This is a genomic window from Planococcus sp. VCh962 (assembly GCF_057748275.1).
In genome coordinates this window covers 1-54,580 of the sequence record NZ_JBYLHS010000008.1, presented here as the reverse complement: position 1 = coordinate 54,580, position 54,580 = coordinate 1, and the positions used below count along the sequence as shown (strand labels likewise).

The following is a 54,580-nucleotide window of genomic DNA, read 5'->3' as shown; positions in this document are numbered from 1 at the left end:
GTATGCGACGACCATAGGAGCAGAAGCGATAATGACGCCTGTGAAGAGCATTGGATAGTTGGTGGAATATTGTCCTTGGAACTCAAGCAAAGCGAGTGGCAAGGTCTTATATGCATTATCTGTGATGAACAGCAACGGATAGAGCAAATCGTTCCAATGCATGACGAACAGGAAAATAGCGGTTGCTGAGAGGGAAGGCAACGATAAAGGAATGGCTACTCTCGTGAACATCTGCCAGTTTCCGGCGCCATCAATGGTTGAAGCTTCAAACAATTCTTTCGGCAATGTTTTCATAAAGCCGGTCAAAATGAATACGGCAATTGGCAATGTAGTGGATACATTGACGAGAATCAGCCCGACCAAGCTATTCGTAAGCCCCAAATCCAGCATCAATGAATAAAGCGGCACCATGATCACTTGTGCCGGCACCATCATGCCAAGCGTGAACAATGTGAACAGGATGTTTCCAAGCCAGCTGCTGAGGCGCGTGATGCCAAAAGCTATCATGGAAGCGAACAGCAAAGTGAACGTTACGGAAAACAAGGTAACGATTACACTGTTCATGAAATAACCGGCCATCGTCTGCTCCTGGAAAATAGCTACGTAATTATTGATGTTCAGGCCATCTGCAGGAAGTCCAAGCGGATTAGCAAAAGTTTCCTGCAAGGTCTTCATCGATGTCAGTACGACGACCAGCAAAGGAATCAAGATAAGCAAAGCATAAACGATTAGAGAAAACCTTCGGAAAAGCACACTGTTTTCCTCCTTTCATTAATAGGAAACTCGATCCGATCGCAATGCTTTGAATTGCAGGAACGTGATAAATGCGATAATAACCATAAAAATTACGGAAATAGCACTTGCATAACCAAATTGATAACTTCTAAAAGCGATGTCATAAATATAAGTGGCGATGATTTCTGTCGAGTTATTCGGTCCGCCACCTGTCATAGCAAACACCAAATCGAACGCTTTAAAGGATTGAATGGTTGTATAAGCGACAACAATTGTTGCGGAAGGAGCCAGCAATGGCCACGTTACAGAGCGGAACGTCTGCCACTTCGAAGCTCCTTCGATCTTAGCCACCTCATACATTTCCTGCGGGATGGCCTGGAGGCCAGCAACAAATACGATAAGCATTTGGCCCGCGTGGAACCAGACTTGTGTAATAGCTAAAGAGTAAATGGCGATATTGGCATTCCCCAGCCAGTTTTGCGCGATAAATCCAAGGCCGACCGCTTCCAGGAGTTGATTCAGGATTCCTAAAGACGGGTCGTAAACGAACGCCCAGATAAATGCCACAGAGACAGATGATAGGATGGTAGGGAAAAAATACAAAGCCCGCAGAAAAATTGTGGTCTTTGTATTCTTTAACAAAATCATCGCAAAAGCAAGCGCTACCAAGGTTTGAAAAATAACTACCACCAGCATGAACTTTAAGTTGTTGCCGATTGTTTTCCTGAAAATCGAATCGGCGGTAAAAGCCCGCTCAAAATTGTCGAAACCGATGAATGCAAAAGCATCACTAAATCCATCCCAATCAGTAAATGAATAAAACAACGCGCTGATTGTTGGATAGAGAAAGAAAATGCTGTACAGGAGAAACCCCGGTACAAAAAATAGAAAAATAGTTTTTGAGTTTTTCATAACATCATTCCCTGTTTTCGTCTACGATTTTCTGAGCAGCTTCCGCAGCTACCATCGGATCTTCCCCGCCTAGAACATTTTCAATCGAGCTGAGTACAGCATCTTCAACTTGTGCATTGGTAATCAAATAGCGCGGCTGGAATCGGGTTTTTCTTTCATCAATCCAGTAAGCAGTATTTTTCAAAGCTTCGGATTCGTAGTTAACATCTGAAACAGTCAAATGCTGGCCAGTTTCATTTGCATATTTAGAAGCAACTTCCGGCTGACTCAAGTATTCAATGAATTTTTTTGCCTGATCTTTTTTCTCGGAATTGCTGTTCACGGCAAGCATGAATGTAGCCGTGTTGATGCCTTCATATACAGCTTCGCTTTCTTCGACTGTAATCGGTGCAAGCAAGTCCAATTGAAGATCCGGGTTCAAGCCCAATAAGGAAGCCATGTGGTATGAACCGGTCGCAAGCATCGCCGCTTCACCATTCGCTACCATAGCCATTGCAGCATCCTGGTTAGTGCCAAGTGCGTTTTCCTGGATATAACCTTTTTGCTCAAGCAATTGGAAATCCTCCAGTGTTTTTACCCACCATTCGTTCGTCAGCTTTTCTTCACCGCTTAATAGTTTGGCGAAAATTTCTTCATCAGGTGCATTGTTCATCACCATGCTGTTCATGAATTGGTTAGGCCCGATATCTGCACCTGGAAAAGCGATAGGCGTGATGCCGTTTTCCAGTAGCGTGTCACACATTTCCTGGAATTCAGTCCAGCTCTTCGGCACTTCAAGCCCAAGTTCTTCAAACATGCCTTTGTTGTAAATTGGCATATTGAAAACAAGCTGATAAGGAAGGGCGTATTGTTTGCCATCTACTTGTCCGACACTGATTAAGTTCTCGTCAAAATTAGAAACGAATTTTTCACCGCTTAAATCTTCAAAAATTCCAGCTTCCTGAAGTGACTGGAATTGTGCACCGGGGAATGAAGCAAAAACATCGCCCGTTGAACCTTCCTGCAACATGCGTTGAGCAGTGCCCAGGTATTGATCGGAAGGATAGATATTCATTTCTACAGAAATATCAGGGTTCTCTTTTTCAAATTCTGTAATGATTTCATCAAAGACGGCTTTATCTTCACCGCGCCAATGCATAAAACTGATTTGTGTCTGCTCGCCGCTTTCTCCGCCGCTTTCGTTGCTGCTGTTGCTTTCTCCTGCACAACCTGCAAGAATTAATAACAATGCTAAAATTCCTGTTATCATCAAAATATACTTTTTTGCCATCTCTGTATCCTCCCTTTTTATAATGATAAAAACTGCTTATTATTAGTTATACCGTAAAAGTACTAATAAACACAAATAATACTGAATTGTCGAATTTCGACCATTTTTTTTATTGACAAAAGAAGAAAAGTCCAATAAGATAGGTTCAACCTTTTTGTACGGAAAATGGCAGAAGGTGCCGGGAGCGGCATCGCCGGAGTACAGTAGAGCTGAGCATAGCAGAGCAAATCGACGAATAAGAAGAGTAGTGCATGGAGTTCCTCTCAAAGAGAGCCAGTGGCAGGTGGAAACTGGCGGGGACTGTGCATGAATGGGCTTATGAGAGATTCCTTGAACTTGGAGTAGAGGAGTCCGTTTCCCTCGCGTTACTGGGGGCTAAGGGAAAGCTGTTTCAGCTTTAACAAGAGGTGGTACCGCGGTTATTCCGTCCTCTGTAAGGAATGTTTCTGTTCCTTGCAGAGGACTTTTTTGTTGTCTGGAGTTACTGGAGGCTACACAGCCGCTTCCGCTTTTCTAAATCAGAGGAGATGAGCAGAGATGAAAATGAGAAAGATGGATGGAGATTCTTTGACGCCGATTATGGTATTCAACCGGTTGCAAGGCGAACGGAAATGTTTATTGGAAAGTTCCTTGAAGACGAGTGTTACCGGCCGCTATTCTTTTATTGCGGCAGATCCAACGAAGACGTTTATTGGAGATGGAGACATATTAAGAGAAGTGGATTTCCGGACCGGACAGGAAACGGAGCATACAGGCAAACCGCTCGAGCTGTTAAAATCGCTTTTGCCTGTTCATGATGCAAAAGTGGAAGAATTGCCGTTTACTGGAGGAGCGCTCGGATACATAGGATACGATGCCATCCAGGCTTATGAACCGGTTAAAGCAGCTGTAGAGAATAGTCTTCAGATGCCCGATATCCATCTTCACCTGTATGAGACAATTGTGGTTTTTGACCATGTCAAGAATGATATTACGATCATTTCATTTGAAGATAAACTGGCGGAAGTGGAAGAGCAGCTGAGCTTGCCAGAGATTGCGGCTGAACAGGGAAAACAGCAGCCGCTCCTGTTTTCTTCCAAAACTGATGCCGCGAAGTTCCGGGCTCAAGTAGAGCAGGCCAAGGAACATATCCGAAACGGCGATGTTTTCCAATTGGTGTTGTCGCAGCGTTTGTCCGCTTGCTATCAAGGAGATGCGTTCCAATTGTACCGGAAACTGCGTAAACAGAATCCATCACCTTATCAGTTCTTCATCGATTTCGGTGACTACGCTGTAGTTGGCGCGTCACCGGAGAGTTTATTGACGATTCGGGATGGCCATATGGTGACAAATCCGATAGCGGGTACTCGAAAAAGAGGGCGTACAGAAGAAGAAGATGCGTTTCTTGCGGATGAATTGGCAAACGATGAAAAAGAGCGTGCAGAACATCAGATGCTGGTCGATCTCAGCCGCAACGACGTGGGCCGCGTAGCAGCAATCGGTTCTGTAAAAATTCCGAAGTACATGGCTATCGAGAAATACCAGCACGTCATGCACCTCGTATCGGAAGTGACGGGAGAGTTGAATAGCGCCATGCACCCGCTTGATGCACTGGTGTCATGTCTGCCGGCTGGAACTGTATCAGGCGCACCTAAAGTGCGGGCGATGCAGCTGATCCAGCAATTTGAAGAAGAGCGGCGTGGAGTCTACGGAGGGGCAATCGGCTATTTCGGCTTTAACGGAAATTTGGATGTGGCTCTCGCCATCCGGACGTTTGTGGTCAAGGACCAGCATGTCCATGTGCAAGCGGGCGCAGGAATTGTCTATGATTCAGATCCCCAGGCAGAATTCGAAGAAACATTGCATAAAGCACGTTCACTTACGGAGGTGTTCGGATGATTCTTTTGATCGATCATTATGATTCTTTTACTTATAATATTTATCAGGCCGCAGCAGAAATGGGCAAAGACGTGGAAGTTGTCCGTTATGGTGTATTGACACTTGAAGAAATTATCGCGAAAAAGCCGGAGGCCATTATTTTGTCTCCGGGACCTGGCCATCCGGAAGCTTTGCCGGATTCAATCCGGTTGATTCAACAAGTTTACCAAACCATTCCGATTCTTGGAATTTGCTTAGGCCATCAATTGATTGGCGCAGCTTTTGGAGGAAATATCATCCAAGCGCCAGCAATCCGGCACGGCAAAGTTTCCGCCATAATGCATAACCAGCAAGGAATCTTTGCTGGAATGCCAAAGCCATTGCCGGTTATGCGCTATCATTCGCTTGTAATTGATGCGGAGGCTGTTCCCGAATGCCTGAATGTAGATGCAGTCGCTTTGGATGATAATGCCATTATGGCTGTCCGGCACCAAAGTTTTCCGGTATATGGCATGCAATTCCATCCCGAATCAATTGGTACGCCTGAAGGTTCGCAGTTATTGGAACGTTTCTTTATAGAGATTGAGCAAAAAACTGCTGTTAAATAAGTGGGGAAAAAAAGAAGACGGTCTGGATTATCCAGACCGTCTTCTTTTCTATTTTCTCACGAGAGGCATCGTGCAGCAGCGGAAAGCTCCACCGGATTTGATAATCTCAGAAAAATCCACTTCAATTACATGGAATCCCCGTTTTTTGAGCATGTGGTTGACTTTTTTGTTCTGTGGCTGGCTGAAGACCCGCCGGTTTCCAATCGATAGCACATTGGTGCCAAGTGCAAATTGTTCCTCAGCACTCACTTTCATCAGCGTATAGCGTTTAGCTAACATTTTTATGGTTTCTGCATCTAATGCTTCCGGGAAAATCAATGCTTCCGTCGGGGAAAGAATATTGAATACACAATCAAGATGCAAATACTTTTCGTTAAATGTAATGGGCACCACATTAAAGCGCGGCAATTTTTCCTGCAGTTCTTGAATAGCGGTTTTAGACGTGCGGCTGCTGATGCCGACATAAAGAGTGTCCTGGTCGATGATGACGTCTCCGCCTTCTACCCGGTTAGAGCCGAGGGGTTCGAAGCGAATATGCTGGCTTTCCAGCCATTTTTCCAACTCAGCTTCTTCACCTTGGCGGATAGATGAAGCCATTCCGCCGATAAAGACCGTATCACCTACTGTAAAACCGATGTCACGCGTGAAAACCTGTTCCGGAAAATGTTCAGCCGGTTCAAGCATTTCTACAGAAACGCCGTTTTCTTGTAAAGCTCCTATAAATTGTGCATGTTGGTGCATAGCTTTTTCAGTATCGATATTTTCTTTTTGATAACGTTTTTGTACATCGTTGATCACTTCTTTGATTTCCATGTAATGCGGTGGGCATAACAAAACCGATTGAAGTGTATCGTACTCGCTTCTGCACCAGGCAAACGGTGCTTCTTTTGCATAAGATGTCATATTTTCTCCTCCAAAAAACCTCGTAGTTATATACCTATTCCCTTTCGGCAAGCAGAATAAAACATGGGAATAAAGTGCAATCAGAAGAGAAACAACTGAAAACCAAAGAAAGATGCAGTCCATTAAAGGTGTTAGGGGGATTTTATGAAAATTGCCAAACAAGAAATTCAAGAAGGCCGCGATTTTATCCGGAACAAGGTAGTGGGGCATAATGAAGCAAGTTTACCTGAGGAAAAGAAATCACTGGAAGAGCAAATCAGCTTTATTGCCCACGATAATGAAGAGGGATAATTGGAGGTATTGCCGGCACCGCCTACTGGGGGCATGTGCATATCGATTTTCTCTGGGTGGATCCTGAAGCCCTAGGGAAGCGGATTGCTGAACAGCTGATGCAGCAATTGGAGCAGTATTCACGAAGCCAGGCATATCGCCTTTTGGTAGTTGAGACATTCAGCTTCCAGGCACCCGGGTTTTACAAGAAGCAAGGATTTCAGGGATTCGGCGTTTTGGAAGATCATCCAAAAGGGCATTGCAAATATTATTTCAAGAAACACTTGATGGATTAAAGAAACAAAAAAAGGGCGCCTAAAGGCGTCCTTTTAAGTTAGTCCTGATCTTTATAAAATACTTTGTCGACATTGTATTTTGCTTTTTGGGTGTTAATCAAATACGTTTCATAAATATCGCGTTCCATCGGATCTTCTACAATCGAAACCGCAATTCGATAAACTTCCTCACGGTGGTTTTTCAATGGTGACACATTATCTTCAAAATGCTTTTTCACACGCTGGCGAAGTTTGCGGGCTTTACCGACAAACAGCAATTCGCCGCTATGGTTAAAGAATTGAATGATTCCGCCTTTATCGCGCGGAATTTCATGCAAGTCGATAAATCCGTATAATGGCTTAATGATCGCCTCGTCGCCTGTAATTTCCTGTTTGCGCTGAGTAATGGTGATATCAGCTTTAGGTGGTTGAATATTAATCATACTTATCACGTCCTCTATTATCGTATTGCTTATCTTACCATAAAAAAGAGCGAAAATCTATTCGCTCTTTTTGCGGGCAATCTGAGCAGGTTTTATAGAGAAGCCAATCCATCGTCAAAGGTCGCTTGTCCTTGCAGAACTTCAAAAGTTTTCTGATAGGTATTTGGCTGATCTAATACTTTTACTAAAAGCGCCGCTACGTCGGCTCTGGGAATCGACCGGTCTTTCATTGAAGTAAAGCCTTCGGCAGAAATTTCGATTTTGCCGGATTTGCCTTCATTCGATAAAGCGCCGGGCCGCACTATTGTATAATCCAGGTTCGTCGTTTTCAAAAGGTCATCTGCTACTCTTTTCGCAACCAGGTAAGGCTTCATTTTATTGCCTCCTTGATCGGGGTCTGCAGTACCCATGGAACTCAGCTGAACAAAGCGTTTTACCCCTTTTTCTTCGGCGTATCTCATGGCTTTTACAGAACCCCATAAATCGATGGTCAAGGTCTTATCAGCTCCTGTAGATCCTCCAGATCCGGCCGCAAAAATAACCGCATCTATGCCTTCAAAAGCTCCACTGAAATCTTGTTCCAAATCACCTAATACCACGTTTGTGGCACCGAGCTCTTTTAAATGATTCACTTGTTCTTCTTTTCGCACCATGGCGACTGGCTCATGCTGAGACTTTGCTAATTCCTGGACGACCCGCCGTCCAACTTGCCCGTTTGCACCGATAACTAATACGTTCATGTCATGTCCACTCCTTTAAAGATTTCCATTTACTTAATATTCCCTTTAGTTTCCAGACTAAACGCCACAGCAATTCCAAGCAGATGCTATCAAAAATCTCTGGGAAAGGCTAAAATGGAGAAACGGAGGTGTAACGATGGAAATTACAAGTTTTAGCTTTCACCAAATAAAAGATCCGACGGGCATTATGGTCGGGGACCGCTATGAATTTTTGCTGGATGTGGAAGTGGATGAAGAGGACGAACTATTCACAGAAGGCGGGTTGGAGTTGCGTGTTATTTTGGCAGTAGATGACAATGGGGCGAGAATCGCTCATTACAATTTTGCTGACAAATCAACTCGGCAAGTTCTGGAATTCGGTCTTGAAGACGATGAAGAAGCGGAAGTATCAGCTTTTTGCCACGACAAACTATAAGAAAATAAAAAATCCCAGCCAAGCGGCTGGGGTTTTTTGCTAGATTTTCACATCAATTTTAGCTGTTTCTTTTAGTTCTTCGATACGGTCATAAACTGCTTGCTGGGTATTTTGCTGTTCCAAAGACTGGCGGATCGTCGGCTCCATTTCTTCGAAAGCCGGAGCTTCTTCTCCTGCTGTTTCAGCAAAGCCGTCATACGCTTCCTGAACTTCTTCATCAGTCACTTCAGCCGGTTTCACTTCTTTCGCCACATAGTTTTCGTAAGTGACTTGTTCGCGAAGCTGGCTTTCCATATCTTCCATCGTATATCCGTTTTGTTTAAGGGCCTCGTTCATTGCTTCTTCACTTTCAAACTGGCCTTTTAATTCCTCAAGGCGTTCTTTGACTGCTGCATCCTCTGCTTCATAACCTTTTTTCGCAGCGTCCTGCAAAATCAACTTATTGCCGACGATAACAGTGATTGCCTGTTCTTTTACCAAGTCGGCATTTTCAGGTTCTGAAGTGTCTTTTCCTTGTGTAGCAAGAGAAGATTCAAGCTGACGGGCTACACTATTGTAAACATTGCCTAGAATGTCTTCATCGTTTACGACTACGACCACATCTTCTTCGGCCGGCAGTTTAAGTTTTGTCTGTTGTTCTGCAGTTGCTTGTTCAGTCGCTTCTGGTGTTTCTTCTTTTTTTGCCGCTTCTTCATTGTCTGAACATGCTCCGAGCACCAACGCGAATAGAAGGGGTACTGCTGCGTATTTCATTTTTTTAATCATGTATAAACTCCTCTTTGGTTAGTCTCGTTACAGTAAAACATATTTGCTGATGGGATACAAATAGTTATGTTTTCTCGTTCAAATAATAGCATAATTCTGTATAATGGAACGATATCTATAAAAGAAGCTACTGGGGGAGACAAAGAATGAGCAAATATTTCACCCGAGCGATGGGGTTATTGGCCCTTCTGGTCCTCATATGGGGAGCCAGCTGGTCCATTTATAAAGTGGCACTCGAGTTTACACCGCCAATCTTATTTGCAGGTGTCCGTTCCTTCTTTGGTGGGCTATTGCTTGCACTGGTGCTGCTTCCAACATGGCGGCGCATCCGTTGGCGAGAAAACTGGAAGGCTTACGCGATTTCCGCCTTGTTCAATGCCGTACTTTTCTACGGGCTTCAAACAGCGGGACTTGAATACTTGCCGGGTGGTTTGTTTTCAGTGCTGATCTATTTTCAACCGGTATTGATCGGCATATTTGCATGGATGTGGCTAGGTGAAAAAATGACCGCATTTAAAATTTCGGGGCTGCTCACGGGATTTCTTGGAATCCTAGTCATCAGTGCCGACAGCCTGACTGGAAGTATTTCAGTAACGGGTATCGTCATGGCGTTATCAGCCGCACTTAGCTGGGCCGTCGGCGTCATTTACGTGAAGAAAATAGGCAAACAAGTCGACTCCATGTGGATGGTGGCATTGCAATTCATCATCGGTGGGGCGGTGCTGATAGCAGGCGGAAGTGCGGTCGAAAATTGGTCAGATATTACCTGGAACGTTCCTTATTGGATCGGTTTGGGCTTTGGTGCCACTTTCGGAGTTCCAATCGCGTTCGTTATTTACTTTCATCTAATGAATAATGGGGAAGCCAGCAAAGTAGCGGCTTTTACCTTTCTCGTGCCACTGGTCGCGGTGTTGACGGGAACCATATTTTTGGATGAGCCTGTAACCATTACGCTGGTCATCGGGTTGGCCTTGATCATCCTCAGTATTTATCTGGTTAATCGACGTCCGCGTCTTGCCACAAATTTGATTCCTGAGGAAAAAAATACTTAATTCAGCGAAAGAAAAAAGCTGCAACAATTTAGGGTGCCGATTTTATGAGATGACTGGTATAGTTATATATGTATTTAAATAAAAATTCATGCAATTGAAACGAACCTGTTGGAGGGACTATTATGGGAAACAATAAAAATATTCAACCACGCAAGACTTTAGATACGATCCAACCTTATTCTCCAGGCAAGCCGATTTGGGAAGTGCAAAAGGAATTAGGATTGGACCGCGTCATTAAATTAGCGTCCAATGAGAATCCGCTTGGGCCTTCTCCAAAAGCAGTAGCGGCCATTCAAGCCAGCTTAGCTGAATTGAACCGCTATCCCGATGCGGACACAACTAATTTAAAAGAAGCGATTTCTTCTGTATATAATGTAACCCCACAGCAAGTGATTGCGACAAACGGCGCTGACGAATTGATTACGCTGGTTTCTGAAGCATTCTTGGAACAGGGGGATGAAATCATCGTCCCATCTCCGTCTTTCAGCGAATATGATTTCGGAGCCCATATCATGGGGGCGACGGTTGTCCCAGTGCCATTTGCAGAAAACTTTCAATTTGATGTAGATGCCATCATTGCGGCAGTCACTGAAAAAACGAAAATCCTTTATATTTGTACGCCAAACAATCCGACCGGGACAATCATCTCGCAAGCAGACATCGAAAAATTGCTGAAATCTGTTTCGGACGTATTAATCGTTGTCGACGGTGCATACAGCCATTTTGCTGATGCGCCTGAATACACCAATGGCATTGAATTTGTGAAAGCAGGCTATCCGGTTGTAGTGCTGCAGACTTTTTCAAAAATCTATGGAATTGCAGGAATCCGGGTAGGCTTTGGCATAGCGCCGGAATCGATCATTCAGTCCATCTTGAAAGTGAAAGAACCATTTAACGTCAATGCATTGGCGCAAGCAGCTGCAACTGCTGCGATTACAGACGTGGAACACGTCCGCGCATCCCAAGAAGCCAATAAAGCTGGTCGGGAGCAATTATATAAAGCCTTTAAAGAACTTGGCTTAAACTATACGGAGAGCATGGCGAATTTTGTGCTTGTTCATATAGGGCCAGAAGGCGAAAAAATCTACAAGGCCTTAATGGCGAAAGGTGTCATTGTCCGCTACGGAAAAACTTGGGGGCTGCCGGAATATATCCGGGTGACTGTCGGAACGCCGGAAGAAAACGAATTCTTTATCGAAGTTCTGACAGGGCTATTAGCTAAACAAGTATAAAAAAGAGCTGCTTCCAGAAATGGAAGCAGCTCTTTTGTTTTAAAAGCCAGTGTGTCTTTATTGACCGAATTCCCGCCTATTAAAAGCGTTTACTATATTGATGAATCGGGAAGATTTAGGGAAAAACCTACTAAATGAAGGATGGATTTATTATGCGATATGACTGCGCTATTATCGGAGGCGGACCAGCTGGGTTGAATGCGGCATTGGTGCTTGGAAGGTCAAGAAGAAATGTGATTCTGTTTGATGACGACAGTGGCCGGAATTTAGTGACCAGGGAATCCCATGGGTTTATTACACGGGATGGAATTAAGCCAGCTGAATTCAAACGCTTGGCGCACGAAGACATTGCAAAATACGATTCCGTTGAGATAAAGGAAGATCGGGTAATGACCATTAATCGCGTCACGGAAACCCATTATGAATTAACCACTTCGGGCGGAAAGACATATCACAGCATCAAAATCATTTTGGCGACCGGCTTAAAAGAGCAGCAGCCGAATATTCCGGATATTGAAAAGTTTTACGGCACTTCTTTGTTCAGCTGCCCGTATTGTGATGGATGGGAGTTGCGTGATCAGCCACTGGCGGTCATCGCAGATAAAAGCGTCTTCGAGCTGGCGAAGAAAGTCTATACATGGAGCCGGGATTTAGTTGTTTTCACAAACGGGGAAGGGCGGCTCGAGCTCGAAGATCGAGATAAGCTGATTGCCAAAGGAATCAAAGTCCGTGAAGATATTATAGATGGGCTGGAAGGTGAAAATGGGCAGTTACGCAGCGTTAGGCTTGAGGATGGTACATTAATTGACCGGGTAGGCGGATTTGTCACACCTCTCTGGAACCATGCTGCCAACTTTGGCAAAGAGTTAGGCTGTGAAGAAAACCAGTATGGCGGCATTAAAACCGATGAATATGGCCGCACCAATGTATGGAATGTGTATGCCGCAGGAGATGCTGCACTTATTGTCCCGGCACAAGTAGTCATTGCAGCGGGTGAAGGAAGTGCAGCGGCAATCGGCGTCAATGGTGACTTAACGAACGAATACTTTGATGCCGAAGAATAAAGTGAAGCTGCATTTCGTGATGGATTCTTTTGGCTATAATAGCGTGAGAGTAAAAGGCTGCCTATACGGCAGTCTCAGACTGTAGACAAAGTGTGCTTGAAATGAATAAGACGGTATCATCCCCAACCGGTCCGGCCACTTCGCTTTCCGTGGGCACGGCTTCAGCCGCTTCACTTGCTCCTGCGATTACTCGTCGCAAATTGAAAAAACATTCACTGCGTTCGCTCCAGGGTCTTCAGCTCGTGTCGCTTCGCTGCTCCCACAGGAGTCTCGTGGCCGGACCAGTTGGGGGTGTCGCGTTGCTTCCAAGAATCCCTTCCAGCCAGGATGCCGCTATTCCGGTAAGTGAGGAAAAGCGGCATCCGGTGTTCACTTCACGCCAGTTTCCGCAGCGGAAACCGGCGAAAGGCAAAGATGTGCTCCTGCATCGCTGCGCTAGCTTCGTCGCAAACGAATGGTGCAAAATTACTTTTGCACCATTCGCTTCCTGCGGGATAGTGAAGTGCCGAAATCCACTCGGGCGCCAGCCCGCGGAAAGCGTCCGGTTGAAGCGCAGGAACCGAGGGGAGGAGCTTGTTTTTGATCGTTATTCACTTGATTGAACGTATATTCTTTTGTCTACAAGCTCAGGCTGCCTATATGGCAGCCTTTTTAGATTGCTGGATTAAAAATTTTCTCCAAAGAAAATACTGTCCTAAAAACAGCAGAAGCGCAGTAAATCCTAGGTTTAGATAATACCAGATTCCACTGCCGAAGAAATTTAGCGGTGTTGTAGCTTTAGGCAATTGGGAAAGATATAAATAATTGGAGCCGGTAAGTGGATTGATGACAAAGCCGATTACCATTGCATAAAGGACAAGCAAGGAATACACCATAAAAACGGAACGAAGTGTGATGGAGGATGGCTTCCGTAGCGCTAAAAACAAGCAAGCCCAAGGGATGGTCATATGATGTATAAAAAATTTCCAGAATCGGTAATGTTGAAAGTCATAAGGGAGATCGGGAGTAATGAGTGTTAGAAAAGCTGGGAAAATGCCAATGAAAAAGGAAATTTGAATCCATGTACGGTGCAGCGTCAAAAGCCCGATCATTGCGGTAATGGATGCCATGCCGCATAAATGGAGAGGGATGTGTTTGCTGAAAGTCCAAATGCCATTTGAAATTGCCCAAGTTTGATAAGAGATTTCGGAAACAAGCAGCAGCACAAACAAGGTCCAGCGCAGCTGTGAAAAGAACGAAGCGGATTCACGGAGCTGTTTTTTCCTGACGATTAGGAAAATAAGTCCGGAAAGGGCTATCGCAAGCATGATCAAATGGCTTATAGAAAAAGGATGAAAGATTGAAGTAGACGTGGCTCCGAACCAGTTGTCCATATAGATCCCCCTTATATAAGTGGCTGTTATATGGAAATTGTAGCACTTGATCAGTTTTATCGTCTAACTTTTTGTGAGTATTAAACCTTTGCTTGTTGAATTGGAAATAAGTTAAACTTTATGCAACCGTAAGACAGGAGGCGGATAGCTATGGAACGCGATAATTTATTGTCCTCTATCACTTATATCAACACAGAACGTTCAATCGAAGCGGGTGAGATGAAGATCATCCATACAGAGTACAGTCTCCAGTTATATGAAGACACCCTGGTCGCTTCCACTACCAATTACCATTTGGAGAATGTTTGGGATATTTCATATAAAACGTTCTCCGAGGATGCTAATTTACTATATCTGCATACGCACCATGGCGTAGTGACATATAAAGTTTACGAAGATCCCGGCCGCTTCGTAACAAGCTTTAAAAAATTAAAAAATACCAATTACTGAAGAAGACAGACCTATAATCTGTCTTTTTTTGTGGTAAAATCTAGGGGAAAGGGGGCTGGATGAATGGATAATGATTACGCAATTGGTTGGGGGACGCTGGCATTGATTAATGCAGGCATTGCACAAGGGAAAAATTGGAGCGGGCTCAACTGGTTTTTGTTGTCTCTATTGATGGGCCCGTTTGCTACCCTGGTGCTGGTTGTTTTTGAAAAATTATCGTTTGAAGGGAGCCGATCAACATGGCAGAAACCATCGAGACAGCAGATGCCTGGGTAGATAAAGTAAATGCTAAAGATGTTGAAGGCGTGCTTGAAGTCTCGGACCATAATATTGAATTAATGGGTCCGATGGGCTCGGCAAGCGGCCATGAAACGTTGAGACAGTGGGCTGAAGAGTCTGGAATCCATTTGACCACGGTGACGCGGTACGTTAAAGATAAAAAAGTGGTGTACGAACAAGAAGGCACTTGGGATGATCAAAACGGCAAAATTACCGTCTATACTTTTATGGAAGTCAGGAACGGTAAAGTAGCAAGGATTTCGCGCTACGATTCTTTGGATGATGCATTTGCCGACAGTGGATTGAATGAGGAAGACAAAATTGAATAATTATTATCAAATGGTTCTTTCCTTTATAAGGTGAGAACTTTTTTTTATTTTAAATTTTTAGAATTTAGTATTGATTTAGAAAAGATCTTCAATTATACTTTCACTAAACCGGTATACTAAACCGATTTAGCCAAGAGGTGCTGGAATGAAAAAGACAACAATGAAAGATGTAGCGGAACGAGCCCAAGTATCAAAGAGCACGGTTTCCCAATATATCAATAGCCGTTTTGAGTATATGGCATTGCCGACAAAATTGAGAATTGAACAAGCAATTAAAGAGCTTGGATATATTCCAAACTATGCAGCGAAAGGTTTGAAGCAAAAAAAATCAGCCACTATAGGAGTAATAGTGGCTAATATCCTCCATACATTTTCAACTGAAATTATAAGAGCAATAGAAGATGTATGTGAAAAAAATGGTTTTCATTTATTTGTTTGCAATGCGGATGATCAACCTGAAAAGGAACGGGCATATATTGACATGCTGCGTGCCAAGCAAGTGGATGGATTAATCATTTTTCCGATAAATGGTAATGATGATTTGTATGAGCAGTTAAAAGCCGAGGGATTTCCAATTGTTTTTGTCGACAGAAAGATAAATCAATCGATTTTCCCGACACTTTTGCTCAATAATGAAAGCGCTTCAGAAATGGCGGTTACGTTATTGGCTAAGAAAGGGCATGAAAAAATAGGACTTGTCTCTACTTCTATTGCCAAAAAAGTAACTCCGCGGATTGAACGCATCAACGGCTTTAAAAAAACAATGGAGCAGAATGGCCTTACGGTCAAAGACGAATGGATAGTTGCAGAAGCAAGAGAACAAATTGGAGAAATGTTGGAAAACATTTGGGAAAGCAGCGACAGGCCAAGTGCTTTTTTTGCTACAAATGATTTGGCTTTGATTGAATTATTAAGATTTATTAAAAGCAATCATTTATCAGTTCCAAAAGACGTGGGAGTTATTTCTATCGATGATTCACCTTTCCTGGAAATTGCCACTACACCTATTACAGTAATTAAACAACCGACGTTCCAGATTGGAAAGGATGCTGCAACTATCCTGTTGGAGCTAATTAAAAACAAATTATTTGAAGAAAGTTACCAAGAACAAAGATATCCACCTGTTTTAGTTCAACGGGAATCCATTTAAAGCAAAAGAGGAGTTGTAGTGAATTGTCTACAGGTTTTGGTGTTTTGACCATAGGGGATGCGATGATCACAATGAATCCAAGCACGACTGGACCTTTGAGATACGTAACTCAATTCGAGAGGAAAGTTGGAGGCGCAGAAATGAATTTTGCCATAGGCTGCGCAAGGCTTGGATTAAATAGTAAGTGGATCAGCCGTTTGGGAGAAGATGAATTTGGCCGGGTCATATACAACTTTGCACGCGGCGAGGGAATAGATGTTTCCGCAGTCGAATTTGTTAGAAGTGTACCGACTTCAATAAACTTTAAGGAAATACACGAAGGTGGAGCTGGCAAAACATATTATTACAGAAACCCTTCACCAGTCACCACGCTGAAGGTCGAAGATATCCGCGAAGAACTATTTGAAGACATTCAAGTGGTGCATCTTACGGGTGTTTATCTGGCTATTAGTAAGCAGCACCTTTTGATAGCAAAGAAAATAATCAGAATTGCCAAGAAAAAAGGCATTCTTGTTTCATTCGATCCGAATATACGGCTAAAGCTATGGACAATTGAAGAAGCCAGAGCAGCATACGATTCCATCTTTCCGGAAGTCGATATTTTATTGACAGGGTTAGAGGAAATTCAAATGATTTCCGGTAAAGAATCGATGGAAGATTTAATTTCCTATATTGAAGGATTCGGTATAAGGGATTTTGTCATTAAAGATGGCCCGAATGGTTCAAGATTATTCCGTGATAAGAAGTGGACAATTGCTGAAGGTTTTTCTGTAAAGCCTGTCGATACAGTAGGTGCTGGAGATGGATTTGATGCCGGGTATATATATGGCATTTTAAATAACTTTGAATCCGAAGAGTTGCTGCGTTTCGCAAATGGCGTTGGAGCCTTGGTGACAACGGTTTCTGGAGACAACGAAGGGCTTCCTTACCTGGAAGAAGTACATGGTTTTATAGGAAACACAAAAGTTGTGGAAAGATAAGGGGAATTTGCAGATGGAAACTCCTTTCCTTGTTTTGAAAGAGATGGAACAAGTAATAACTGGAATTAACGAAGAGCAATACAAACATTTTGTAGATATACTTCAAAAAGATTCCCGCTACTTTGTTTTTGGTGAAGGACGTTCCGGTTTAATCGGAAAGGCAATTGCCATGCGTTTGATGCACTGTGGAAAAGTTGTTCATGTAGTAGGTGAAACGACCACACCATCAATTCAAAATGGCGACATTCTTTTAATCATTTCAGGTTCAGGGAGTTCTTTGCAGTTAACAGGACTTTGCCAAAATGCCTCAAAACAAGGTGCCCGCATCGTTTTAGTGACAACGAACAAAGCAAAACTTAAAGAAGAATGGTGCACTAGCGGGCTGGTAATTCCAGCGGCCACTAAGAACCGTGGTGAAGGAGAGCCCTCTACCATCCAGCCTCTTGGAAATCAGTTTGATCAGGCGGTCCATCTTGTGCTGGATGCTGCAATAATAGATGGTCCTTATATAGAACAAACTCATGACACCTTGAGAAAAAATCATACAAATTTAGAATAGGAGGGATTAGGTGCCCGCTGTAACGGTTTCCCATCAAGAAGTGAAAGAGTTGATCAAGAATAAGCTGGCTGGTGCCGGGATAAGCAAAGAACATGCCGGAAAAGTGGCAGATATCCTTATACATGCAGATTTACGGGGAGTCAATTCGCATGGTGCCCTCCGTACAGAACATTATATAAACCGGTTAAAGGCGGGAGGAATTAATCCCAATCCTAACATTTTATTTAAAGCTACCGGCCCTGTTACAGGGATTGTCGATGGCGATGACGGGTTCGGCCATTTAGTTGGAGATACTGCCATGGACCAGGCTATAGAAATGGCTAAAGAAAACGGCGTTGGCATGGTTACAGCGATGAACAGCAGCCATTGCGGAGCCCTTAGTTATTTTGTCCAAAAAGCTGCTAAACAAAATTTAATAGGAATCGCCATGACTCATACCGATAAGATAATGGTTCCGTTTGGCGGAAAAGAACCATTTCTCGGAACGAATCCCATTGCCTACGGAATTCCAGCAAAAGACGAGAAACCTTTTATCTTAGATATGGCCACCTCAAACGTAGCTTTAGGAAAGATTTTGCAGCATAAAGAAGAAGGCAGGAGCATCCCGGAAGGATGGGGAGTGGACGAGACAGGGAGTTATGTAACCGACCCATCAAAAGTGGTTTCACTGACTCCATTTGGTGGCCCCAAGGGATATGGACTGGCTATGATTGTAGACATTTTCTCTGGATTGCTCGCTGGGATGTCCTTCGGCCCCCACATCAATCAAATGTATGGAGATCTGGATAAGAAAAGAAAATTAGGCCATTATTTCTGTGTCATCAACCCATCTTTTTTTACAGAGCTGGATACATTTTTAGAACAAATGGACCAAATGATGAAAGAAGTGCGGGAAATTCCGCCGGCAGCAGGTTTTTCCAGAGTGTTTGTCCCGGGGGAAATCGAGCAGAAGAATGAAGAACATAATTTAATTGAAGGCATTAAGATTGCTTCAACAACGTATGATTACTTGAAAACGTAAGCTTTCAAGAAATGATAAAGCAAAAAACTAAAAACAAAGGGGAGAATAATCATGAAGAAGAAGTGGTTAACAGGAATTTTTGCGTCAGTTTTGGTTTTAGGGGCATGCGGTTCAGATAATGCAAGCGAAGGCGGAGGCGGTTCAGAGTCAGGCGAAACGATTGAATGGCGTTTTGGCCATTTGGCCGATGAAAATCATATTTGGCATCAAACAGCGCTGAAATTTGAAGAGTTGGTAGAAGCAAATTCAGATGGACAAATGGAAATCACGATTTATCCAAACAACTCGCTTGGCGGGGAGACTGATACGATCAACTCTATCCAGGCAGGAACAGCAGACATGGTTATTTCAGGTGAAACTTTGCAAAACTGGGCACCCAACGCAGCTTTAATGGCAGTTCCTTATGCTTTCCGTGATTTGGAACATGTAAAATCTGTAGTTGAAGGCGAAATTGGCGAACAAATTAAACAGGAAATCAGCGACGAAGCAGGATTAACTGCCCTTTACTACCATACGCGTGCGCCACGGAACTTGACGTCAAACGAGCCGATCAAATCTCCAGCAGATCTTAAAGGATTCAGCATGCGGGTACCGAACGTTCCATTGTTTTTGGATGTTTGGCAAGCTGCAGGAGCATCTCCACAAGTAATGGATTTCAACGAAGTGTTCACGGGCTTGCAGCAAGGGGTTATTGATGGCCAGGAAAATCCAGTAGACTTGATCCAAAGCGGAGGCTTGGCAGAAGTTCAGGATTACGTGAACCGTACAGAACATGTTTATTCTTGGATTTATATTCTTGTAGGAAACGAGCAATACAATGCACTTTCTGATGAATTGAAGCAAGTCGTTCAAGATGCTGCTGCAGAAGCACAGACCTTGGGTGATGAATTGTATGAATCTGAGATTTCTAAAATTGAACAGGAATTGGTTGATGCAGGAATGGAATTCGTCGATGTTGACCAGGATGCTTTCCGTGAATCAATGACTCCTGCGGTTGAAGCTTCTTTATCTCCGGAACAATTGGAATTGTATGAACAGATTCTAGCTGTTGAATAATATGTGTGCTAGGCACTTTTGGCTTCACGGCCAAATGTGCCTTTCCATTAGGGAAGGAATGAACTCAGATGTCGATGTTTCGGAAATTGATTGACCGTACACTCGCGTTTTTAACAATTACCAGCTTTGCCGGCGTTATTATCATTGTCACAATCCAAATTATTTCACGTTTTGCTCCCTTTTCGTTCATTTGGACGGAAGAATTGACACGTTATCTTTTCCTGTATGGCATCAGCTTTGGAGCTCCCTTAGCTTTGATGCGAAATGAGTTCATTAACGTCGACATGATTCTTAATAAAATGCCGGATAATTTCCGAAGATACTATGAAGTGGTCATATACTTGACAATTATTTTAATAAGTCTGGTTATGGTGAGAGAAGGTTATAATTTCACTATGCTCGGTGAAAACCAGAGATCGGCAACCATGCCATTCCAAATGTCGGTAGTGCATGCGTCGTTGCTGATCATGGCTGTTTTTTTAGTATTCTATGCCGTCTTGAAAATTATCGATCTATTGAAAAATAAGCAGGATTATAGCCAGAATTACGGAGGCGATGACTACTGATGGCTACTCTATTATTTGTATCTTTTATTGTACTTATCTTTTTGGGAGTCCCGGTGGCTTTCAGCTTAGGGCTCGCATCTTTGCTTTACCTTTTCCTGGCCGAAATCCCTCTCAATATTATTCCGCAGCGGATGTTCGGCGGATTGAATTCATTTGTTCTTCTTTGTATTCCTGGATTCATCCTTGCAGGTAACTTGATGAACGCAGGTGGAATCACAGAACGAATCATTAAATTTGCCAACGATTTATTCGGCCATATCCGTGGGGGTCTTGGTCTTGCGAATGTCGGGGCTTCTATGGGATTCGCAGGAATTTCGGGAACGGCGCTTGCGGATACAGCGAGTATTGGTTCTATCCTGATTCCTGCTATGAAAAAAGAAGGCTATGGTGCAGGGTTCTCGGCAGCTGTTACAGCTTCTTCTTCAACGGTAGGGCCAATCATCCCTCCTTCTCTGCCGATGATCATTGTAGGTACACTAGCCTCCTTATCCATCGGAGATTTGTTTTTAGCCGGTGCGGTTCCAGGGATTTTACTGGGTCTTGGCTTGATGATTCCAACTTATTTTATCTCAGTTAAGCGGAATTATCCGAAAGGCGAGCGCCAATCGGTAAAAACAATCTGGAATAGTTTCACGGGCGCCTTCTGGGCAATCTTAATGACTTTCATCATTCTTTATGGAATTTTAGGCGGCTTTTTCACACCGACTGAAGCTTCTATTATTGCTGTATTATATGCATTTGTTATCGGTATTTTTGTTTATAAAGAGCTGCCGATTAAAAAAATTCCAGAAATCATGCTGTCTTCCATGACTGCGACGGCTTCCATTATGCTGCTTGTCGGATTTGCGAATTTGTTTGGTTGGATTATGGTGCGTGAGCAGATTCCACAGCTAGTGGCAGAATCCATTTTGGGTATTTCGACGAATGCTATCATTGTTATCATATTAATCAATATACTCCTGTTGTTTGTCGGGACGTTCATGGAAACAATTGCCGCTCTGGTCATTTTGTTCCCGGTACTGCTTCCGGTCGCCATAACAGTCGGCATGGATCCAATCCAGTTTGGTGTCATGATGGTCTTGAACCTGGTTATTGGTCTGGTGACCCCTCCGGTCGGTGTCTGTCTTTTTGTCGCTTCCCAAATTGGAAAAGTGTCCATTGGAAAAACTGCGAGAGAACTTCTTCCATTTTTAGGAGTAAGCTTAGTAGTGTTGATGATGGTTGCCTTTATCCCGCAAATTACATTATTCTTGCCAAGTCTATTTGAATAGGTGGTTATAAAATGAAATCAGTCCAAATTCCTAACGCACATGAATTGCGGATAATTGAACAAGAACGTCCATCAATACGGAAAGCTGATGAAGTTTTAGTGAAGATTAAACGTGTGGGAATCTGTGGTTCGGATATGCATATCTATCACGGAACAAATCCGCTGGCTACTTATCCTCGGATAGTGGGTCATGAAGTGGCCGGTGAAGTAATTGAAACAGGCAGCTCAGTTACGAGCGTGCGTGCAGGCGATCATGTAGTCATTGAACCGATCAATTATTGTGGCGAGTGCTACGCTTGCCGTAAAGGACGTCCCAATGTTTGCGAAAAACTGTCCGTCTTTGGAGTTCATGAGGATGGTGGCATGCGCGAATACGCTGTACTCCCTGAAAAACAATTGCATTCGGTAAACAAGGATTTAAGCTGGGATGAAATCGTTTTAGCAGAACCTTATACAATCGGTGCACAAGCTGTATGGCGCGGCAATGTCGAAGCTGGTGATACTGTATTGATTCAGGGTTGCGGACCTATTGGCATTTGCATTTTAAAATTGGCGAAAATTGCTGGAGCGACCGTCTATATGAGCGATTTAAGCGAAGAAAGAATGGCTTTTGCAAAAGAAAGCGGGGCGGATGGAGTGGTCAATGCCGGCAAAGAATCTGTGAAAGAACGTATTTTGGAGCTGACAAAAGGAGAAGGCCCGAATGTGGTCATCGATGCGGTAGGCATGCCAGCTACTGTCGAACTGAGCATTGACTTGGTATCGCCTGCTGGATATGTAGTCGTTCTAGGATTTGACGAACGGCCATCTTCTATTCCGCAATTGCCAATTACAAAAAAAGAAATCACGATTGTCGGTTCAAGACTCCAAACAAACCAGTTTGGCAAAGTAGTGGATTTATTGAACAGTGGAGAGCTGAAATCCGAAGGGCTTACTACACATCAATTTGCACTTGATGATGTACAGGAAGCTTTTACATTTGTTGAAAACAACCCAGACAAAGTGCGCAAAGCATTGATTGTCTTCGATTAAGGAGCGGCATATATGATCCCTAAAATGGAAGTTTATCAACAATTATTGGAATCCAAAATCGTTGCAGTTATCAGAGGCAAAGATGCTGAAGAAGCGATAACAGTGGCAAAAGCGGCTGTAGCAGGAGGACTTAAAGCCATCGAATTAACTTATACAACTCCAGATGTTGCTCAAGTGTTTAAGGAGATGGGCAATTCGGAAGCATTGATTGGAGCGGGTACGGTCCTGGATGCAGAAACAGCGCGACATGCCTTACTACATGGAGCACAATTTGTTGTCAGCCCCCACTTTGACCCGGCAATTGCAACAATCTGCAACCGCTACAGCGTCCCTTATTTGCCCGGCTGCATGACCATTAAAGAAATGGTTCAGGCTTCGGAATGGGGATGCGACATTTTGAAGCTGTTCCCAGCCAACGGATTCAAACCTTCGTTCATAGGATCTGTCAATGGACCTTTGCCTAACGTACGGATTATGCCAACAGGCGGCATCAATATCAATAATATGAATGCCTGGCTGGATGCTGGTGCAGTGGCAGTGGGAATAGGCAGCGATTTGACGAAGACTTACCGTTCTTCAGGCAAAGAAGCTGTGATTCAATTAGTTAAAGATTATCTTGGCAAACTAGCGTAAAAGGAGGATTCTCATGAACATTACGTTTCGCTGGTACGGACGCGATAATGACAGTGTCCAGCTAGAACAGATCAAGCAAATTCCTGGAACGAAGGGGATTGTGTGGGCACTTCATCATAAGCCTGCTGGAGAAGTTTGGAGCAAAGCAGAAATCCAGTCAGAAGTTGAATATATCAAGTCGTTCGGTTTTCATGCAGACGTGGTAGAAAGCGTCAATGTGCATGAATCCATTAAACTCGGCAATTCAGAACGTGACCGCTATATTGAGAATTACAAAGAGACTATCCGCAATTTAGGGGAAGCAGGAGTGAAAGTTATCTGCTACAACTTTATGCCGATCTTTGATTGGACGCGGACTTCTCTTTACCACCCACTGCCAGACGGTTCGACGGCGCTGTTTTTTGAAAAGCAGAAAATTGAATCACTGGATCCGGTAGAATTGATCGAGACAGTGGCTTCTGCCTCTGATTTGACTTTGCCCGGCTGGGAACCGGAAAAAATGGCCCGTATTCAGGAATTATTTGCTGCTTACGAGGGCATGGACGAAGAGCAACTATGGAAAAATCTCGACTACTTCTTAAAAGCAATATTGCCGACAGCAGAAGCAAGCGGAATTCAAATGGCAATCCATCCGGATGATCCACCTTGGTCGATCTTCGGCTTGCCGCGTATCATGACGGGTGAAAAGAGTTGGGAAAAACTGCTGGATATTTCAGATTCTCCATCAAATGGCATCACGTTCTGTACCGGTTCGATGGGAGCAAACCCGGAAAACGACATGGTCGATTTAGCATCAAAATATGCTAAGCATTCCCCTTTTGCACATCTGCGCAATGTAAAAATATTTGAAAATGGGGATTTCATTGAAACCTCCCACTATACACAGGATGGTTCAATCGACTTGAACGGGGTCGTCAAAGAACTTTCCGCCCAGAATTATACAGGCTATGCACGTCCGGATCACGGCCGCCATATCTGGAATGAAGAATGCAGACCGGGTTATGGGCTATACGACCGGGCGCTCGGAATTATGTATCTCTTGGGGTTATGGGATGCACATCAATCGAAATAAAGGAGGACGCTATGTTTTCTTCTCATGAAAATCTTGCAGGACGAACAGCGGTCATTACTGGAGGAAGTGGAGTATTGTGCTCTGAGATGGCGCGCCAGCTGGCAGATCAAGGCGTAAAAGTTGCCATCTTGAACCGGACAGCCGAAAAAGGCCAAAGTGTGGCAGATGAGATCCGCACACAAGGCGGAGAAGCAATTGCGGTAGCAGCGGACGTTTTGGACCGCGCTTCATTGGAGCAGGCTAAAGAACAGGTGCTGGAAGCTTTTGGCCGTATCGACATCCTGATCAATGGCGCCGGTGGAAATCATCCGGACGCGATCACGGATATAGAAATACATGAAGACGAGTCGCAAGGGAAAAATTTCTTTGACTTGCAGGAAGATGGCTTTTCGCGTGTATTCGCCAGCAACTTCACGGGTTCTTTCTTGGCGAGCCAAGTATTTGGCAAGGAATTGCTGAAACAGGAAGCACCTGTGATTTTAAACATATCTTCTATGAGCGCATATTCGCCGATGACGAAAGTTCCCGCATACAGCGCAGCGAAATCAGCCATCAATAATTTCACAATGTGGATGGCTGTCCATTTTGCTGAACAGAACTTGCGCGTCAATGCCATTGCACCCGGATTCTTCCTGACGGCGCAGAACAAAGATCTGCTGACAAATCCTGACGGTTCGCTGACGCCGCGTTCCGGCAAAATTATGAACAGCACGCCGATGAAGCGTTTCGGAAAACCGGTGGAGCTGGTTGGCACGATGCTTTGGCTGCTTGATGAAAATTACTCAGGATTCGTTACAGGCATTACGGTGCCTGTAGACGGCGGATTCCTGGCATATTCAGGTGTATAAATAAAAAATGAACTCTATGAACTGCACCGAAATTGTTAGGCAACAGTCTAACAGTGAAAGTGCAGTTTTTTAATAGGAGGAAGACAGTGAAAATTCAACTTGCACTGGACCGGTTAACAAAAGAAGAGTGTAATCAAATTGTAGATGAAACTTTAGAGTTCATTGATTGGATTGAAGTGGGCACAGGTGTTATTAAGGAATATGGAATGAGCATCATCAAAGAAATGAAAGCAAAATACCCGGAAAAATTGCTTGTTGCTGATATGAAGACATGTGATGCCGGCCGTCATGAAGCGGAGCAGGCATTTAAAGCGGGAGCCGATATCATAACCGTCATGGGCTTTTCCAATAAGCAAACGATTCTCGATACTCTAGAAGTGGCGCATAGGTATAATAAAGAAGTGATGATCGATCTGCTGGAAATCAAAGGCACGGAAAGAGTAAAGGAAATAGCAGATTTAGGGGCAACCCTTTTTTGTCTGCACATTGGAAAAGACAGGCAGTCGCATGGTGAAACAGCAGGGGAAAGAGCTTTAGAACTTATTTCAGGTTTAAATTCCGTCAGGGTGGCTATTGCGGGAGGAATCGATGAGAAATCCATTCAGAATATAAGAAATAGCGGGATTGAAATAGCGATTGTTGGAAGCGCAATTACCAAAAGTGAAGACCCTCAGAAATCAGCGCAACAAGTTCACAAAGCTGCAAGAAATTGAAACTGCAGGTTTTCCCCGCGCATCTTCAAACTTGAGATCTTCAATTTCCTATAAGATTAAAAAGCCGGCCTTACATTTTAGGCCGGCTTGATTATTTCATTTCTTTCTGTATCAATTCCTGCAAATCCGCCCATTGTTTGATGCGTGGCAATTCCACATGGCGGTTGTAAGATTGATCTTTGACCATCACTTTCAGTGTTTCGCGTGACAATGTATCAACCACTGCAGGCTTGTCATCAAAATAATAATCGAGCTGCAATTCTTCGATGATATGCACTTTTTCGTCGTCTTTCATGCCGCAATAGAACCGCTCGTCACAGACAGGGAAGCCCTGCTGTTTTAGCCAGGCTTTCGTTTTTTCTGCATGTTTTGCTGGACGGGCCGTTATGTAGAAAATTTCATGGCCTTCCCGGTCAAGCTGTTGCAAAAGTTCAACGGCTCCCGGATAAGTAGGGCAGTCGGTATAATACAATTCATCCAAAACGCTGTTCCACATGACAGAGCCTTCTTCATCGCTCATATCAAAAAGTTCATGGATTTCTACGCGGTCAAGCGCATGAAAAAGATCAATGGCCACTTCTCGCCCTAGTTTCTTTTGATACAGCCGAAAAGCGAATTCACGTAAGTTGATCAATGTATCGTCAATATCAAATCCAAATTTCATCGTTAAACTCCTTTTTTCACCGGATAGCCGGTGAATTTAAAATCTTTCCCGATTTTGAAAAATTCTCCGTCTTCCAATTCAACCGCTTCTTTCATCAGTTCAAAGCCGGAACCTTCCAAAAAGGTTGGTGCATTTTTGCCACCGATTAATTTTGGTGCAAAATATAAAACCACTTTATCAATCAAACCATTTTCCAAAAATGCCGCATTGATTGTGCCTCCGCCTTCGATGAATAACGAAGAGATGGAGTGCTCGCCTAAAATGCGCACGACATCACGAACTTCCACCCGGGTTTCGCCATCAGTAACAAAAATCTTGACTCCTAAGGCTTCCAACGCGGTGCGTTTTTCCTGATCGTAATGTTTACTAGTGAAAATCCATGTTTCTGCCAGTCCGTCTGTTGCCAGTTTAGCATCAAGAGGCGTCCGAAGTGTAGAATCCAGGACAATGCGAAGGGGATTACGGCCGTTTGGGATGCGAGCCGTCAATTCCGGATCGTCTGCAATAACCGTGCCGACTCCAACGAGGATGGCCCGGTTTTCGCTGCGCAGCACATGGACGTCATGGCGAGCTTCTTCAGATGTGATCCATTTGCTGTCGAGTGTATGCGATGCAATTTTGCCGTCTAATGTAGCGGCTGCTTTTAATGTGACGAAAGGAAGTTGCGTAACAATATATTTATTGAAGACTTCGTTCATTCTTTTGGATTCTTCTTCCCGGATTCCGACAATCACTTCAATACCGGCGTCTTCCAGCATTTTTACGCCGTTTCCAGCGACAATCGGATTTGGGTCAAGCGTCGCGATGACTACTTTCCTAAGGCCTGCCTCAATAATAGCAGCTGCACAAGGGCCCGTGCGGCCGTGGTGGGAGCAAGGTTCCAATGTGACGTAAATCGTCCCTCCGCGTGCGGCATCTCCAGCCATGCGAAGTGCATGGATTTCTGCGTGCGGCTCACCAGCTTTCAAATGAGCGCCAATGCCAACAATGCGGTTGTCATTGACAATGACTGAGCCGACTAATGGATTAGGGTCTGTCTGGCCTTTCATGGTCCGTGCATTGTTCAGTGCCAAGTCCATATAAAATTCATGGTTTGACATGGAGTATATCCTCCTCGTCTTTTAAATGGCCTGAGCGGTTGATTTTTGTCTGCAAGTATTCTGAGTTGTACTCAGATGTATCTCCCCAAAGTGAAATGCGTCCGGCTATTTCGAGGTCTGAATTTTCCAGCGCTGTTATTTTTTTCGGATTATTAGTCATCAATGTAACCGGCTTTGTGCGCAGTGATTTCAATACCGCAATGGCATCTTCATAATTGCGTGAATCATCAACAAACCCAAGGCTTTCATTTGCTTCAACGGTATCATAGCCGTTTTCTTGGAGAACGTAAGCCATAGCTTTGCTGAACAACCCGATGCCCCGGCCTTCGTGGTTCGCTAAGTAAAAGAGTGCACCTGTTCCATGGTCGACAATCTGTTTCATCGATTGCTTCAATTGGAATCCGCAATCACATCGTTTGCTTCCGAAAATATCCCCGGTGTGGCAAATGGAGTGCATGCGGATCAAAGCTTCTTCGCTATTTTCAAAATCTCCGTATACCAAAACACTGGATTGCTGATACTCAGCCAAATTGGCTGAAGATAATTTTTCAATTATACTTTCGTAATCAGTGGTTACTTCGTCCTGTTTCAACCAGCTATACCACTGGAATACCACTGTTTCTCCATATAAGTTCACCGGCAGCCGGATGGGACCGACTACGTAAATCGCTTCATTATCTACTGTAATCAAGTTAATTTTATCTTTTAAAACGTCAAATACTTTCGGTTCAAGTTTAATTGATGTCATTTTTGTTCCCCCTATGTTAAGAGTTTCTTTAATACATGAAGTTATTATACTACAACCGGTTACTAATAGTAAGTAAATAGTTTGCAAGATAATCGAATATAAAGACCATTATCCATTAAACAATAATTATTATCAATTAAATGCAAAGACTAATGGTTTCTATTGATTTTAATTCTCAATTAAATATTAATATTCTCATGTGTTTTGCATTTAAAAAAGGGGTATGGTATAGTGTCTACATTAGAATGATTCTAAATAAGAAAGCGGAGGGATTTATGATGTTGCCACCAAAACTCACTTTGGCGTTAAATGATCAACTAAACAATGAATTACAAGCAGCTCATTCGTATACAGCGATGGCCGCGTATTTTTCGAAAAAAGGGTATCATGGATTTGCCAATTTTTATTTAGTGCAATCAAGAGAAGAACATGAACATGCAATGAGATTTTATAATTACTTAGTGACGATGGATGAAAAACCGGTATTGCAGGCATTAGCAGAACCGAAAAATGATTACGTCAACGCTATGGATGTTCTGCACAGTTCATTGGCCCAAGAAAAAGATGTGACCAGCAATATTTATGCATTGGTAACATTAGCTGACGAACTGCAGGAACATTCGACTTTGTCATTTCTCGACTGGTTTATCGAAGAACAAATGGAAGAAGAAAAAATGTTCCGTGACATCATCTCCCGCATGTCCCATATCGAAGAAGGCGGAGAATACTTCTTGAAAATGAACGATGATTTTGCAGCGCGCAAACTGGAAGAATGAGTAGTTTAAGACGGCACACGGCTGACTGTGTGCTGTTTTATTTTTAAAAGGAAGTGAAAGACATGATCATCCCATACAAACCAGCTATCCATTTTAATGATGTACATTATTCGGTTGGCGATATACATATTTTAAAAGGGATCACTGGATCTTTTCCGGAAAGCAAAATTACCACTTTGGTGGGGCCGTCCGGGGCTGGAAAAACAACTTTATTGAAATTATGCAATGGCTTATTGTCTCCGGATTCGGGAGAAATTTATATAAAAGACAAGCCGCTCGGCAATTATGAACCGGTGGAATTGCGCCGCCTTGTTGGAATGGCTTTGCAGGGAGCACCGATGGTCAATGGAACGGTTTATGACAATTTGAATTTGCCGCTGGAATTGCAGGGAGAAAAGCTGGCAGAAAAAGAAGCCTTGGCTTTACTGCATGATGTTGGCCTGGAGGAACAATTTCTAAACCGGAATGTAAAAGAATTATCTGGCGGCCAGCGCCAGAAAGTTTCAATAGCCCGTACACTTGTAAACAATCCGGAAGTGCTATTGCTTGATGAAATTACGTCGTCTTTGGACCGTACTTCTTTAAAGGAAATTGAAGAGCTGATTGCGAAAATCAACCAAAAGTATAAGACGACTATTATTTGGATTACACATAATCTCCAGCAAGCGCTGGAGATCGGCGACTATACATGGGTGATGATGGCCGGAGAAGTCATTGAAACCGGTGAAAGTGAATTGCTGAAAAATCCGGTCAATGACAAAGTTAAACGCTTCGTTAGGGGGGAAGCGGGATGAGCTATTTTGCTTTATCGCTGACGTTGATTTTTGTATTGATTCCGCTGGTATTATCTAAGACTTTTAATCTGGGACTCGAAAAAGACACGCTGATTGCCACTATCCGCTCCATCATCCAATTGCTGGCAGTCGGCTATGTATTGAAGTTCGTTTTCGACTCCGATAGCCTTGTCTATATTTTCCTGATGGTGACACTGATGATTGTCGCGGCTACGCACAACGCACAGAAAAAAGGGGCGGCCATACAAGGTATCGTTGTAAAGATTGCAGCAACGTTAGTGTTCGTGGAAATTCTGACGCAAAGCATTCTAATTGGCTTTAATATCACGCCTCCAACTGCCCAGTACATCATTCCGATCAGTGGGATGGTCATCGGGAACTCGATGGTGCTGTCGATCCTGTTTCTAAACCGCTTCACAGCAGAAGTAGAAGCAAATCAGGACCAAACTGAACTGATCTTGTCTCTTGGCGGAACGCCGAAACAAGCAATCCACCGACAATTGATCCAGTCGATCAAAGCCAGTATGATCCCCACCATTGAAAGCCAGAAGACCGTCGGGCTTGTCCAATTGCCCGGCATGATGAGTGGACAAATCATCGCAGGTGCTGATCCGATTCAAGCCGTGCAATTTCAATTGTTGATCATGTTCCTGTTGTTGACGACAGCCGCGGTGACAAGTATTTTTCTTGGATTCTTGTCTTATCCGACTTTGTTTAACCAGCGTATGCAATTCCTCAAAAGCTGACCTGAACTTTCAGGCCAGCTTTTTTCGTATCATTAAGAGGGAAAGAAAGTATCAACTTCGAATTTTCCCGACCCAGGCAATTCTTCAAGTAAAGAAGATCCAAACAATAGCGCCGGGGTGGAGCTGCCACTTTCATAGGCTCTTTCCAACAACCGACTGACAGCTTCAAGAGCCCCGTAAACAGTTAAGTCATAGACATTGGCAGTTTGTATTCGGGCTACTTTGATGATTCCAAATTCATTTCTTACCTCTCCCCAAATATAAGCAGGTGAGTTGGCGCGGAGGGTTTCGTCCGGCCCGCTGATGTTCCGTTCCACCCAACCTTTGAGTAAGTTTTGCAAAAAGGGAGATGCCAACAGCGGCTGCAGGCCAGCCATTAATCCGGCGCCGGCCGAAAGTGTTTTAGAAAACGGCACCCATGTCGAGATATTCGGTATTTCTGTGGTATAAAAAGCGGTTGCTACGTCTCCCCACGGAATGCCCATGGCAGGGCGTTGCCCTCTGCCGAAATCGATGGTCCTGCGCTGGCTGCCGAGCGGCACGGCTGTAAGTCCACCTTCTCTGCGCACGGCACTGCCGGAGCCGAGCCCTTGAATCATGGTTTTATAAGTTCCTGGGGAAATGCCGGAGTCCGATTCAAAACCAAGAGCAAGGTGGGTCGCATCAGGCATCAGCTCTTTTAGTTTCAGTGCTGTGCAATCTGTCGGAATGACGTCAAAACCGACGCCCGAGCAAAGAACAATCCCTGCTTTTTTTGCCCGCTCATGCTGGGCATGCGTATGTACGAACACCGGAATTTCTCCGGTAATGTCCATGTAATGAGCCTTGGCCGAAAGGCATCCTTCAATCATTGAGGCGCTCGTTTCACTGAAAGGACCGGCGCAATGCAGTACGGCATCGATCCCCGATAGATTATCTGCAATTTTTTCATCGATTGCAAAGACCCGCATTTCAAGATTCAATTCTTCCGCCAGAGGCTTGAGCTTCTGCGGATTTCGCCCGGCAAGTACCGGATTCATCCCGCGCTTTACCGCTTCGCGCGCAATCAGTTCACCTGTATAGCCATAAGCTCCATAAAGCAGCCAATTTTTCTTCATCAGATTTTCCTCCTCCACTAATTGATTCATTTTCCCACAATAAAAAGCAATTCGTTTCTCGCCATCTGTAGTATTAGTGAATATAGTGACATTTCTCCCCAGGAATTGCGAGCTTTTCGCCTAATGTTTCCTAAGAAACAAAAAGGGGCATGCTAATGATAAAAAGCGTCATTTTTTCAAAAGGAGGCGTACCGATTATGGACAACGTTCACTTAATCCCTTACCGTATCGAAGAAATTACCGTTGCGGCTGCACAGATTCCGCAAGGAGTGCAAATGATTCAGGCGCCAGCTGTCTGGGAGCAGGCAAGGCATGGCAGCGGCAATGTGCTTGCCATTTTGGATACGGGCTGCCAGCGTGACCATCCCGATTTGCAGGACCGGATTATTGGGGGCAGAAACTTTACGCCGGACTATGGCGGCGATACAGCGAATTTTGAAGACAATCATGGCCACGGCACCCATGTTGCAGGAACCGCAGCGGCGTCCTTGCGGCAGGAAGGCGGTATCGCAGGAGTTGCGCCTGAAGCGAAGCTGCTGGTCTTAAAAGTATTGAACAGCGAAGGAAGCGGAGATTATGCGGGGATTATCAACGGCATCAATTACGCAATCGATTGGGAAGGGCCAAATGGCGAAAAAACGAGTGTAATTTCCATGTCGCTTGGAGGCCCGGAAGATGTTCCGGAACTTTACAGAGCAGTGAAACGGGCGGTTGATTCGGGAATCCCCGTTGTATGCGCAGCAGGCAACGAAGGTGACGACAGTCCGGCGACGGATGAATATGCTTACCCGGGAGCATACGCAGAAGTGATTCAAGTAGGAGCGGTCGACTTTAACCGCAAGATTGCCCCCTTCAGCAACTCTAACGATGAAATTGACTTGGTTGCGCCGGGAGTTCGTATTTACTCCACATTTCTAGGCGGCAAATATGCTACGCTGTCAGGCACTTCAATGGCTACACCCCATGTGACAGGCGCTTTGGCTTTGGTCAAAAATATAGCAGAAGAAGAGTTTGCCAGAAAACTGACGGAAGCTGAACTTTATGCGCAGCTTGTGCGCCGGACGGTTCCGCTTGGCTATCCAAAAACTGCAGAAGGAAACGGGCTGCTTGCTTTGGATGCGCTGGAAAAATTTGAGCAGCTGTTCAAGCTGATGAATTCATTCAACAGTCCAGCAAATACAAGAGAAAACGGCTGACGGTTTTAGCGCTATATTTTGCTGTAACCGCTATGTCACCGAAAAAAATGATGGATGTTCAACGTGCAGTAATGGGAGGACTTGTTATATCCCACTTCTGCATCCCTGAATTCAAAATATCGTCCCTCTTGGTCTCCTGATTAAAGAGATCAAGAGTTTTTTATATGCAGGAATAACAGTAAGTCCTACCTAGAATCTGGTACTTTATACCACTTAATGGATGTTCTGTATTGACGCCCCACACCTTAAATGATTTAATTATTTTTAGATTCAGAAAAATAAAATTTTAAAGGGGTGTTGAATTTGGCAAAGACGGTAGCTGGAAGTGAAGACCGTGTTGCTCAGTCGAAAGGGGAGACTCAGACAAAAGGCGGGAAAGCTTCTTCGAATGTAAGAGAGGAAGTGCATGTACCAAATTTTGAAGCAATTGAATCATCGGCAGGTTTCAAAGATCTGATGAGGAAGAAAAAAGCGTTTCTCATTCCGACCACTGTATTGTTCTTAGGACTATATCTACTATTTAATATTATTATTTCATATACCAATGTGCTGGATGCCAAGTTTATCGGCGATATTTCCTGGGTGTGGGTTTTTGCCTTCGGGTTATTCGCAATGACTTGGATTCTTGTAACCGTATACATGAAGAGAGCGGCAAAATTTGACGAAATGGCTTGGGAAACTTTAAAGGAATTCAATTATGACAAGGAGGAAAACCGATGAATGCTACAGTCATTATTATCTTTTTAATCATCGTGGCAATGACTCTTGTCATTACTTATTTTGCGGCAAAGCGTACGAATACTACCAGTGATTTTTATACGGCAGGCGGCGGATTGACTGGCTGGCAAAACGGAATGGCGATCGCAGGAGACTATTTGTCCGCGGCTTCATTTCTGGGGATTGCCGGGTCTATTGCATTGTTCGGTTTTGACGGATTCCTATTTTCCATCGGTTATCTGGTAGCCTATTTAGTGGTTTTATTTGTTGTGGCAGAACCTCTTCGCAACCTTGGGAAATTCACCTTGGCAGATATGATCAATGCCCGTTTTAATGCCAAGAAAGTTCGCGGAGCAGCGGCATTGAGTTCTATTACTATCGTTATTTTCTATATGATTGCCCAGCTTGTAGGGGCAGGTGCACTTATTCAATTACTATTTGGAATCGAATATTTATGGGCAGTTTTGCTTGTTGGAGTCATGATGACAATTTATGTTCTTTTTGGAGGCATGACAGCTACAAGCTGGGTTCAAATTATTAAAGCAGTCCTGTTGATGGTCGGTACAGTCATCCTGTCGTTCTTGGTGCTGCAGCGTTTCGATTTCAGTATCCTCGAGATGTTCGCACAAGTGAAAACGGCAACTCCGCATGGGGAAGCTTTCTTAAATCCTGGAGTAAAATACAAAATTCCATTAGATACGATTTCCCTGATGCTGGCATTGGTGCTCGGTACAGCAGGCCTGCCGCATATCCTAATGCGTTTCTTTACAGTTAGAGATGCAAAAACTGCAAGAAGTTCTGTTATGTGGGCAACTTGGATCGTCGGGATTTTCTACGTTATGACGATTTTCCTTGGATTCGGTGCTGCTGCATTTGTCGGGTCGGAAAAGATCATTAGCACAAATGCTGCCGGAAATATGGCGGCACCGCTGCTGGCCCAAGCATTAGGCGGAGACATTTTGATGTCCTTCATTTCTGCGGTTGCATTTGCTACCATCTTAGCGGTTGTAGCCGGGTTGGTACTATCGGGTGCTTCAGCATTTGCTCACGATATTTACGGCCAGATTATTAAAAAAGGAAAAGCGACCGAGCGCCAGCAAATGCTGGCTGCCCGCTATGCATCAGTTGGAGTGGCGGTTTTATCCATTTTGCTGGCGATTTTTGCGCAAAGTTTGAATGTGGCGTTTTTAGTTTCATTGGCATTCTGTATTGCGGCCAGTGCCAACTTGCCCGTTATCGTCTACACGATTTTCTGGAAAAAATTCAATACTACTGGAGCCGTTTCAGCCATCTTAACAGGCTTGATTTCAGCGCTGGTTCTAGTATCAATCAGCCCGAGCGTCATGAGTCCGGAAGCAGGAGCTGCAATTTTGACTGGCAACCCGATCTTCCCATTGACGAATCCGGCTATTGTCTCAATCCCGCTTGGCTTTATCGGCGGTTTGGTCGGCACGCTTGTCTCTAAAGAAAGCGACCTCAAGAGATTTGCAGAAGTTAAAGTCCGTGCCAATACAGGCGGCTTTAGACAGCTTTAATAAAAACAAGCCGGTTTCCTGTTAATCCAGGAAGCCGGCTTGTTTGTTTTTTTGCAGAAAATTATGGACAATTTCATTGAATTCCGGAAATTTCTTTGGAGGCACTTCGTGTGATATTCCTTTGACATAGATGACTTCAACGTTACGGGCCGCCTTAAGAAAAGGTTTGCGATGGCGATGCATCGTCTTTTCCAAATCGCCATATACAAGCAGAATCGGCATTGTTAAACGATGAAGGAAAGGCGTGGCATTGTAATGTAACCCAGCCTTACAGTATTCATATACTTTCTCTGCATCCGCTTTTTTGGCATAATCGAAAAGCTCTTGTTCATCACTTTCATAATATTTATGAGTTTTTGCCTGCAATTTAGCGACTGTCGGGATTCGCCGAAGTTTTGCCATTGCCATACCAAAATAAACTTTGCTTTTTAGGCTTAGGTGATCAACTTTTGAATAGCCTCCAGATAGAATCAAGGCAGCGGTCCGTTCGGGATAAAGCAAAGCAAATTCCTGGGCAATCGTTCCCCCGTGGGAAAAGCCGCAAATCACCGCTTTGGCGATACCAATTTCATCAAGCAGCTTCTTTAAATCATTGGCTAAAAGATTGATCGACAGCACCGCATTTCCACGTGAACTTTGGCCGTGGCCCCGAAGGTCATAAAATATAGTTTGGCAGGAATGGACCAGTCTCTCTTGATGTTTGAAAACTTTATAACCCAAAACGGGTGGATGAATGAAAACAATGGGTACTCCTTTACCTTTTATATGATAATACAAAGAGACTGAGTTGTTGATGGTGGCATAGGGCATTGGCAAGCTCCCTTCTATAGTGAAGTTCATCGAGGCATAGGATCATTGCGAGAAGATGACTTTTCCTCTGCCTCTATAGGTGGTACAGGGTTTATACCCTGTCTATGGAAGATTTGAAACAAATGACTGCTTAAAAACCTGCATCAGCCAAAGATTCAGCAAATCCATGTCCATAAGTTTGGATTGACCCTTTTGCTTAGCAATGGAATTCAAGATAAAAAAGATGCTGGAGAATTTTTATATCTCCAAGCATCTTTTTGTTTTTGATGAGTTTTAACTGATTTCTTGCCAGGCCTTAAATTCAGTAGCACTGAACAGCCGTTCTTTGATTCGGTTAACACAGGTTTCCATGTTTTCTCTGAAGGTATCCACTTCAACGTCATAACGTTCATTTTGCTGGTGGACATATTCTAGCTGTCTTTGGCCTGGCCAATCAAGCGGTCGCCTCTTGCCTGTTCCCTCCGTTTAAGTTCTTCAAGAGGGCAGTGGACACCAACAAAAAATACCGGATAATCCTTCAGCACTTCGAGACAATCTTTCGTAGTAAAGTCGTCATGTAAAATTTGATCGATGACCAAATTGATGCCGCTATCTGAAAACATCGCAATCGCTCTATGGAAATAATGTTCTGTTGGAATAGGAATCAAGCGGCCGTTTTGCCGATCTTCCATCTGCTCGATGACCCCATCAAAATTGTCGATGCTTAAAGCGGAATAATTTGGAAGTTGTCGAATCAACTCTCTTGATAAAGTTGTTTTGCCGGCGCTGGACACACCATTTAATAGAATAATCGTTCCTCTAGCCATATTTCTTCCTCCGAGATAAAAAGTTCTGTAATGGTAGTATATCTTCTTGTCTTCATCGAGGTAAACTGATAGAAAATCAGCCCACTCAATAAATTAATATGGTAGAATTTCTTCATATGTGTTTAAAACTAGCTGGTATTCAGAAAGAGCAGGTGCGAAAATGATTGTCGGGATAGATGCAGGCGGAACTTTGATTAAAGTGGCGTATACTGAAAACGGTGCGCTGCAATTCACTAAGTATCCAATTGCGGAAATTGAGCGGGTTGCCGCTTGGGTGAATGAATTGGAGACCCCTGAAGTTTGTGTCACTGGAGGGAAGTCTGGCGTATTGCGTTCCCTTTTATCTAAAGAAGTAAAGGAAATGGTGGAATTTGAAGCCACACATCATGGTGTCCAATTCCTGCTTAGCCAAATGGGCCGTGAGGAAGCTGTCTATGTAGTCACAAACGTCGGTACAGGAACTTCCATTCATTGCATCCAGAACAATACACAGGAGCGCCTGGGGGGCACTGGAGTCGGCGGTGGAACATTGGTCGGATTAAGCCATTTATTGACGGGCATAACTGATTTTGAAGAAATTGTGAAATTGGCAAGCAAAGGTTCGAGAGACCGTATCGATTTGAAAGTAAAACATATATATGAAGACAAAGAACCGCCAATACCGGGTGATTTGACTGCCAGTAATTTTGGCAATGATTTATTCTCTGTTGCCGGCGAGTTATCCAAAGAAGAACTGCTGGCAACGGTGGTCGGGCTAGTCGGGGAAACTGTAAGCACCTTAAGTGTCATAGCAGCTCGTCAGTGCCAGAGTTCCACTGTTATTTATATTGGTTCATCATTTATCCATAATCCATTATTAAAAGAAGTGGTGGAGACCTATACAATTTTAAGAGGTTCAAAACCATTGTTCCTGGAGAATGGAGAATTTTCAGGGGCAGTTGGTGCAATGATCAGTTTAAAATAAAAAAGATGGCGCATGGTGCGCCATCTTTTTTTATTTATTCACTGATAATATCAAGTTTTTCGCGTATATCCGTGCGCTCGCGTTTTTCTGGAATATGGTCCGGATAGCCGATCATCATAGTCGCAACTATTTTTTCTCCAGGCGCGACCCCGATTGCTTCCCGGAAAACCGGGTCATAAACCCAATCGTTCGAGCGCCAAATCATGCCAATGCCCCGTGCCCAAGCGGCAAGCTGGAAATTCTGAAGGAGCGAAGAAATGGCGCCATAATCCTCGTCCCAGCGTCTCTGCCGTGGATCTTCCGGCATGATGACAACCAAATGCAAAGGAATGTCGCGGAAGTACTGGGCTTTGTTCAATACTTTCGGTGGAATCGCACCATCTATTTTTGGCATAGCATCGATGAATGCTTGAACAAATTTCTCCTTGCCAGCTCCTGTATACAGCTGGAAGCGCCAAGGCTGGTTCACTTTATGGTTTGGCGCCCATTTAGCAATATTCAACAACTCAATAATCTCTTCCACATCGACCGGATCTTTTTTGAATTTCTTAATAGTCCGGCGTTCCATGATATTCTGATCTATTGGATTTTGCATCTATATTCTCTCCTTTATTCATACAATATTGCTTCTCTCTTTATCAAACCAGACCCGGCAGTGAAACGCAATCATAGGGGCTTTTATTTCCCGGGAAATAATCTGTGGCACATTAGCCGAAGCGTACAAAAAAAGACATATTATCGCCTGATTTAACAAGGGATTGTTGGTAAAATGAAGATAACAATAAGGAGTGGATACACAATGACAACAGTGGCAGTGATAGGCGGAGGCATTACAGGTCTTTCTGCATTGCATTATCTGCAGAAGCTGAAAAAAGAGCAGAGCCTGGATTTGGAATTGGTATTGATTGAGAAAGACAAAGTTTTAGGGGGCAAAATCCGGACTGTGAAAGATGCGGAGTTTATCATGGAGACCGGGGCGGATTCGATTGTAGCTCGCCATGCCAGTGTGATGCCTTTAATAGAAGATTTGCAACTAGAGGGCCGGGTCGTCTATAACGGAACGGGCATTTCTTATTTATATGCCAATAATAAGCTGCATGCCATACCGGCAGATACGGTTTTCGGCATTCCGATGAGTGAAGAAGCTTTGTTCAGTTCGACGCTGGTCTCGGAAGAAGGGAAAAAAGCGGCTCTGCGGGATTTAGAAACTAAGAACGAAGGTTTTACGCGCGATAGTTCGATTGGTGAGTTTCTGGAAGCGTTTCTTGGAAAAGAACTGGTGGAAAACCAGATCGCCCCTGTATTATCGGGTGTATACTCCGGAAACTTGCATGAATTGACGCTTGCATCGACTTTGCCTTATTTAGTCGAATACAAAAACAAGTACGGCAGCATCATTAAAGGCCTCGAGGACAATAAAGCACATTTCCAAGGAGCGGCCAATAAGAAATTCATTTCTTTCGATGAAGGCATGTCGGTGCTGATCGATCGCTTGGAAGAAGAGCTGGACGAAGCAACCATCTTAAAAGGAGTGGGAACAGTGGAGCTCCGGAAAAAAGAAAGCCAGTACGAAGTGGAATTAGCAAATGGACAAACCGTGCTGGCAGATTCGGTCATATTGGCAACCCCGCATGATGCGGCGCAGAAATTGTTGAATGAGAAAGAACTTGACCGGGAATTTGAACGGCTGCTGAATTCTTCATTAATCAGCGTCTATATCGGTTTTGAGTTGCCGGATGTCCAATTGCCAGCTGATGGCACGGGCTTTATCGTGTCCCAGGAAAGTGATTTATTGTGCAACGCTTGCACATGGACAAGCCGAAAGTGGAGCCATACTTCACAAAACGGCAATTTGTTGGTCCGTCTATTCTATAAGAGTTCGAATCCATCATATGCACAACTGAAGGATTTATCGGAAGCGGAACTGGCGAAGGTCGCTTTGAATGATATCGAGAAGAGCCTTGGGATTAAGGCTGACCCTACGTTAGTTGAAGTGACAAACTGGAAAAACCTGATGCCGAATTACACGATGCAGCATAAATCAGCAGTTGATGCGTTAGAAAAGAAAATGGCGGAGCTTGTTCCGGGTATCGAATTGGCCGGTGCTTCTTATTATGGCGTTGGAATCGGTGCCTGCATCCAGAACGGCAAAAATTTAGCGGAAAAGATTGCAGATCAACTATTAGCGAAAAAGTAAATAAAAACAGGGGAGCGGCTGGTGGAGCCGCTCCCCTGTTTTTTTGTTTTCGAGCAACTTTGTAGTGGATACGATCGACTCGCTTAGGTTTACGAGCAACTTGCCTAAGTTTTCTTTATTTATGCCCAACTCGGATTCATTTATGCCCAACTTTACTTCGAATATGCCCAACTCCCAAGATTAACAATAAAACAGCCGTCCCTAAAGGGACAGCTGTTCAAAGATGTTGATTAAACTTCGGTAAGGCCTGGAACTGGAAGGCCAAGGCCATCTGCAACACGTGTTCCGAATTCAGGATCCGCTTTATACAAATGAGCGATTTGGCGAAGTTTGATGTCTTCTTTCGTAACTGCGCTCAAGCCGCCAACGAACGTGGCCACAAGGCGTTCTTGTTCTTCCGCAGATTGCAGACGGTAAAGGTCGCCTGGCTGTGTGTAGAAGTCTTCGTCACGGTAAGGCACAGCATCAGTGAAGCCTTCAACTGCAAGTGGTGCTGGTTTCGCAGCAGGAGTTTCCACTGGACCGCCGTAACTGTTCGGTTCGTAGTAAACAGAACCGCCGCCGTTAGCGCCAAAGTTCATTTGGCCGTCGCGCTGGTAGTTGTTAACTTGGTTTTTCGCTGCGTTGATCGGCAGCATCTGGTGGTTAGCGCCAACGCGGTAACGGTGAGCATCGTGATAAGCGAACAAACGGCCTTGAAGCATTTTGTCCGGAGATACGTCGATGCCCGGAACCAATGTGCCAGGTGAGAAGGTAGCTTGCTCAACTTCTGCAAAATAGTTTTCAGGATTGCGGTTAAGCACCATGCGTCCAACTTCAATCAATGGATAGTCTTTGTGAGACCAGGTTTTCGTGACATCGAACGGGTCGAAGCGATACGTGTTCGCATCTTCCAACGGCATGATTTGAACGTACATTTTCCAAGCAGGGAAGTCGCCTTCCTCAATTGCGTTGAACAAGTCTTCTGTATGGAAATCAGGGTTTTCGCCGGCAATTTTGTCAGCTACGTCCTGGGTGATGTTTTTGATGCCTTGTTCAGTCAACATATGGTACTTCACCCAAACAGATTCGCCAGCGGCGTTTGTCCATTTGAATGTATGGCTTCCGAACCCATGCATATGGCGCAATGTAGCAGGGATTCCGCGGTCGCCCATTAAGTATGTAACTTGGTGCAGCGATTCAGGTGATAGTGACCAGAAGTCCCACACAGCGTTAGGGTTTTTTAAGTGCGTTCTTGGGTCACGTTTTTGTGTATGGATGAAATCAGGGAATTTAATTGCATCGCGAATGAAGAAAATGGGTGTATTGTTTCCGACTAAATCATAGTTTCCTTCTTCGGTATAGAATTTCAAAGAAAAGCCGCGTGGGTCACGAACCGTATCAGCAGATCCAAGTTCACCGGCTACTGTAGAAAAACGAGCGAACATATCTGTACGTTTGCCGACTTCTGATAAGAAAGCCGCTTTTGTATATTTAGTAAGGTCTTGTGTAACTTCAAAGTATCCGTGAGCGCCGGCACCTTTAGCATGAACAACACGTTCAGGAATACGTTCACGGTTAAAATGTGCTAATTTTTCAAGAAGATGGACATCTTGAAGCAATACAGGTCCGCGTTGTCCAGCTGTTTGTGAGTTCTGATTGTCGCTTACTGGGGCCCCCCAATTTGTTGTCAGAGTTCTTTTGTCTGTACTCATTAATCGAACACCTCATTCTCGTTATTTATTTAAAAGACTATATTAACCATGATATCATTATTCAAATTAAAATCAATACTTAATGATAATCATTATAAATAATAAAAATTACAGGAGAGAGTAAGCTTGCGAAATTTTTGTATTTATTAAACTTTCTCAATTGGAAAGAAGAAACAAAAAATCTTTCTTTCCATTTTGAAGGAAAAGAAGGAAAAGTTCATTTTTAAACTCTTGTTTAAATTTTAAACCTACTATAAAAAGAGATTGCAAATGAAAATAAAAATGGCTAATATAAAATTCAAGTATAATTTTCTGAAAACTTCAACTTTTAAAAGGAGGCTTTAACTTAAATAAGTATACATGGTTTTTAAGTGTTTTCAGTTTAGGTGCTGGGGAAAAAGCAAACTATTGAAAAGGGGATAGAGACAATGTTCATAACAGAAAGTATAGCCGAGTATGCGAAGAAACACCCCGGAAAAATGTATACCTCTTACCATGGAAGAGACTGGACATACAGTGGATTCTATGAAAAAGCCAAGCGGATTGCCGCTTATTTTCAGCAGAAAGGTTATCGGAAAGGCGATATCATCGCATTATATGCCTTGAACTCTGATACGTTCCTTGTGTCTTATTTCGGCATTCAATTGGGCGGTTTTACGGCGATGCCGGTCAATACCAAATTGGCGGCGCCTGAAGTAGAATATATTTTCTCGAATTCACAAGCGAAAGCCTTGATTTATGATGTGAGAATTGAAAAAGTGATCAACGGCACTTCTCATGAGTTTCGGGATGTTTTAACGATTGGCGGAGAAGATGCAGTTGGCCAGATAATTGCCGATGAATCATTGGAATTTGCGCCGGTTTCGTTAAAAGGAGAAGAAACTGCTGTTGTCATGTATACTTCCGGAACTACGGGTAAGCCGAAAGGAGTTATGCTGACCCATTCCAATGTCCAAGCGTGTGCAGAAATTTGGTCCGAAGCGATGGCTATTACGGAACAAGATCGCATGCTGATATCCACTCCTTTATTCCATTGTGCTGCTGCTCATGTATTCGTAGTGCCGGTTACGCATAAAGGGGGTTCTTTGGTTATCGAAGAAGCTTTTTCGCCTGATAAGACGCTGAAGATGCTCGAGTCTGCCAAGCCTACAATGTTTTTTGGAGTACCCGCGATGTACAGCATTATTCTGAACCTTCCAGATATCCAGAAATTCCGATTGCCTTCCCTGCGCCTGTTCTGTTATGGTGCAGCGCCGATGCCTTATGAGCTTGTGAAGAAATTAAAAGAGACATTTCCAAATGTAAGTGTCCAAAACTGCTATGGGCAAACTGAAAATGCGCCTGCTGCTTCGTCGCTAAAAGATCGTTTTGCGCTTGATAAAATCGGTTCAGTCGGCGAAGTGCTGCCTCAGACAGAAATCCGGGTAGTGAATGAATTCGGAGAGCCGCTACCAACCGGTCAAGTCGGCGAAATCGCCGTTAAAGGCCCGCAAGTGATGAAAGGCTATTTGAGAAACGAAGAAGCAACACGCCAAGCCATTAAAAATGGCTGGTTATACAGCGGAGACCTTGGAAAGTTCGACAAAGACGGCTTGTTGTATATCGTGGACCGGAAAAAAGACATGATTATTCGCGGCGGAGAAAATGTCTATCCGGTGGAAGTGGAAGAAGTGCTGTATCAAATCCCGGAATTGCTTGAAGCGGCTGTTGTCGGTGTACCCCATGAAGTTTATGGAGAAGTGCCGAAAGCATATGCCGTCAAAAAGCCGGGGCAGGATGTTTCAGAAGAACAGATTCAAGCGTACTGTGCCACAAAACTGGCGAAATACAAAGTGCCGCTGGAAGTGGAGTTTATGGAAGAATTGCCGCGCAATGCTTCTGGCAAAGTGTTGAAACATACGCTGCGGGTATCGGAAAATTCAAGAAGTTAAAAAGAGAGGGGAATCATAGGGAATGAGCAATGTCAGTCCGTTAAACAAAAGTTGTAAGCCGATGGGCAAAAAAATAAGGGAGGAAATTCCGCATGCTTAAATTGCCAGTCATTATTTCTCCCATGTTCTTAGTATCCACACCGAAAATGATGATTGAAGCGGGAAATGCTGGAGTCATCGGTTCATTTCCCTTATTAAATGCCCGGCCGATTGAAACTTGTGCAGAATGGCTGCTTGAAGTGAAAACGGCTCTTGCAGATAAACCATGGGCAGTAAATTTTATCTGTCACAGAGGTTCCAATAAACGATACAGCGAAGACTTGGAAATGATTCGCCGATACGAACCTCCGATTGTTATTACTTCTTTAGGGTCTCCGGCGGATGTCATCGACATGGTACATGCCTATGGCGGCCTTGTTTATTCAGATGTGGCAAATGTGCGCCATGCGAAAAAAGCTGCGGCCAGCGGCGTTGACGGCCTTGTATTGGTGAGTGCCGGAGCCGGCGGACACGGCGGTACATTAAATCCATTTGCATTTATCGCTGCGGTGAAAAAATTCTACAACGGGACTATTATCCTGTCAGGAGCACTTTCGACAGGAGCGGATGTTGCAGCGGCAAAATTGATGGGTGCCGATTATGCCTATATGGGAACACGGTTTTTGGCCGCAGAAGAAAGCAGTGCGCCGGAAGAATACAAGCAAATGGTCATCGATTCTACGATTGAAGATGTGCTGTATACAGATTCGTTTAGTGGTGTCCCGGTGAATGTATTGATTCCAAGCTTGGTAAAGGAAGGGATTGATCCAAAAACGCTTAAGCCAAGAGAAGATATCGATTTATCCCATTTGGTGGATGCCAAAGCATGGCGGGATATCTGGTCAGCAGGGCATGGCGTCACAACGATTTCGAAAAGAGAAACCACCCAAGAAATTGTTGGAACTTTAATAGCGGAGTATGAGGAAGCATTGGCCGCCTTTGTAAGAAATAATTAAAAAAGCATTTAAGACCAATAAAACGCAAAAAACAACACCTGATTAATTTCCGGTGTTGTTTTTTGCGTTTAAGGAATCAAAAAACCATAAAAAGACCCCGCAATTCAAGAGAATTGCAGGAGAGCTTTTAGTCCATTGCGTACAAGCGTTTGAAGCCGTCGAAATGCTTGCCCCAATACTTGTCATTCAAGCTTGTAATTTGCACCCGGTCTCCTCCGGCATGGATGAATTTGTTGTCCCCCAGGTAAATTCCCATGTGGGAGATGCCAGCACGATAAGTATTGCTAAAGAAGACCAAGTCGCCGGCTTTCGGATTGCTTACATCGTACGAACGCGCATCATAGCCCGTTGTATTAGTGCGCGGAAGGCTGATGCCTGCTTTGTTATATACATAATAGATGAATCCGCTGCAGTCGAATCCGCTAGTAGAAGCACCGCCCCATACGTATGGAATGTCAATTAGCGAAGTGGCAGTAGAAATTACTTTGCCTGCTTCTCCTGTTGCCGTTACGGTCGGTTTAGAAACAGGAGTCGTTTGTGGTTGTGTCGCTACTAAAGAATTATTAACTTTCAGTACTTGTCCGACACGGATCGAGCTTGAAGTCAGGTTGTTCCAGTTCATAATTTGAGTAACTGAGATGCCATGGCGATGGGCAATGTTAGTCAGCGTATCGCCGGTTGTTACTTTGTAAGTGCCGCCAGAAGCAACAGGAGCGGTTACAGGAGCAGGAGCTTTTACAACAGCAGGAGCTGCTCCGCTTACTTTCAATTTTTGGCCTGAGAAAATGGAGTGAGTGGTAAGGCCATTTAGTTTTTGAATTTCTTTCACAGTGGTCTTATGTAAAGTGGCAATTCGGGAAAGGGTGTCGCCGGCTTTCACTATGTAAGAAGTTGTTGCACTTGCTGGTGATGAAGAGCTGGTTTTTTTAGAAGAAGCATTTTTTGCTGGCGCTGAGGCTGTTAATTTCAACGTCTGGTTTGGATGCACATTATCAGATGTTAAGTTGTTCCATTTTTTAATATCGGCTACTGAAACATTATTGACGGAAGCAATTTTCCAAAGTGTATCTCCAGGTTTAATTGTATATGAACTTGCATCTACATCTGAAACTCCGACAAATAGGGCTAAAGAACCGGTGGCGAGTAGCGAGAAAGCAATTTTCTTCATTTTTATCTCCTCTTGATACATTATTTGTCTGAATATAGTAAAAAAATACTGAATCCTTTATGTGTAGTTAATTGTATATTTTATCAAAAGAATAGGCAATAAGTTTTAATATTACAATTGTGTTACAAAGAGGGTGGTCATAGTTTAAAACCAAGTACTAGGGGGTAAAAGGGAAGTTTTGAAATGCTGGGCATTCTGAAGCTTTTAGTAACATTCTTAGTAGGGTGCGAAGTCTAAGTAGTGGTGAATCTGTTTAAAATCATCGATTACATGATTGGCATTAATTTCTTTCTTCTAAATATGAGCAAATTAAAGTATTCAGAGGGAATCAGTACAAACAAAAGAAGAGAATCCGGACGGCATAAGCTCCGTCTGGTTTCTCTTCTGCATCATTGCAGTTGTTTCGTAAAGTTTCATTAAAAATCTATTTCAGTATCTCTGGTGGTCGGATCGGTAATCCGGTTGGTCGATTCAGGAATTGCATCGTAGATAGCCGGGTCCACGTCATGGATAGAGCCGTCTGCTAATGCTTTGAACACTTCATATAAGGGTACTTTTATCGTTTCTTTCAGCATGCCCGCTTGCTTTTGGCCGAGAGTCTGGCTTTGCCCTTTTAACTCCATCAACATGATTGCCGCGTCGTTTAATGCAAAAGCACCAAGAGCTGTCCCTGGAAGATTGACATCCGGATATTTTTGCGTTGCTCCGAAATGAGAGAATCCTCTTTGCAATGCCTCGCTTGATAATGCATTAATTTGTTTCCCTAATTTCAAGACATCTTCATCCACTTTATAGGTCTTACCGCTAAAAGGGTCTGTATAAGGTTCCGCTACAACTGCGGCCAGCTGGATTGGCACAGATCGGTTGTCTTCGTCAGAGACGGTGTTAAAGCCTCTGTGGTGGATATCTACAAAGACATCCGGCTTCATGTCCTGGAAAACATCCGTAACGATGCGGGATTCGGCTGTAACACTGAATCCGCCATAATTGCTGTTGTTCGTGGTGCGGTCATTCAAGAAAGCGGTCACTTCGCCAGCATTTTCTTCCGTGATCCGGAAATCTAAATTGGGATTGTAATCACGGTTTTGGTCATAGCCAGGAATGCCGTAAACGACCCGGCCGTTATTGTTCTGTGCCCGTTCGCTGCCATCGCTGTTGTAATACCAAGGTGCTTTGGTATCTGCCGGCAAACCGATGTTTTCAGGCAGCCAGGTTTGATGAGTATAACGCGTCGGGTACCATTTTCCTTCATAAAGGTTATCAGAGCCTTCCGGATTGATGCGCGGCATAATCCAAATCGAAACCTTATCCAGGATTTTCTCTACATCTTTTCCACCGGATGAAAGTTTCTGGATCATATCCACAGCTGCTTCTGTTCCAATTTGCTCATTCCCATGAATTTGCGTGGTAATCAAAACCCTTTTCTTGTCAGGGGAGGCATCACCGAACTTCACGACATATAATGGTTCCCCTTTATCAGCTTCTGTTTGATAGCCGTCTGCTGACAAATTGGAGTATCCGGCAATTTCCAATTTCATTTTTCCTTTAGAAGTGGCAGCGAATTTTTCCAGTTTTTTATACAGGTCTTCATTTGAAAGGTAACTAGCCAGGGAAATGTTCTGTTCATTTTCAATGTACGGTCCGTTTGGCCGAGATTGTGGATCAGCAAAAGCCGTTGATGACAATGCCATGGTGAGTGCAAGAGTTGTTGGAATAATTACTTTGGAAATTTTCTTCATGCTTTAATCCCTCCTAAATTTTATTAATCCTTTTATGTAGCAGCATCTTACTCGATGTTATGCCCATCATAAGTGATAAAAAATATGAGGTAAACATTAAAAACTATATTTTCAAAAAAATAAGACAATTGTAATTATCTTGTATTTAGCAAAAGGATAAAAGCACTCATCAAATTTTAAATTGCGGAATATGAGGGAGTCTAAAGATGTGCGCAATAGTTCTTTTAGATCAGTAATGAGCCGCTGCAAGACTTGAGACTTGCTTTAGCAGCCGCTTTTGAAAAATAATGGGCAATTGCTGCTCAATATGCTATGTTTGGAATATTAAGAAAAAGAGAGGCGGGGCTTTATGAAACAGAAACCTTATGACAAAACGATTATGGGAGTACTGGGCATTGAAATTGGGGAGACGACGGCTGATCGTGTTACAGCAACGATGCCGGTGCATGATGCAACACACCAGCCAATTGGCCTTTTGCATGGAGGAGCATCGGTCGTTTTAGCAGAGACTGTAGCGAGTTTCGGAACATGGAATTTAATTGACCAGGAAAATGAAATTGCGGTCGGATTGGAAATAAACGCTAACCATATTCGCGGTAAACAAGAAGGTGTTGTGACGGCTATCGGAACGCCTCTCCATAAAGGCCGCACGACCATGATATGGGACATAAAAATCGTAGATGAAGAAGAAAAGCTGATTTGCGTATCAAGATGTACGGTAGCAATTGTTAAAAAAAGCCGGTAGATAAAAGGCAGACGGGTTTGAATGCAAAATTTAGCGTGCTGCTCTTTTGCAGTCCGCAGTGAAGAAGATACTTTTTCTATCTACATACCGTCTGTCTAGCTCTTTCCAGGTCGATAAAAAACCTCCAAACCAGCTCTCATTAAAAGGTGGATGGAGGTCTTTAATCTAATGCAAAGTTTTATCGGCAGTTTCCAATTGAAGCAAAAAGCTCTTAAGTTCTAAACCGCCCCGATACCCGGAGATGGCACCTTTTTTTCCAATGACTCGATGACAAGGTACAGTAATTAGAACCGGATTGGCACCAATCGCAGTTCCGACTGCTCGAACAGCTGTCGGACGCTGGATGCGTGCAGCAATTTCCGAGTAGGAAACAGTCTGGCCGTATGGGATCTCTTGAAGAGCCTGCCAAATCTCTTGTTGGAAAGGTGTTCCTTTAACATCAATCGGCAAGGAGAAAGCAGTTCGGATGCCATCAAAATAGTCACTCAGTTCCTGGATATAAGGAGACAGCGCATCTCGGTTTTCTTGCAGTCCGGCTGATGGAAACCGTTTAATGATGTACTTTTGAAAGTCCTCGAACGATTGCCCAGGGGAACCTATATAACATAAGCCTTTTGAAGTTTTAGCGATATATAATTTCCATTGGCTGTGTTCTAAAACCGACCATTCAATTAAGGGATCCATGCTTGTTCTCTCCTTTCTTGTCCTTCCGTGCTTGCCGGAAACTTGCCGGTGTTTGTCCGTTTTTCTTCTTAAATAATGTAATAAAGTAAGGTGCATTCGGAAATCCTGCTAGACAACCGACTTCTCCAATTGGATAATCCGTTTCTACGAGCAGCCTTGATGCTTTTTCAAGGCGAAGCTGCTGCGTATATTCCAATGGAGAGCAGCCTTTGAGGCGCTTGAACAGCCGCTGCAGATGATAGGGGCTGCCATGCGAAATTTCCGCGAGCCGTTCCAAGGTGATAGGTTCTGTAAAATGTTCATCGATCCATTCGGTTATTTGGCCAATCCATTCTTCTGCTGGCAGATTCAGTCCATCCGGTTTGCATCGCTTGCAGGGCCTGAAATTCTTATCCAATGCGGCATAGGCATTGTTAAAAATAAGCACATTTTCTTTGTTTGGAACACGGGAGCTGCAGGACGGGCGGCAAAAGATTTTAGTCGTTTGGACTCCGTAAAAGAATTTGTCATCAAATGAGGCATCGTTTTCCGTAATGGCTTTCCAGTAGGCAGCAGGAATAGCAGCGGATTTTTGTTTTGCCATAAGCCGTTCACCTCTACTACTAGTATATACTTTAACGCCGTATAAATAACCTTTTAATGATGAAATAGCAAGATAACGAAACTGCTGAATAAAAAATATACAGTTTTATTCAATCTGAATGGGGAATAATAAAAATAAGAGGAGGGATTACATGGCTAGAGATAAAAACTTAGAAGAACTGAAAGACAGTGTACGGAAACAGGAATTCAGGGAAGAAATACAAGAAGTAAAAGAACAGACACGTTTTCCTGACGAGCGGCGGGAACAGAACGAATTGGATAATGACAAAGAAGAAAAATGATATCTTTCATTAACCCTGTGTGCCGGGTCTCCGGTGTGCAGGGCTTTTTATTGAAAAGGTTTAGCAAGATGATAAAATGTACACAATCTATATGCGGAAAGTAGAGTGGATGCGATGTTCAATTCTATGGCAGAACTAATGGAAGCGAAAGGCTATAAGGACAAACGGGCTGTCCGATGGAATGAAATCTGTCGGGAGGAAAAGCTGTCTGAATCGTTTATTACGGAAAACGAGAATCAAGTTAATTGGAAGGCGATCTCGGAATATCAAACGCTGTCAGAAGACTTTATCCGGAAATATAGTGATCGGCTATTTTGGGAGCCGGTTATGGTGGAGCAAAAAGTATCGGAGCGGTTTATCGAAGAGTTTGCGGCAAAAGAGAAATGGGAGCCAGCTAAAGAGAAGTTAAGCAAACGCCAACTGAAAACATGGGAAAGAGAAAACCGGGAATTTGATGAAGCGGCGTATTGGACGATTGTTTCGATGAAGCGAGAGCTGTCAAATTCAAAAGGATTATCTCCGGCCTTTATGGAAAAGCATCAAGCGGAATTGTCGTGGAGCTGCTTGTCACTGTGCCAGACCTTGCCCATGTCATTGATTGATAGACACGCTGAAAAGGTGGATTGGAATACGGTGACAAGAATGCAGGTGCTTTCGGAACGGTTTATCGAAAAACACCGAACCCGGGTAGAGTGGGGAACAATATCTTTCCATCAGGATTTGTCGGAGCGTTTTATCAACCGGCACCACACCAAAATGAGTTTTATCTCAGCCGAACGCAAGCGCTCGGAAGCTTTTCTTTATACCCATTTGGAAAAAATGGATGCCGCTTCTGTAATCGAAAACCAGAACCTCCGAAATGTAAAAAAATACGAACCGTTTGATGTATATATCATCAGAAAAAATGGGCGAAAAAAATACATCTTGAAATACCATATCAATGAATATTCAGTAAATCCCAGCATTCATCTAGCAGATGAAGAAGAATTATACGAGCATCTGGAAGAAAACGATTTAGGAAATGTGATAGAGAAGGACTTTCCGGAATTAAGAATAAACAGGGATTTTCGGTTCTGACAATTAATTCACAGAAAAGTTTTAATAATCTTTCGAATCGTGGTATAACTTATCTATGAGGAACTTTTCTTGGTCGTTGGAGCAAGGGAATTTTATGTTAGAAATAAAGCGGATTTTTCAAATGCGCAGTTGCTATTCTCTTATCCAGGAATAACGAAAAAGCTTGCCGGAATAAACGTATTTCTTTCTTAAGGAGGAAACCTTATGGCCAATATCGGTGCTACTGAATGGATTATAATCCTTGTCATTGCTTTAATTATTTTTGGGCCAGCCAAGTTGCCGCAGCTGGGCCGTGCTGCTGGAGAAACGCTGAGAGAGTTCAAGAACTCCACTAAAGGAATTATGGGAGATGTGAAAGAAGAGTTTAAGGTTGAAGAAAAAGCAGAACAAGAAAAATAAACAAAAAACAATTGAACGTTAAAATAACCGTCTGTGGAAATAGCACAGCGGTTTTTTTGTTCAATAAGCACGGATTATAGGGAAAGAAAGTGCACGGCGATTATCATAAGTGGAAACAGAAAAACTTTCACTTCGTTCTATCATGGCATTCGTTGTTATATTTTGTCATTTTGTTCACACATCGAGTCGCTTATCAGATGAAATGCAGGTTAGATGATTTACAAATGGCCTATGTGGAGTATAATAACAATTGAATTAAAGAGTAAATCAAAATTTTAGTAAGGCACGGACGACGATAGATCAGTTTTGTTAAATACAGCTGTTTTGTAGATGCCCAGTGACTGAATTTTATATTTAGCAAAATAGGTGGTTAACAAATATGGAGCAAGAATATACCGTTGTTGAGCATTTAGCCGAGTTAAGAAAGCGCCTGGTCATTATCGCAATAGCCTTGATTGTTTCTCTCGGAATTGGATTTGCGACGGCGACGAAAATGTTGAATTTCATCAAAATGCAGCCTACTGCCGTAAATGTAGAATGGAACGTTTTCGGCTTTACGGATGGCATCATGATTTACTTTAAGTGTGCGCTGCTATTGGCGATTTTAATCACATTGCCAATCGCATTGCATCAAATATGGCTTTTTGTAAAACCGGGATTATCAGAAGCGGAAGCGAAAGGCACGGTGTGGTTCATTCCGGCGTCTTTCTTTTTATTCCTGGCAGGTGTGAGCTTTAGTTATTTCGTTATGTTTCCGATGATGTTGAGTTTCTTATCGGAAATCAACCAATCGATCGGAGCTACTGAAACATATGGGATGAACCAGTATTTCAGCTTTTTGTTTAATCTGGTGATACCGGTGGGCATCGTTTTTGAAATGCCGATCGTCATTATGTTCTTGACGAAATTGGGGATTGTGACACCAACATCGTTAAGAAAAATGCGGAAAGTTGCGTATTTTGCGCTTGTTGTAATCGGGGTACTCATATCGCCACCGGATTTCATTTCGGATATCCTGATTATCGTCCCGCTTTTCATTTTATTTGAAGTCAGCATTGTCATTTCGAGCTGGACGTTGAAACGTTCAAACAAAAGACTTGCAGAAATGGCTTTAAAAGAATAATATTACTTACGGACAGGAGGGGAACCTAATGCCAAATATCGGCGTACCAGGATTAATTTTAATCCTTATCATTGCTTTGATCATTTTTGGACCAGCTAAATTGCCACAGTTGGGCCGTGCTGCCGGACAAACTTTGAGAGAGTTCAAAAACTCGACAAAAGGCATCATAGATGACACACCAGAAGAGACTAAAGTGGTCGAAGAGCCTAACAAAGAAAACCAAGTAGAATTAACAAAAAAACAATAATAATTTTAATGAACCGTTCCTTGCTGATGCGAGGGACGGTTATTTTTTTATTTTTACACCCAGCGGGTTATAATAAAAGAAAAATTGAAAGTTGGGAAATGAATGGCATTGACGGATTTATCGATAGCTACGGATGCAAAAATTTTACCGATACAGCAGATTGCAGAGCGCGCGGGGATTCCAGGCGAAGCTCTTGAACTATACGGAAATTATAAAGCAAAAATTAATGTCGATTTATTGCCGCCTGCAGGCTCGCTTGGCAAAGTGGTATTGGTGACAGCCATCAGCCCGACTCCAGCGGGAGAAGGGAAGTCAACCGTAACAGTAGGGCTTGCTGATGCTTTAAAACAACTGAACGAATCCGTCGTTGTCGCTTTGCGTGAGCCTTCTTTAGGGCCCGTGATGGGCGTAAAAGGAGGGGCCACAGGCGGAGGGTATGCCCAAGTACTGCCGATGGAAGACATCAACCTCCATTTCACAGGAGACATCCACGCAATCACGTCGGCAAACAACGCGTTAGCCGCATTCATTGATAACCACCTGCATCAAGGCAACTCATTGAGCATCGATCCTCGCCGCATCACATGGAAGCGGGCGCTTGATATCAATGACCGGGCGCTCCGCCAAGTGACAATCGGTCTCGGCGGACCTGCACAAGGCGTTCCCCGTCAAGACGGTTTTGACATTACTGTAGCTTCTGAAATTATGGCCGTATTATGCCTGGCAACTTCGATGGCAGACTTGAAAGAGCGCCTTGCCCGCATGGTCATTGGCTATACGTATCAAAAAGAGCCTGTGACTGTACGTGAACTGGGCGTAGAAGGGGCTTTGGCCTTATTGCTGAAAGATGCATTCAAACCGAATCTTGTGCAAACGATTGAAGGGACGCCGGCAATCATCCACGGCGGTCCATTTGCTAATATAGCCCATGGCTGCAATTCCCTGATGGCCACACAGACAGCGAGAAAGCTGGCTGATGTGGTCGTGACTGAAGCCGGCTTTGGCGCGGATTTGGGTGCTGAAAAATTCATGCACATCAAATCCCGGAAAGGCGGATTCCATCCTGATGCTGTCGTCATCGTAGCGACTGTTCGTGCTTTGAAGATGCATGGCGGCATTGAAAAGAGCGCATTGGCAGGAGCAAACCATGACGCAGTGAGGCGCGGCATGGTCAACTTGGCAAAACATGTAGATACTATTCGCCAATTTGGCATTGAGCCAGTCGTGGCATTAAACCGGTTTATAACAGATACCGAGGAAGAACTGGCAGAAATCTTTAATTGGGCTGAAACAGAAGGCGTAAAAATTGCTTTAACCAATGTTTGGGAACAAGGCGGCAAAGGCGGCCTCGCTTTGGCAAAACTTGTAAAGCAAGAACTGGAGCGGCCGATGGACTTTGTTCGCCTCTACGATGAAGTCGATTCTGTAGAAGAAAAGCTCCGGACTATTGTGCAGAAAGTATACGGCGGTGCGGATATTCAGCTAACGGACAGTGCCCAAAAACAATTGGCGGAGTTGAAGAAGTATGGCTGGGATGCTTTGCCGATTTGCATGGCAAAAACCCAGTATTCGCTGTCGGACCAGCCGAAACTTCTGGGCCGTCCGGAAGGGTTTACGATTAGGATACGTGAAATTATTCCGAAACTTGGCGCAGGTTTTCTGGTTTGCTTAACCGGTGATATCATGACGATGCCTGGTTTGCCGAAGCAGCCAGCTGCTTTGAAGATGGACGTGGGAGCAAACGGCGAAGCGATCGGTTTGTTTTAAGGAGAAAAGCCCAAAAGCTATTGAGCTTGGTAGTGCACCCCAAAAGTTAGAGTCCAAATCTAACTTTTGGGGTGTTTTTTATATGGCAAAATATAGTGAAGGTTT

Annotated in this window: 61 protein-coding genes and 1 other annotated feature (1 of these 62 cut by a window edge); of the genes, 41 read left to right on the top strand and 20 right to left on the bottom strand. The window is 43.7% G+C overall.

Features of this window, described 5'->3' with window-relative positions; translation table 11 throughout:
* The 3 genes in view from AC3AQ9_RS17375 to AC3AQ9_RS17365 are tightly spaced (at most 18 nt apart) and all read right to left on the bottom strand, a layout consistent with a single transcriptional unit that may run on beyond the window.
* Positions 1–753, bottom strand: the 5' portion of a protein-coding gene (locus AC3AQ9_RS17375) for a carbohydrate ABC transporter permease (protein WP_488308742.1). It extends 57 nt beyond the left edge of the window; 753 of the gene's 810 nt are visible here — the first part of the coding sequence; it begins with the start codon at positions 751–753; the stop codon falls past the left edge of the window.
* 18 nt (positions 754–771) lie between these two features.
* Positions 772–1,647, bottom strand: coding sequence for a carbohydrate ABC transporter permease (locus tag AC3AQ9_RS17370; RefSeq protein ID WP_488308741.1), 876 nt, complete (start codon positions 1,645–1,647; stop codon positions 772–774).
* 4 nt (positions 1,648–1,651) lie between these two features.
* On the bottom strand, positions 1,652–2,917 hold the full coding sequence (locus tag AC3AQ9_RS17365; protein ID WP_488308740.1) for an ABC transporter substrate-binding protein: 1,266 nt from the start codon (positions 2,915–2,917) through the stop codon (positions 1,652–1,654).
* A 222-nt stretch (positions 2,918–3,139) separates the two neighbouring features.
* Positions 3,140–3,352 (top strand) — a binding site (T-box leader).
* 102 nt (positions 3,353–3,454) lie between these two features.
* Here AC3AQ9_RS17365 and trpE point away from each other — a divergent pair.
* A complete protein-coding gene (trpE, locus tag AC3AQ9_RS17360; RefSeq protein ID WP_488308739.1) occupies positions 3,455–4,795 on the top strand; it encodes an anthranilate synthase component I in 1,341 nt (446 codons plus the stop codon).
* Positions 4,792–5,382, top strand: a complete 591-nt coding sequence (locus AC3AQ9_RS17355) for an anthranilate synthase component II (RefSeq protein WP_488308738.1) — start codon at positions 4,792–4,794, stop codon at positions 5,380–5,382. The genes trpE and AC3AQ9_RS17355 overlap by 4 nt, the downstream gene beginning before the upstream one ends.
* 48 nt (positions 5,383–5,430) lie before the next feature.
* Here AC3AQ9_RS17355 and AC3AQ9_RS17350 read toward each other — a convergent pair whose 3' ends face one another.
* On the bottom strand, positions 5,431–6,285 hold the full coding sequence (locus tag AC3AQ9_RS17350; RefSeq protein ID WP_488308737.1) for a dimethylarginine dimethylaminohydrolase family protein: 855 nt from the start codon (positions 6,283–6,285) through the stop codon (positions 5,431–5,433).
* A 144-nt stretch (positions 6,286–6,429) separates the two neighbouring features.
* On the opposite strand from AC3AQ9_RS17350, the gene AC3AQ9_RS17345 reads away from it, so the two are divergent.
* A complete protein-coding gene (locus AC3AQ9_RS17345; RefSeq protein ID WP_488308736.1) occupies positions 6,430–6,576 on the top strand; it encodes a hypothetical protein in 147 nt (48 codons plus the stop codon).
* A 35-nt stretch (positions 6,577–6,611) separates the two neighbouring features.
* Positions 6,612–6,851, top strand: coding sequence for a GNAT family N-acetyltransferase (locus tag AC3AQ9_RS17340; RefSeq protein ID WP_488308735.1), 240 nt, complete (start codon positions 6,612–6,614; stop codon positions 6,849–6,851).
* Positions 6,852–6,889: 38 nt separating this feature from the next.
* Here the strand turns inward: AC3AQ9_RS17340 and AC3AQ9_RS17335 are convergent, their stop codons facing one another.
* The gene (locus AC3AQ9_RS17335; RefSeq protein ID WP_488308734.1) at positions 6,890–7,273 is read right to left on the bottom strand and encodes a nucleotide excision repair endonuclease; all 384 of its coding nucleotides are present in this window, start codon (positions 7,271–7,273) and stop codon (positions 6,890–6,892) included.
* A 92-nt stretch (positions 7,274–7,365) separates the two neighbouring features.
* Positions 7,366–8,013 carry an SDR family oxidoreductase gene (locus tag AC3AQ9_RS17330; RefSeq protein WP_488308733.1) on the bottom strand — a complete coding sequence of 216 codons (648 nt, stop codon included), beginning with the start codon at positions 8,011–8,013 and terminating at the stop codon, positions 7,366–7,368.
* A gap of 136 nt (positions 8,014–8,149) precedes the next feature.
* On the opposite strand from AC3AQ9_RS17330, the gene AC3AQ9_RS17325 reads away from it, so the two are divergent.
* Complete coding sequence (locus AC3AQ9_RS17325; RefSeq protein WP_488308732.1) at positions 8,150–8,428, top strand: DUF6509 family protein; 279 nt, start codon at positions 8,150–8,152, stop codon at positions 8,426–8,428.
* Positions 8,429–8,467: 39 nt separating this feature from the next.
* On the opposite strand, the gene AC3AQ9_RS17320 is transcribed toward AC3AQ9_RS17325, so the two are convergent.
* The gene (locus AC3AQ9_RS17320) at positions 8,468–9,193 is read right to left on the bottom strand and encodes a SurA N-terminal domain-containing protein (protein WP_488308731.1); all 726 of its coding nucleotides are present in this window, start codon (positions 9,191–9,193) and stop codon (positions 8,468–8,470) included.
* A gap of 146 nt (positions 9,194–9,339) precedes the next feature.
* Between AC3AQ9_RS17320 and AC3AQ9_RS17315 the strand changes: the two genes are divergently transcribed.
* From AC3AQ9_RS17315 to AC3AQ9_RS17300, 4 genes are all read left to right on the top strand, one after another.
* Positions 9,340–10,245: a DMT family transporter gene (locus tag AC3AQ9_RS17315; protein ID WP_488308730.1), complete on the top strand. Its 906-nt coding sequence runs from the start codon at positions 9,340–9,342 to the stop codon at positions 10,243–10,245.
* Between the two features lie 122 nt (positions 10,246–10,367).
* Positions 10,368–11,477 (top strand): histidinol-phosphate transaminase, encoded by a 1,110-nt coding sequence (gene hisC / locus AC3AQ9_RS17310; RefSeq protein ID WP_488308729.1) that lies wholly within the window; start codon positions 10,368–10,370, stop codon positions 11,475–11,477.
* A gap of 152 nt (positions 11,478–11,629) precedes the next feature.
* A complete protein-coding gene (locus AC3AQ9_RS17305; RefSeq protein WP_488308728.1) occupies positions 11,630–12,541 on the top strand; it encodes an NAD(P)/FAD-dependent oxidoreductase in 912 nt (303 codons plus the stop codon).
* A gap of 101 nt (positions 12,542–12,642) precedes the next feature.
* On the top strand, positions 12,643–13,143 hold the full coding sequence (locus AC3AQ9_RS17300) for a hypothetical protein (protein ID WP_488308727.1): 501 nt from the start codon (positions 12,643–12,645) through the stop codon (positions 13,141–13,143).
* A 33-nt stretch (positions 13,144–13,176) separates the two neighbouring features.
* On the opposite strand, the gene AC3AQ9_RS17295 is transcribed toward AC3AQ9_RS17300, so the two are convergent.
* The gene (locus tag AC3AQ9_RS17295; protein ID WP_488308726.1) at positions 13,177–13,914 is read right to left on the bottom strand and encodes a YwaF family protein; all 738 of its coding nucleotides are present in this window, start codon (positions 13,912–13,914) and stop codon (positions 13,177–13,179) included.
* Between the two features lie 150 nt (positions 13,915–14,064).
* Between AC3AQ9_RS17295 and AC3AQ9_RS17290 the strand changes: the two genes are divergently transcribed.
* The 15 genes from AC3AQ9_RS17290 to hxlA all read left to right on the top strand — a co-directional run bounded on the left by AC3AQ9_RS17290 (position 14,065) and on the right by hxlA (position 25,872).
* The gene (locus AC3AQ9_RS17290) at positions 14,065–14,364 is read left to right on the top strand and encodes a hypothetical protein (RefSeq protein WP_488308725.1); all 300 of its coding nucleotides are present in this window, start codon (positions 14,065–14,067) and stop codon (positions 14,362–14,364) included.
* A 63-nt stretch (positions 14,365–14,427) separates the two neighbouring features.
* Positions 14,428–14,640, top strand: coding sequence for a hypothetical protein (locus tag AC3AQ9_RS17285; protein WP_488308724.1), 213 nt, complete (start codon positions 14,428–14,430; stop codon positions 14,638–14,640).
* Positions 14,604–14,972, top strand: coding sequence for a nuclear transport factor 2 family protein (locus AC3AQ9_RS17280; RefSeq protein ID WP_488308723.1), 369 nt, complete (start codon positions 14,604–14,606; stop codon positions 14,970–14,972). Before AC3AQ9_RS17285 ends, AC3AQ9_RS17280 begins: the two co-directional genes overlap by 37 nt.
* A gap of 145 nt (positions 14,973–15,117) precedes the next feature.
* On the top strand, positions 15,118–16,122 hold the full coding sequence (locus AC3AQ9_RS17275; RefSeq protein ID WP_488308722.1) for a LacI family DNA-binding transcriptional regulator: 1,005 nt from the start codon (positions 15,118–15,120) through the stop codon (positions 16,120–16,122).
* 23 nt (positions 16,123–16,145) lie between these two features.
* Entirely contained in the window at positions 16,146–17,102 is a 957-nt protein-coding gene (locus AC3AQ9_RS17270) for a sugar kinase (RefSeq protein WP_488308721.1), read from the top strand.
* 13 nt (positions 17,103–17,115) lie between these two features.
* Positions 17,116–17,661, top strand: coding sequence for a 6-phospho-3-hexuloisomerase (gene hxlB / locus AC3AQ9_RS17265; protein WP_488308720.1), 546 nt, complete (start codon positions 17,116–17,118; stop codon positions 17,659–17,661).
* Between the two features lie 10 nt (positions 17,662–17,671).
* The gene (gene allD / locus AC3AQ9_RS17260) at positions 17,672–18,682 is read left to right on the top strand and encodes an ureidoglycolate dehydrogenase (RefSeq protein WP_488308719.1); all 1,011 of its coding nucleotides are present in this window, start codon (positions 17,672–17,674) and stop codon (positions 18,680–18,682) included.
* A gap of 51 nt (positions 18,683–18,733) precedes the next feature.
* Complete coding sequence (locus tag AC3AQ9_RS17255; protein ID WP_488308718.1) at positions 18,734–19,738, top strand: TRAP transporter substrate-binding protein; 1,005 nt, start codon at positions 18,734–18,736, stop codon at positions 19,736–19,738.
* A gap of 68 nt (positions 19,739–19,806) precedes the next feature.
* The gene (locus tag AC3AQ9_RS17250; protein ID WP_488308717.1) at positions 19,807–20,304 is read left to right on the top strand and encodes a TRAP transporter small permease; all 498 of its coding nucleotides are present in this window, start codon (positions 19,807–19,809) and stop codon (positions 20,302–20,304) included.
* The gene (locus tag AC3AQ9_RS17245; RefSeq protein WP_488308809.1) at positions 20,301–21,575 is read left to right on the top strand and encodes a TRAP transporter large permease; all 1,275 of its coding nucleotides are present in this window, start codon (positions 20,301–20,303) and stop codon (positions 21,573–21,575) included. Before AC3AQ9_RS17250 ends, AC3AQ9_RS17245 begins: the two co-directional genes overlap by 4 nt.
* Positions 21,576–21,586: 11 nt before the next feature.
* Complete coding sequence (locus AC3AQ9_RS17240; protein ID WP_488308716.1) at positions 21,587–22,606, top strand: zinc-binding alcohol dehydrogenase family protein; 1,020 nt, start codon at positions 21,587–21,589, stop codon at positions 22,604–22,606.
* 12 nt (positions 22,607–22,618) lie between these two features.
* On the top strand, positions 22,619–23,239 hold the full coding sequence (locus AC3AQ9_RS17235; RefSeq protein ID WP_488308715.1) for a bifunctional 2-keto-4-hydroxyglutarate aldolase/2-keto-3-deoxy-6-phosphogluconate aldolase: 621 nt from the start codon (positions 22,619–22,621) through the stop codon (positions 23,237–23,239).
* Positions 23,240–23,252: 13 nt separating this feature from the next.
* Entirely contained in the window at positions 23,253–24,311 is a 1,059-nt protein-coding gene (gene uxuA, locus AC3AQ9_RS17230; protein WP_488308714.1) for a mannonate dehydratase, read from the top strand.
* Between the two features lie 11 nt (positions 24,312–24,322).
* Positions 24,323–25,159: an SDR family oxidoreductase gene (locus AC3AQ9_RS17225; protein WP_488308713.1), complete on the top strand. Its 837-nt coding sequence runs from the start codon at positions 24,323–24,325 to the stop codon at positions 25,157–25,159.
* An 86-nt stretch (positions 25,160–25,245) separates the two neighbouring features.
* The gene (hxlA, locus tag AC3AQ9_RS17220) at positions 25,246–25,872 is read left to right on the top strand and encodes a 3-hexulose-6-phosphate synthase (protein WP_488308712.1); all 627 of its coding nucleotides are present in this window, start codon (positions 25,246–25,248) and stop codon (positions 25,870–25,872) included.
* A 91-nt stretch (positions 25,873–25,963) separates the two neighbouring features.
* On the opposite strand, the gene AC3AQ9_RS17215 is transcribed toward hxlA, so the two are convergent.
* Genes AC3AQ9_RS17215 through AC3AQ9_RS17205 form a run of 3 tightly spaced genes read right to left on the bottom strand, consistent with a single transcriptional unit; the run spans position 25,964 to position 28,384 of the window.
* On the bottom strand, positions 25,964–26,536 hold the full coding sequence (locus AC3AQ9_RS17215) for a 5' nucleotidase, NT5C type (protein ID WP_488308711.1): 573 nt from the start codon (positions 26,534–26,536) through the stop codon (positions 25,964–25,966).
* Between the two features lie 2 nt (positions 26,537–26,538).
* Positions 26,539–27,636, bottom strand: coding sequence for a bifunctional diaminohydroxyphosphoribosylaminopyrimidine deaminase/5-amino-6-(5-phosphoribosylamino)uracil reductase RibD (ribD, locus tag AC3AQ9_RS17210; protein WP_488308710.1), 1,098 nt, complete (start codon positions 27,634–27,636; stop codon positions 26,539–26,541).
* The gene (locus AC3AQ9_RS17205) at positions 27,623–28,384 is read right to left on the bottom strand and encodes a GTP cyclohydrolase II (RefSeq protein ID WP_488308709.1); all 762 of its coding nucleotides are present in this window, start codon (positions 28,382–28,384) and stop codon (positions 27,623–27,625) included. Before AC3AQ9_RS17205 ends, ribD begins: the two co-directional genes overlap by 14 nt.
* A gap of 275 nt (positions 28,385–28,659) precedes the next feature.
* Here AC3AQ9_RS17205 and AC3AQ9_RS17200 point away from each other — a divergent pair, with 275 nt between their 5' ends.
* The 3 genes from AC3AQ9_RS17200 (at position 28,660) to AC3AQ9_RS17190 (ending at position 30,700) form a co-directional block, all read left to right on the top strand.
* Positions 28,660–29,160: a ferritin gene (locus tag AC3AQ9_RS17200; RefSeq protein WP_488308708.1), complete on the top strand. Its 501-nt coding sequence runs from the start codon at positions 28,660–28,662 to the stop codon at positions 29,158–29,160.
* 62 nt (positions 29,161–29,222) lie between these two features.
* The gene (locus AC3AQ9_RS17195) at positions 29,223–29,954 is read left to right on the top strand and encodes an ABC transporter ATP-binding protein (RefSeq protein ID WP_488308707.1); all 732 of its coding nucleotides are present in this window, start codon (positions 29,223–29,225) and stop codon (positions 29,952–29,954) included.
* Positions 29,951–30,700 (top strand): ABC transporter permease, encoded by a 750-nt coding sequence (locus AC3AQ9_RS17190; RefSeq protein WP_488308706.1) that lies wholly within the window; start codon positions 29,951–29,953, stop codon positions 30,698–30,700. The genes AC3AQ9_RS17195 and AC3AQ9_RS17190 overlap by 4 nt, the downstream gene beginning before the upstream one ends.
* A 32-nt stretch (positions 30,701–30,732) precedes the next feature.
* Here AC3AQ9_RS17190 and AC3AQ9_RS17185 read toward each other — a convergent pair whose 3' ends face one another.
* Complete coding sequence (locus AC3AQ9_RS17185; RefSeq protein ID WP_488308705.1) at positions 30,733–31,797, bottom strand: saccharopine dehydrogenase family protein; 1,065 nt, start codon at positions 31,795–31,797, stop codon at positions 30,733–30,735.
* A 197-nt stretch (positions 31,798–31,994) separates the two neighbouring features.
* Between AC3AQ9_RS17185 and AC3AQ9_RS17180 the strand changes: the two genes are divergently transcribed.
* The 3 genes from AC3AQ9_RS17180 (at position 31,995) to AC3AQ9_RS17170 (ending at position 35,245) form a co-directional block, all read left to right on the top strand.
* Positions 31,995–32,993, top strand: coding sequence for a S8 family peptidase (locus AC3AQ9_RS17180; protein ID WP_488308808.1), 999 nt, complete (start codon positions 31,995–31,997; stop codon positions 32,991–32,993).
* A 303-nt stretch (positions 32,994–33,296) separates the two neighbouring features.
* Entirely contained in the window at positions 33,297–33,713 is a 417-nt protein-coding gene (locus tag AC3AQ9_RS17175; protein ID WP_488308704.1) for a DUF485 domain-containing protein, read from the top strand.
* On the top strand, positions 33,710–35,245 hold the full coding sequence (locus AC3AQ9_RS17170) for a solute symporter family protein (protein WP_488308703.1): 1,536 nt from the start codon (positions 33,710–33,712) through the stop codon (positions 35,243–35,245). Before AC3AQ9_RS17175 ends, AC3AQ9_RS17170 begins: the two co-directional genes overlap by 4 nt.
* 21 nt (positions 35,246–35,266) lie before the next feature.
* Here the strand turns inward: AC3AQ9_RS17170 and AC3AQ9_RS17165 are convergent, their stop codons facing one another.
* Both AC3AQ9_RS17165 and AC3AQ9_RS17160 read right to left on the bottom strand, forming a co-directional pair.
* Positions 35,267–36,055 (bottom strand): alpha/beta fold hydrolase, encoded by a 789-nt coding sequence (locus AC3AQ9_RS17165; RefSeq protein ID WP_488308702.1) that lies wholly within the window; start codon positions 36,053–36,055, stop codon positions 35,267–35,269.
* Positions 36,056–36,465: 410 nt separating this feature from the next.
* Positions 36,466–36,861, bottom strand: coding sequence for a phosphotransferase-like protein (locus tag AC3AQ9_RS17160; RefSeq protein ID WP_488308701.1), 396 nt, complete (start codon positions 36,859–36,861; stop codon positions 36,466–36,468).
* A gap of 160 nt (positions 36,862–37,021) precedes the next feature.
* On the opposite strand from AC3AQ9_RS17160, the gene coaW reads away from it, so the two are divergent.
* Complete coding sequence (gene coaW, locus AC3AQ9_RS17155) at positions 37,022–37,825, top strand: type II pantothenate kinase (protein ID WP_488308700.1); 804 nt, start codon at positions 37,022–37,024, stop codon at positions 37,823–37,825.
* A gap of 34 nt (positions 37,826–37,859) precedes the next feature.
* Here coaW and AC3AQ9_RS17150 read toward each other — a convergent pair whose 3' ends face one another.
* Positions 37,860–38,420: a nitroreductase family protein gene (locus AC3AQ9_RS17150; RefSeq protein WP_488308699.1), complete on the bottom strand. Its 561-nt coding sequence runs from the start codon at positions 38,418–38,420 to the stop codon at positions 37,860–37,862.
* A gap of 204 nt (positions 38,421–38,624) precedes the next feature.
* Between AC3AQ9_RS17150 and AC3AQ9_RS17145 the strand changes: the two genes are divergently transcribed.
* A complete protein-coding gene (locus AC3AQ9_RS17145) occupies positions 38,625–40,022 on the top strand; it encodes a protoporphyrinogen oxidase (RefSeq protein ID WP_488308698.1) in 1,398 nt (465 codons plus the stop codon).
* Positions 40,023–40,252: 230 nt separating this feature from the next.
* Here the strand turns inward: AC3AQ9_RS17145 and katA are convergent, their stop codons facing one another.
* The gene (katA, locus tag AC3AQ9_RS17140) at positions 40,253–41,716 is read right to left on the bottom strand and encodes a catalase KatA (protein ID WP_488308697.1); all 1,464 of its coding nucleotides are present in this window, start codon (positions 41,714–41,716) and stop codon (positions 40,253–40,255) included.
* Between the two features lie 428 nt (positions 41,717–42,144).
* Here katA and AC3AQ9_RS17135 point away from each other — a divergent pair, with 428 nt between their 5' ends.
* Positions 42,145–43,647 carry a class I adenylate-forming enzyme family protein gene (locus AC3AQ9_RS17135; protein ID WP_488308696.1) on the top strand — a complete coding sequence of 501 codons (1,503 nt, stop codon included), beginning with the start codon at positions 42,145–42,147 and terminating at the stop codon, positions 43,645–43,647.
* Positions 43,648–43,739: 92 nt separating this feature from the next.
* Positions 43,740–44,642, top strand: a complete 903-nt coding sequence (locus tag AC3AQ9_RS17130) for an NAD(P)H-dependent flavin oxidoreductase (protein WP_488308695.1) — start codon at positions 43,740–43,742, stop codon at positions 44,640–44,642.
* A 127-nt stretch (positions 44,643–44,769) separates the two neighbouring features.
* Here the strand turns inward: AC3AQ9_RS17130 and AC3AQ9_RS17125 are convergent, their stop codons facing one another.
* On the bottom strand, positions 44,770–45,810 hold the full coding sequence (locus AC3AQ9_RS17125; RefSeq protein WP_488308694.1) for a C40 family peptidase: 1,041 nt from the start codon (positions 45,808–45,810) through the stop codon (positions 44,770–44,772).
* 416 nt (positions 45,811–46,226) lie between these two features.
* Entirely contained in the window at positions 46,227–47,549 is a 1,323-nt protein-coding gene (locus tag AC3AQ9_RS17120) for a M14 family zinc carboxypeptidase (protein ID WP_488308693.1), read from the bottom strand.
* A 349-nt stretch (positions 47,550–47,898) separates the two neighbouring features.
* Between AC3AQ9_RS17120 and AC3AQ9_RS17115 the strand changes: the two genes are divergently transcribed.
* On the top strand, positions 47,899–48,294 hold the full coding sequence (locus AC3AQ9_RS17115; RefSeq protein ID WP_488308692.1) for a hotdog fold thioesterase: 396 nt from the start codon (positions 47,899–47,901) through the stop codon (positions 48,292–48,294).
* 165 nt (positions 48,295–48,459) lie between these two features.
* On the opposite strand, the gene AC3AQ9_RS17110 is transcribed toward AC3AQ9_RS17115, so the two are convergent.
* Complete coding sequence (locus tag AC3AQ9_RS17110) at positions 48,460–48,978, bottom strand: methylated-DNA--[protein]-cysteine S-methyltransferase (RefSeq protein WP_488308691.1); 519 nt, start codon at positions 48,976–48,978, stop codon at positions 48,460–48,462.
* Entirely contained in the window at positions 48,962–49,561 is a 600-nt protein-coding gene (locus tag AC3AQ9_RS17105; RefSeq protein WP_488308690.1) for a bifunctional transcriptional activator/DNA repair enzyme AdaA, read from the bottom strand. Before AC3AQ9_RS17105 ends, AC3AQ9_RS17110 begins: the two co-directional genes overlap by 17 nt.
* Positions 49,562–49,712: 151 nt before the next feature.
* On the opposite strand from AC3AQ9_RS17105, the gene AC3AQ9_RS17100 reads away from it, so the two are divergent.
* The 6 genes from AC3AQ9_RS17100 to AC3AQ9_RS17075 all read left to right on the top strand — a co-directional run bounded on the left by AC3AQ9_RS17100 (position 49,713) and on the right by AC3AQ9_RS17075 (position 54,475).
* Positions 49,713–49,862: a hypothetical protein gene (locus AC3AQ9_RS17100; protein WP_488308689.1), complete on the top strand. Its 150-nt coding sequence runs from the start codon at positions 49,713–49,715 to the stop codon at positions 49,860–49,862.
* 114 nt (positions 49,863–49,976) lie between these two features.
* Positions 49,977–50,939, top strand: a complete 963-nt coding sequence (locus AC3AQ9_RS17095) for a hypothetical protein (RefSeq protein WP_488308688.1) — start codon at positions 49,977–49,979, stop codon at positions 50,937–50,939.
* A 204-nt stretch (positions 50,940–51,143) separates the two neighbouring features.
* Positions 51,144–51,338, top strand: a complete 195-nt coding sequence (gene tatA, locus AC3AQ9_RS17090) for a twin-arginine translocase TatA/TatE family subunit (RefSeq protein WP_488308687.1) — start codon at positions 51,144–51,146, stop codon at positions 51,336–51,338.
* Between the two features lie 379 nt (positions 51,339–51,717).
* Positions 51,718–52,461, top strand: coding sequence for a twin-arginine translocase subunit TatC (tatC, locus tag AC3AQ9_RS17085; RefSeq protein ID WP_488308686.1), 744 nt, complete (start codon positions 51,718–51,720; stop codon positions 52,459–52,461).
* 28 nt (positions 52,462–52,489) lie between these two features.
* Positions 52,490–52,708 carry a twin-arginine translocase TatA/TatE family subunit gene (gene tatA, locus AC3AQ9_RS17080; protein ID WP_488308685.1) on the top strand — a complete coding sequence of 73 codons (219 nt, stop codon included), beginning with the start codon at positions 52,490–52,492 and terminating at the stop codon, positions 52,706–52,708.
* 102 nt (positions 52,709–52,810) lie between these two features.
* Positions 52,811–54,475, top strand: a complete 1,665-nt coding sequence (locus AC3AQ9_RS17075) for a formate--tetrahydrofolate ligase (protein WP_488308684.1) — start codon at positions 52,811–52,813, stop codon at positions 54,473–54,475.
* Positions 54,476–54,580 lie beyond the last annotated feature (105 nt).

Coding starts and splice junctions, on each gene's coding strand:
- AC3AQ9_RS17370 (WP_488308741.1), bottom strand. CDS start 1,647: ATGAAAAACTCAAAAACTATTTTTCTATTTTTTGTACCGGGGTTTCTC.
- AC3AQ9_RS17365 (WP_488308740.1), bottom strand. CDS start 2,917: ATGGCAAAAAAGTATATTTTGATGATAACAGGAATTTTAGCATTGTTA.
- trpE (WP_488308739.1), top strand. CDS start 3,455: ATGAAAATGAGAAAGATGGATGGAGATTCTTTGACGCCGATTATGGTA.
- AC3AQ9_RS17355 (WP_488308738.1), top strand. CDS start 4,792: ATGATTCTTTTGATCGATCATTATGATTCTTTTACTTATAATATTTAT.
- AC3AQ9_RS17350 (WP_488308737.1), bottom strand. CDS start 6,285: ATGACATCTTATGCAAAAGAAGCACCGTTTGCCTGGTGCAGAAGCGAG.
- AC3AQ9_RS17345 (WP_488308736.1), top strand. CDS start 6,430: ATGAAAATTGCCAAACAAGAAATTCAAGAAGGCCGCGATTTTATCCGG.
- AC3AQ9_RS17335 (WP_488308734.1), bottom strand. CDS start 7,273: ATGATTAATATTCAACCACCTAAAGCTGATATCACCATTACTCAGCGC.
- AC3AQ9_RS17330 (WP_488308733.1), bottom strand. CDS start 8,013: ATGAACGTATTAGTTATCGGTGCAAACGGGCAAGTTGGACGGCGGGTC.
- AC3AQ9_RS17325 (WP_488308732.1), top strand. CDS start 8,150: ATGGAAATTACAAGTTTTAGCTTTCACCAAATAAAAGATCCGACGGGC.
- AC3AQ9_RS17320 (WP_488308731.1), bottom strand. CDS start 9,193: ATGATTAAAAAAATGAAATACGCAGCAGTACCCCTTCTATTCGCGTTG.
- AC3AQ9_RS17315 (WP_488308730.1), top strand. CDS start 9,340: ATGAGCAAATATTTCACCCGAGCGATGGGGTTATTGGCCCTTCTGGTC.
- hisC (WP_488308729.1), top strand. CDS start 10,368: ATGGGAAACAATAAAAATATTCAACCACGCAAGACTTTAGATACGATC.
- AC3AQ9_RS17305 (WP_488308728.1), top strand. CDS start 11,630: ATGCGATATGACTGCGCTATTATCGGAGGCGGACCAGCTGGGTTGAAT.
- AC3AQ9_RS17300 (WP_488308727.1), top strand. CDS start 12,643: ATGAATAAGACGGTATCATCCCCAACCGGTCCGGCCACTTCGCTTTCC.
- AC3AQ9_RS17295 (WP_488308726.1), bottom strand. CDS start 13,914: ATGGACAACTGGTTCGGAGCCACGTCTACTTCAATCTTTCATCCTTTT.
- AC3AQ9_RS17290 (WP_488308725.1), top strand. CDS start 14,065: ATGGAACGCGATAATTTATTGTCCTCTATCACTTATATCAACACAGAA.
- AC3AQ9_RS17285 (WP_488308724.1), top strand. CDS start 14,428: ATGGATAATGATTACGCAATTGGTTGGGGGACGCTGGCATTGATTAAT.
- AC3AQ9_RS17280 (WP_488308723.1), top strand. CDS start 14,604: ATGGCAGAAACCATCGAGACAGCAGATGCCTGGGTAGATAAAGTAAAT.
- AC3AQ9_RS17275 (WP_488308722.1), top strand. CDS start 15,118: ATGAAAAAGACAACAATGAAAGATGTAGCGGAACGAGCCCAAGTATCA.
- hxlB (WP_488308720.1), top strand. CDS start 17,116: ATGGAAACTCCTTTCCTTGTTTTGAAAGAGATGGAACAAGTAATAACT.
- AC3AQ9_RS17255 (WP_488308718.1), top strand. CDS start 18,734: ATGAAGAAGAAGTGGTTAACAGGAATTTTTGCGTCAGTTTTGGTTTTA.
- AC3AQ9_RS17250 (WP_488308717.1), top strand. CDS start 19,807: ATGTCGATGTTTCGGAAATTGATTGACCGTACACTCGCGTTTTTAACA.
- AC3AQ9_RS17240 (WP_488308716.1), top strand. CDS start 21,587: ATGAAATCAGTCCAAATTCCTAACGCACATGAATTGCGGATAATTGAA.
- AC3AQ9_RS17235 (WP_488308715.1), top strand. CDS start 22,619: ATGATCCCTAAAATGGAAGTTTATCAACAATTATTGGAATCCAAAATC.
- uxuA (WP_488308714.1), top strand. CDS start 23,253: ATGAACATTACGTTTCGCTGGTACGGACGCGATAATGACAGTGTCCAG.
- AC3AQ9_RS17225 (WP_488308713.1), top strand. CDS start 24,323: ATGTTTTCTTCTCATGAAAATCTTGCAGGACGAACAGCGGTCATTACT.
- AC3AQ9_RS17215 (WP_488308711.1), bottom strand. CDS start 26,536: ATGAAATTTGGATTTGATATTGACGATACATTGATCAACTTACGTGAA.
- ribD (WP_488308710.1), bottom strand. CDS start 27,636: ATGTCAAACCATGAATTTTATATGGACTTGGCACTGAACAATGCACGG.
- AC3AQ9_RS17205 (WP_488308709.1), bottom strand. CDS start 28,384: ATGACATCAATTAAACTTGAACCGAAAGTATTTGACGTTTTAAAAGAT.
- AC3AQ9_RS17200 (WP_488308708.1), top strand. CDS start 28,660: ATGATGTTGCCACCAAAACTCACTTTGGCGTTAAATGATCAACTAAAC.
- AC3AQ9_RS17195 (WP_488308707.1), top strand. CDS start 29,223: ATGATCATCCCATACAAACCAGCTATCCATTTTAATGATGTACATTAT.
- AC3AQ9_RS17190 (WP_488308706.1), top strand. CDS start 29,951: ATGAGCTATTTTGCTTTATCGCTGACGTTGATTTTTGTATTGATTCCG.
- AC3AQ9_RS17185 (WP_488308705.1), bottom strand. CDS start 31,797: ATGAAGAAAAATTGGCTGCTTTATGGAGCTTATGGCTATACAGGTGAA.
- AC3AQ9_RS17180 (WP_488308808.1), top strand. CDS start 31,995: ATGGACAACGTTCACTTAATCCCTTACCGTATCGAAGAAATTACCGTT.
- AC3AQ9_RS17170 (WP_488308703.1), top strand. CDS start 33,710: ATGAATGCTACAGTCATTATTATCTTTTTAATCATCGTGGCAATGACT.
- AC3AQ9_RS17165 (WP_488308702.1), bottom strand. CDS start 36,055: ATGCCCTATGCCACCATCAACAACTCAGTCTCTTTGTATTATCATATA.
- AC3AQ9_RS17160 (WP_488308701.1), bottom strand. CDS start 36,861: ATGGCTAGAGGAACGATTATTCTATTAAATGGTGTGTCCAGCGCCGGC.
- coaW (WP_488308700.1), top strand. CDS start 37,022: ATGATTGTCGGGATAGATGCAGGCGGAACTTTGATTAAAGTGGCGTAT.
- AC3AQ9_RS17150 (WP_488308699.1), bottom strand. CDS start 38,420: ATGCAAAATCCAATAGATCAGAATATCATGGAACGCCGGACTATTAAG.
- AC3AQ9_RS17145 (WP_488308698.1), top strand. CDS start 38,625: ATGACAACAGTGGCAGTGATAGGCGGAGGCATTACAGGTCTTTCTGCA.
- katA (WP_488308697.1), bottom strand. CDS start 41,716: ATGAGTACAGACAAAAGAACTCTGACAACAAATTGGGGGGCCCCAGTA.
- AC3AQ9_RS17135 (WP_488308696.1), top strand. CDS start 42,145: ATGTTCATAACAGAAAGTATAGCCGAGTATGCGAAGAAACACCCCGGA.
- AC3AQ9_RS17130 (WP_488308695.1), top strand. CDS start 43,740: ATGCTTAAATTGCCAGTCATTATTTCTCCCATGTTCTTAGTATCCACA.
- AC3AQ9_RS17125 (WP_488308694.1), bottom strand. CDS start 45,810: ATGAAGAAAATTGCTTTCTCGCTACTCGCCACCGGTTCTTTAGCCCTA.
- AC3AQ9_RS17120 (WP_488308693.1), bottom strand. CDS start 47,549: ATGAAGAAAATTTCCAAAGTAATTATTCCAACAACTCTTGCACTCACC.
- AC3AQ9_RS17115 (WP_488308692.1), top strand. CDS start 47,899: ATGAAACAGAAACCTTATGACAAAACGATTATGGGAGTACTGGGCATT.
- AC3AQ9_RS17110 (WP_488308691.1), bottom strand. CDS start 48,978: ATGGATCCCTTAATTGAATGGTCGGTTTTAGAACACAGCCAATGGAAA.
- AC3AQ9_RS17105 (WP_488308690.1), bottom strand. CDS start 49,561: ATGGCAAAACAAAAATCCGCTGCTATTCCTGCTGCCTACTGGAAAGCC.
- AC3AQ9_RS17100 (WP_488308689.1), top strand. CDS start 49,713: ATGGCTAGAGATAAAAACTTAGAAGAACTGAAAGACAGTGTACGGAAA.
- AC3AQ9_RS17095 (WP_488308688.1), top strand. CDS start 49,977: ATGTTCAATTCTATGGCAGAACTAATGGAAGCGAAAGGCTATAAGGAC.
- tatA (WP_488308687.1), top strand. CDS start 51,144: ATGGCCAATATCGGTGCTACTGAATGGATTATAATCCTTGTCATTGCT.
- tatC (WP_488308686.1), top strand. CDS start 51,718: ATGGAGCAAGAATATACCGTTGTTGAGCATTTAGCCGAGTTAAGAAAG.
- tatA (WP_488308685.1), top strand. CDS start 52,490: ATGCCAAATATCGGCGTACCAGGATTAATTTTAATCCTTATCATTGCT.
- AC3AQ9_RS17075 (WP_488308684.1), top strand. CDS start 52,811: ATGGCATTGACGGATTTATCGATAGCTACGGATGCAAAAATTTTACCG.